This is a genomic window from Pseudomonas koreensis, assembly GCF_025447595.1.
Classification (GTDB): Bacteria; Pseudomonadota; Gammaproteobacteria; order Pseudomonadales; family Pseudomonadaceae; genus Aquipseudomonas; species Aquipseudomonas koreensis_H.
In genome coordinates this window covers 1-56,988 of record NZ_JAOEJU010000017.1, presented here as the reverse complement: position 1 = coordinate 56,988, position 56,988 = coordinate 1, and the positions used below count along the sequence as shown (strand labels likewise).

General features: G+C 59.7%; 53 protein-coding genes and 1 tRNA gene (1 of these 54 only partly in view). 33 read left to right on the top strand and 21 right to left on the bottom strand.

The window, feature by feature from the left end:
* The 8 genes from N8H71_RS19785 to N8H71_RS19750 all read right to left on the bottom strand — a co-directional run.
* Window positions 1-19, bottom strand: the 5' end (the start) of a protein-coding gene (locus tag N8H71_RS19785; RefSeq protein ID WP_262195296.1) for a hypothetical protein. It extends 266 nt beyond the left edge of the window; only the first 19 of its 285 coding nucleotides appear in the window; the start codon lies at window positions 17-19; its stop codon lies off the left edge, out of view.
* Window positions 16-174, bottom strand: coding sequence for a hypothetical protein (locus N8H71_RS19780; protein ID WP_165368377.1), 159 nt, complete (start codon window positions 172-174; stop codon window positions 16-18). Before N8H71_RS19780 ends, N8H71_RS19785 begins: the two co-directional genes overlap by 4 nt.
* Before the next feature lie 373 nt (window positions 175-547).
* Window positions 548-853, bottom strand: coding sequence for a hypothetical protein (locus N8H71_RS19775; RefSeq protein ID WP_262195294.1), 306 nt, complete (start codon window positions 851-853; stop codon window positions 548-550).
* Window positions 850-1,458, bottom strand: coding sequence for a hypothetical protein (locus N8H71_RS19770; protein ID WP_262195293.1), 609 nt, complete (start codon window positions 1,456-1,458; stop codon window positions 850-852). Before N8H71_RS19770 ends, N8H71_RS19775 begins: the two co-directional genes overlap by 4 nt.
* Window positions 1,455-1,721, bottom strand: coding sequence for a helix-turn-helix transcriptional regulator (locus N8H71_RS19765; RefSeq protein ID WP_431768317.1), 267 nt, complete (start codon window positions 1,719-1,721; stop codon window positions 1,455-1,457). The genes N8H71_RS19770 and N8H71_RS19765 overlap by 4 nt, the downstream gene beginning before the upstream one ends.
* 78 nt (window positions 1,722-1,799) lie before the next feature.
* The gene (locus N8H71_RS19760) at window positions 1,800-2,723 is read right to left on the bottom strand and encodes a hypothetical protein (protein ID WP_262195291.1); all 924 of its coding nucleotides are present in this window, start codon (window positions 2,721-2,723) and stop codon (window positions 1,800-1,802) included.
* A 243-nt stretch (window positions 2,724-2,966) separates the two neighbouring features.
* Entirely contained in the window at window positions 2,967-4,208 is a 1,242-nt protein-coding gene (locus N8H71_RS19755; RefSeq protein WP_262195290.1) for a tyrosine-type recombinase/integrase, read from the bottom strand.
* Between the two features lie 164 nt (window positions 4,209-4,372).
* Window positions 4,373-4,457: transfer RNA gene (locus tag N8H71_RS19750), tRNA-Leu, on the bottom strand.
* A 108-nt stretch (window positions 4,458-4,565) separates the two neighbouring features.
* Here N8H71_RS19750 and queA point away from each other — a divergent pair.
* The 6 genes from queA to N8H71_RS19720 all read left to right on the top strand — a co-directional run bounded on the left by queA (window position 4,566) and on the right by N8H71_RS19720 (window position 10,650).
* On the top strand, window positions 4,566-5,615 hold the full coding sequence (gene queA / locus N8H71_RS19745) for a tRNA preQ1(34) S-adenosylmethionine ribosyltransferase-isomerase QueA (RefSeq protein WP_007956699.1): 1,050 nt from the start codon (window positions 4,566-4,568) through the stop codon (window positions 5,613-5,615).
* 14 nt (window positions 5,616-5,629) lie between these two features.
* Window positions 5,630-6,745 (top strand): tRNA guanosine(34) transglycosylase Tgt, encoded by a 1,116-nt coding sequence (gene tgt, locus N8H71_RS19740; RefSeq protein WP_162803510.1) that lies wholly within the window; start codon window positions 5,630-5,632, stop codon window positions 6,743-6,745.
* 43 nt (window positions 6,746-6,788) lie between these two features.
* A complete protein-coding gene (gene yajC / locus N8H71_RS19735) occupies window positions 6,789-7,124 on the top strand; it encodes a preprotein translocase subunit YajC (RefSeq protein WP_007956696.1) in 336 nt (111 codons plus the stop codon).
* Between the two features lie 64 nt (window positions 7,125-7,188).
* Window positions 7,189-9,057, top strand: coding sequence for a protein translocase subunit SecD (gene secD, locus N8H71_RS19730; protein ID WP_262195288.1), 1,869 nt, complete (start codon window positions 7,189-7,191; stop codon window positions 9,055-9,057).
* A 9-nt stretch (window positions 9,058-9,066) separates the two neighbouring features.
* On the top strand, window positions 9,067-9,981 hold the full coding sequence (gene secF, locus N8H71_RS19725; RefSeq protein WP_007956694.1) for a protein translocase subunit SecF: 915 nt from the start codon (window positions 9,067-9,069) through the stop codon (window positions 9,979-9,981).
* Window positions 9,982-10,101: 120 nt separating this feature from the next.
* Window positions 10,102-10,650, top strand: coding sequence for a glycine zipper 2TM domain-containing protein (locus tag N8H71_RS19720; protein ID WP_007956693.1), 549 nt, complete (start codon window positions 10,102-10,104; stop codon window positions 10,648-10,650).
* 96 nt (window positions 10,651-10,746) lie between these two features.
* Here the strand turns inward: N8H71_RS19720 and suhB are convergent, their stop codons facing one another.
* On the bottom strand, window positions 10,747-11,565 hold the full coding sequence (gene suhB / locus N8H71_RS19715; RefSeq protein ID WP_007941397.1) for a type III secretion system regulator SuhB: 819 nt from the start codon (window positions 11,563-11,565) through the stop codon (window positions 10,747-10,749).
* 145 nt (window positions 11,566-11,710) lie between these two features.
* Between suhB and trmJ the strand changes: the two genes are divergently transcribed.
* From trmJ to der, 19 genes are all read left to right on the top strand, one after another.
* Window positions 11,711-12,481, top strand: a complete 771-nt coding sequence (gene trmJ / locus N8H71_RS19710; protein WP_007956692.1) for a tRNA (cytosine(32)/uridine(32)-2'-O)-methyltransferase TrmJ — start codon at window positions 11,711-11,713, stop codon at window positions 12,479-12,481.
* A gap of 2 nt (window positions 12,482-12,483) precedes the next feature.
* Complete coding sequence (gene cysE / locus N8H71_RS19705; protein WP_007956691.1) at window positions 12,484-13,260, top strand: serine O-acetyltransferase; 777 nt, start codon at window positions 12,484-12,486, stop codon at window positions 13,258-13,260.
* A gap of 168 nt (window positions 13,261-13,428) precedes the next feature.
* Window positions 13,429-13,920 (top strand): Fe-S cluster assembly transcriptional regulator IscR, encoded by a 492-nt coding sequence (gene iscR / locus N8H71_RS19700; RefSeq protein ID WP_007956690.1) that lies wholly within the window; start codon window positions 13,429-13,431, stop codon window positions 13,918-13,920.
* Between the two features lie 50 nt (window positions 13,921-13,970).
* Window positions 13,971-15,185, top strand: coding sequence for an IscS subfamily cysteine desulfurase (locus tag N8H71_RS19695; protein WP_007956689.1), 1,215 nt, complete (start codon window positions 13,971-13,973; stop codon window positions 15,183-15,185).
* A 101-nt stretch (window positions 15,186-15,286) separates the two neighbouring features.
* Window positions 15,287-15,673: a Fe-S cluster assembly scaffold IscU gene (iscU, locus tag N8H71_RS19690; RefSeq protein WP_003227907.1), complete on the top strand. Its 387-nt coding sequence runs from the start codon at window positions 15,287-15,289 to the stop codon at window positions 15,671-15,673.
* Window positions 15,674-15,707: 34 nt separating this feature from the next.
* Entirely contained in the window at window positions 15,708-16,031 is a 324-nt protein-coding gene (gene iscA, locus N8H71_RS19685) for an iron-sulfur cluster assembly protein IscA (RefSeq protein WP_003227904.1), read from the top strand.
* 8 nt (window positions 16,032-16,039) lie between these two features.
* On the top strand, window positions 16,040-16,561 hold the full coding sequence (gene hscB / locus N8H71_RS19680) for a co-chaperone HscB (RefSeq protein WP_115079111.1): 522 nt from the start codon (window positions 16,040-16,042) through the stop codon (window positions 16,559-16,561).
* A gap of 51 nt (window positions 16,562-16,612) precedes the next feature.
* A complete protein-coding gene (gene hscA, locus N8H71_RS19675; RefSeq protein ID WP_262195285.1) occupies window positions 16,613-18,478 on the top strand; it encodes a Fe-S protein assembly chaperone HscA in 1,866 nt (621 codons plus the stop codon).
* Complete coding sequence (gene fdx, locus N8H71_RS19670) at window positions 18,478-18,819, top strand: ISC system 2Fe-2S type ferredoxin (protein ID WP_007956685.1); 342 nt, start codon at window positions 18,478-18,480, stop codon at window positions 18,817-18,819. The genes hscA and fdx overlap by 1 nt, the downstream gene beginning before the upstream one ends.
* 14 nt (window positions 18,820-18,833) lie before the next feature.
* Entirely contained in the window at window positions 18,834-19,034 is a 201-nt protein-coding gene (gene iscX, locus N8H71_RS19665) for a Fe-S cluster assembly protein IscX (protein ID WP_085684618.1), read from the top strand.
* Window positions 19,035-19,122: 88 nt separating this feature from the next.
* Window positions 19,123-19,548 (top strand): nucleoside-diphosphate kinase, encoded by a 426-nt coding sequence (gene ndk / locus N8H71_RS19660; protein WP_262195283.1) that lies wholly within the window; start codon window positions 19,123-19,125, stop codon window positions 19,546-19,548.
* Window positions 19,549-19,576: 28 nt separating this feature from the next.
* Window positions 19,577-20,725, top strand: coding sequence for a 23S rRNA (adenine(2503)-C(2))-methyltransferase RlmN (rlmN, locus tag N8H71_RS19655; RefSeq protein WP_007956683.1), 1,149 nt, complete (start codon window positions 19,577-19,579; stop codon window positions 20,723-20,725).
* Between the two features lie 12 nt (window positions 20,726-20,737).
* The gene (gene pilW / locus N8H71_RS19650; RefSeq protein ID WP_115079107.1) at window positions 20,738-21,496 is read left to right on the top strand and encodes a type IV pilus biogenesis/stability protein PilW; all 759 of its coding nucleotides are present in this window, start codon (window positions 20,738-20,740) and stop codon (window positions 21,494-21,496) included.
* Complete coding sequence (locus N8H71_RS19645) at window positions 21,496-22,560, top strand: RodZ domain-containing protein (RefSeq protein WP_262195280.1); 1,065 nt, start codon at window positions 21,496-21,498, stop codon at window positions 22,558-22,560. The genes pilW and N8H71_RS19645 overlap by 1 nt, the downstream gene beginning before the upstream one ends.
* Before the next feature lie 3 nt (window positions 22,561-22,563).
* Window positions 22,564-23,673 (top strand): flavodoxin-dependent (E)-4-hydroxy-3-methylbut-2-enyl-diphosphate synthase, encoded by a 1,110-nt coding sequence (ispG, locus tag N8H71_RS19640; RefSeq protein ID WP_007956680.1) that lies wholly within the window; start codon window positions 22,564-22,566, stop codon window positions 23,671-23,673.
* A gap of 22 nt (window positions 23,674-23,695) precedes the next feature.
* Window positions 23,696-24,985, top strand: a complete 1,290-nt coding sequence (hisS, locus tag N8H71_RS19635) for a histidine--tRNA ligase (protein WP_085606838.1) — start codon at window positions 23,696-23,698, stop codon at window positions 24,983-24,985.
* A 41-nt stretch (window positions 24,986-25,026) separates the two neighbouring features.
* A complete protein-coding gene (locus N8H71_RS19630; RefSeq protein WP_011335807.1) occupies window positions 25,027-25,668 on the top strand; it encodes a tetratricopeptide repeat protein in 642 nt (213 codons plus the stop codon).
* Entirely contained in the window at window positions 25,661-26,812 is a 1,152-nt protein-coding gene (gene bamB / locus N8H71_RS19625) for an outer membrane protein assembly factor BamB (RefSeq protein WP_262195278.1), read from the top strand. Before N8H71_RS19630 ends, bamB begins: the two co-directional genes overlap by 8 nt.
* 136 nt (window positions 26,813-26,948) lie before the next feature.
* Window positions 26,949-28,421 (top strand): ribosome biogenesis GTPase Der, encoded by a 1,473-nt coding sequence (der, locus tag N8H71_RS19620; protein WP_262195277.1) that lies wholly within the window; start codon window positions 26,949-26,951, stop codon window positions 28,419-28,421.
* 48 nt (window positions 28,422-28,469) lie between these two features.
* On the opposite strand, the gene N8H71_RS19615 is transcribed toward der, so the two are convergent.
* Complete coding sequence (locus N8H71_RS19615) at window positions 28,470-29,693, bottom strand: delta-60 repeat domain-containing protein (RefSeq protein ID WP_262195276.1); 1,224 nt, start codon at window positions 29,691-29,693, stop codon at window positions 28,470-28,472.
* A 249-nt stretch (window positions 29,694-29,942) separates the two neighbouring features.
* Here N8H71_RS19615 and N8H71_RS19610 point away from each other — a divergent pair, with 249 nt between their 5' ends.
* Both N8H71_RS19610 and N8H71_RS19605 read left to right on the top strand, forming a co-directional pair.
* Window positions 29,943-31,091: a pyridoxal phosphate-dependent aminotransferase gene (locus N8H71_RS19610; RefSeq protein WP_262195275.1), complete on the top strand. Its 1,149-nt coding sequence runs from the start codon at window positions 29,943-29,945 to the stop codon at window positions 31,089-31,091.
* Window positions 31,079-31,870 (top strand): amidohydrolase, encoded by a 792-nt coding sequence (locus N8H71_RS19605; RefSeq protein ID WP_262195273.1) that lies wholly within the window; start codon window positions 31,079-31,081, stop codon window positions 31,868-31,870. Before N8H71_RS19610 ends, N8H71_RS19605 begins: the two co-directional genes overlap by 13 nt.
* A gap of 179 nt (window positions 31,871-32,049) precedes the next feature.
* On the opposite strand, the gene leuA is transcribed toward N8H71_RS19605, so the two are convergent.
* From leuA to N8H71_RS19585, 4 genes are all read right to left on the bottom strand, one after another.
* Window positions 32,050-33,729, bottom strand: coding sequence for a 2-isopropylmalate synthase (gene leuA, locus N8H71_RS19600; protein WP_007956672.1), 1,680 nt, complete (start codon window positions 33,727-33,729; stop codon window positions 32,050-32,052).
* Between the two features lie 367 nt (window positions 33,730-34,096).
* Window positions 34,097-34,918: a peptidoglycan DD-metalloendopeptidase family protein gene (locus N8H71_RS19595; RefSeq protein WP_262195271.1), complete on the bottom strand. Its 822-nt coding sequence runs from the start codon at window positions 34,916-34,918 to the stop codon at window positions 34,097-34,099.
* A 3-nt stretch (window positions 34,919-34,921) separates the two neighbouring features.
* A complete protein-coding gene (gene xseA, locus N8H71_RS19590) occupies window positions 34,922-36,301 on the bottom strand; it encodes an exodeoxyribonuclease VII large subunit (protein WP_007956669.1) in 1,380 nt (459 codons plus the stop codon).
* Between the two features lie 10 nt (window positions 36,302-36,311).
* Window positions 36,312-37,199 (bottom strand): LysR family transcriptional regulator, encoded by an 888-nt coding sequence (locus N8H71_RS19585; protein ID WP_262195269.1) that lies wholly within the window; start codon window positions 37,197-37,199, stop codon window positions 36,312-36,314.
* Between the two features lie 100 nt (window positions 37,200-37,299).
* Here N8H71_RS19585 and N8H71_RS19580 point away from each other — a divergent pair, with 100 nt between their 5' ends.
* The 4 genes from N8H71_RS19580 to guaA all read left to right on the top strand — a co-directional run bounded on the left by N8H71_RS19580 (window position 37,300) and on the right by guaA (window position 42,013).
* Window positions 37,300-38,067, top strand: coding sequence for a sulfite exporter TauE/SafE family protein (locus N8H71_RS19580; protein WP_262195267.1), 768 nt, complete (start codon window positions 37,300-37,302; stop codon window positions 38,065-38,067).
* A 135-nt stretch (window positions 38,068-38,202) separates the two neighbouring features.
* Window positions 38,203-38,751, top strand: coding sequence for a hypothetical protein (locus tag N8H71_RS19575; protein ID WP_011335799.1), 549 nt, complete (start codon window positions 38,203-38,205; stop codon window positions 38,749-38,751).
* A 115-nt stretch (window positions 38,752-38,866) separates the two neighbouring features.
* Window positions 38,867-40,336, top strand: a complete 1,470-nt coding sequence (gene guaB / locus N8H71_RS19570) for an IMP dehydrogenase (RefSeq protein WP_085734111.1) — start codon at window positions 38,867-38,869, stop codon at window positions 40,334-40,336.
* A gap of 99 nt (window positions 40,337-40,435) precedes the next feature.
* Window positions 40,436-42,013: a glutamine-hydrolyzing GMP synthase gene (gene guaA / locus N8H71_RS19565; RefSeq protein ID WP_108590389.1), complete on the top strand. Its 1,578-nt coding sequence runs from the start codon at window positions 40,436-40,438 to the stop codon at window positions 42,011-42,013.
* A gap of 159 nt (window positions 42,014-42,172) precedes the next feature.
* On the opposite strand, the gene N8H71_RS19560 is transcribed toward guaA, so the two are convergent.
* Window positions 42,173-44,245: a TerD family protein gene (locus N8H71_RS19560; RefSeq protein WP_262195266.1), complete on the bottom strand. Its 2,073-nt coding sequence runs from the start codon at window positions 44,243-44,245 to the stop codon at window positions 42,173-42,175.
* Window positions 44,246-44,564: 319 nt separating this feature from the next.
* Window positions 44,565-48,881, bottom strand: a complete 4,317-nt coding sequence (locus N8H71_RS19555; protein WP_347710523.1) for a membrane-targeted effector domain-containing toxin — start codon at window positions 48,879-48,881, stop codon at window positions 44,565-44,567.
* Between the two features lie 264 nt (window positions 48,882-49,145).
* On the opposite strand from N8H71_RS19555, the gene N8H71_RS19550 reads away from it, so the two are divergent.
* Together N8H71_RS19550 and tadA are read left to right on the top strand one after the other, a co-directional pair.
* Entirely contained in the window at window positions 49,146-50,522 is a 1,377-nt protein-coding gene (locus N8H71_RS19550; protein WP_262195262.1) for a multicopper oxidase family protein, read from the top strand.
* Entirely contained in the window at window positions 50,522-51,019 is a 498-nt protein-coding gene (gene tadA, locus N8H71_RS19545; RefSeq protein ID WP_262195260.1) for a tRNA adenosine(34) deaminase TadA, read from the top strand. Before N8H71_RS19550 ends, tadA begins: the two co-directional genes overlap by 1 nt.
* Before the next feature lie 123 nt (window positions 51,020-51,142).
* On the opposite strand, the gene cmoB is transcribed toward tadA, so the two are convergent.
* The 5 genes from cmoB to lon all read right to left on the bottom strand — a co-directional run bounded on the left by cmoB (window position 51,143) and on the right by lon (window position 56,658).
* Window positions 51,143-52,099 carry a tRNA 5-methoxyuridine(34)/uridine 5-oxyacetic acid(34) synthase CmoB gene (cmoB, locus tag N8H71_RS19540; RefSeq protein WP_262195258.1) on the bottom strand — a complete coding sequence of 319 codons (957 nt, stop codon included), beginning with the start codon at window positions 52,097-52,099 and terminating at the stop codon, window positions 51,143-51,145.
* Entirely contained in the window at window positions 52,096-52,803 is a 708-nt protein-coding gene (cmoA, locus tag N8H71_RS19535; protein ID WP_262195364.1) for a carboxy-S-adenosyl-L-methionine synthase CmoA, read from the bottom strand. The genes cmoB and cmoA overlap by 4 nt, the downstream gene beginning before the upstream one ends.
* Window positions 52,804-52,983: 180 nt before the next feature.
* A complete protein-coding gene (locus tag N8H71_RS19530; protein ID WP_262195257.1) occupies window positions 52,984-53,619 on the bottom strand; it encodes a lysoplasmalogenase in 636 nt (211 codons plus the stop codon).
* Window positions 53,620-53,621: 2 nt separating this feature from the next.
* A complete protein-coding gene (locus tag N8H71_RS19525; protein WP_102716880.1) occupies window positions 53,622-54,014 on the bottom strand; it encodes a protease inhibitor I42 family protein in 393 nt (130 codons plus the stop codon).
* Window positions 54,015-54,234: 220 nt separating this feature from the next.
* Entirely contained in the window at window positions 54,235-56,658 is a 2,424-nt protein-coding gene (gene lon, locus N8H71_RS19520) for an endopeptidase La (RefSeq protein ID WP_127799742.1), read from the bottom strand.
* Window positions 56,659-56,988: the final 330 nt, after the last annotated feature.

The following is a 56,988-nucleotide window of genomic DNA, read 5'->3' as shown; positions in this document are numbered from 1 at the left end:
AACTCAGGGCGTTGTTCATTGGGCACCGCCTGCGGTTTCGAGCGCGCGGGCTTTGGCCATGTGAGCGTTGTAGCGGGAGAGGCGTGTAGCGAGACTGGAGTTGGCGTGTAAAGCGGCGAGAGCCATTGCACGGTGTGCAGCGGCGCGAATTTTGGACGGATTGATGGCGTGCATGTAGAGCTCCTTTTGCTGAGGAGCTGCCACCGCTTGCGGCCAAGCAAGGAATGGTGACAGCTGTACGCGGGTTGGCCGACCGGGGCAAAAGGGACCCGGCACACCCGAAGGTGTCCCACGCACAGCCGCCATAACACGATACGACGGGCACAAAAAAAGCGCCTGCGTTCGGATGGAGGGCGCTTGTGCGCCTTTTGCGGTTCGGACGGCCAAGTCCGGTCGCTGAATTTGCAGCGACGGTCAGAGAGTAACGTCCGTGTTTCGAAAGTGCAACTGTGCTGAAGGCTTGCGGATTTTTCAGGTGCGGCATAAATTGTTCGGGCATGTAGATTGACCTCAACGCCTCCGGATCGCTCCCGGAGGCGTTTTCATTTCAGGCGTGGGCTTCCCAGCGCAGGGAAAGAAGTGGGAGAAATCCGCCGCTGAGCATGGAGCGGGCGTCTTCGTAGGCGTCGACCTGCTGGCCTTCATCCACGACAACGGCCCCAGTCTTTTCGCAGTGGAGGGAGAGGGCGCACCAGGTGCCGTCGGCCCAACTGAGCACGCTGACCACTCGACCTTGCTTGCCCTGTTGGCTGCGGTAGCGTTCAAGGCGCTGCATGACGAAAGGCGAAAAGCCGACCCGACGCAAGACGGAAAAGGGGTGCATCAAGGCGTTGTTCGCTGTCTTGTGGCTCATGCTGTCTCCTGCACGTTGGCGAACAGAGGTGGTGGTGTTTCGCCTTTTAGCCAAGCCAGGATCTTGCCGTCCTCAGCACAGCGACGACGGTGCTGCACAGCCATTTGCTCACGGCGTTGCGCCACGCATTCATCCACATAGCCGGCCAGATCCGAGGTCAAGCGCCTGTCGTGATGAGCGCGCTCGCTCGCCGTTTTTTCAACCGCAAGATCTTGTTCGGTGATGCGTTGCCAAACTGCTGGATCGTTCGCGTATCCGCCCGACTGATCCACCAGCCAATATGTGACCCAGTCGGTCATGCCGAGAGATTTCAGCGAAGCGAGGCGGCCTATTTTCATGGCGAAGTGTCCGGTGCCATGAACACTGGCGAACTCTCTGCGCACCGCGTTACGGCGAATCAGCTCTGGCAGTTCCCACGGGTTGGCTTTTAGCGGCAGGGCAAGTCCGTCAGGGCTAAAAAAGAACGCTTCCTGCTCGTTGCCGTTCCAGCTCACGCCCGCGATGGTGCGGTGCCGCCAGTTGATCGCTCCGGGAACATAGAGGCGAAACCCGATGGCGTAGGTGTCGTGAAATGGCCCCTTGAATGGGCTGTAGTTGCGCTTCATGCGGCCACCTGATCACGCGCCTCGATGCGGCTGCGTGCCCAGGCTTGAACCTCGGAAAGAACCCAGGCGACAGGAGCGCCGCGTGCGTTGCTCAAGCTCAGTTTCACCGGTCGCGGAAAACCGGTTTCAGTGCAGTGCATTAGCTTGTAAATAGTGGGGCGAGCGAGGCCCACAATAGCCATGACCTCAGAAATTCTAATCAAGGTTGTGGCTGGGTCGCGGTGAGGGTGGGAGGTAGTATCGGTAGCGGGATAGGTACTCATAGTCATGCCTGCATAGTGAGAGACAGGCACAGACTAGGGAGCAAAAAAAAAGCAAACACGGTTTGCTTTTTTTCTGGGTTACCTCGGAATGTATCGTTGTTCGCGAAGATACTTTTTCACAGTAGGTATCGACGCGACTTTGTCTTTTTCAACGAGCGCTTTGACGAGGTCTGTTTCAGATATTTTTGGATCAGCTGCAATATGTCGATCAGCAGCTTTGCAGATGCGCTCACGTCGTTTTGCTGCGGCCTGTTGTTTGTCTGACTCAGGATTACTGTTTCCCATGCCGGCTTTCTTCCCACGTAGCGATGCTTGTGCGCCGCTAACGTTGCCTAGGGCCACGCGTAGAAAACCGTGCGCATTGAAGCCCGGTTTTGAAACATCGACTCTTTCAATCTGGTTGTAGAGAGAGGCCAGCATCAGCGCTTTATCTGCTTCTCCTTTGAGTATCGCGAAATCTTCCCTGCTTCGTATTTCGTAAGCACTGTCTCGGTCCCGGGCTCTTTCGATGAGTTTTAAGTACTGTTTCGGATCTGCTTGCCGTATCGACTCGACCAAATCAGCCTCTATGTCATAGACGCTTAGTTCGAGATCAAACAACCAATTCGCAAGGGTCTCAACTGCTTGTACTGCCTTAATTAGCGCGTAGGTTGCTACCAGCTTTGAGTCGGAGGCTTGATGATCGAAGCCGACAAATTGGCGTGCGATATCAGGTAGAGAAGAGACTTCGTTAAAACTGTAATGCTGCTCAATATCATCGCGTTTACGGAACATTGTCTGAATAATTGAATCTGCGCATTGAGCGTATTCCCCATCCTCAAGCCAAAATGTCTGGGCATCCTGGATGAGGCCGAAGCTTTCCTTGAAGTAGTCGTAAAAGTGGCCATAGAGCGCCAGTTCGCTAACTCCTAGCTCGATCTCGTCCAAGTCGCGCAGCAGGCAATTTACGTCCATGCCCGCGATGAGCAATCCCAGATCCTCACCCTTAAAATCGTCATCCATGAGTTAGCCCCAGGCCCCGAACACAGAGAGCCAAGCCAGCGCGGCGCACCTTTGGATTGATAGCCAGCAGGAGCCAGAGGTTGCTTCTCTCGTTACACGTTTTACATGCGTTACGTGCGGTGTACGTAAAGTTGCTGATGCGTGTAACGACGGAAAAGCTCAATGAATCCGGGCGTTTGGCCGGCATCGTTACACGAGATACACCTGTAACACGGATTTTGAAGGTGGTATGGATAAGTGCATTCATATCGCTTTTCCAAATTGTCCGTTGATCACCTTTTCGCTTGCCAGCGCATCAAGGTGATCTGCATACCACTGCATCATCTTCACTCGGTGCTCAAGGTATTGAGCCTTGTTGTATACCCCGGATATTCCCTCTTCTTTGTGAGCAAGCTGCGCTTCGACATGCTCTTTCGGCCAGCCGTGTTCCCTGAGCAGAGTGCTGGCGGTGTGACGAGTACCATGACCAACCAATCGCCCCTTGTAACCAACTGTCGCGAAGACCTTGTTGATGGTGTTTTCGCTAATCGTTGGGTTCTTAGCGCCTACCCCAGGGAACAGCCAGCGATTACGACCTGTGAGGCAATGAAGTTCTTTGAGAGCGGAAAGCGCTTGCTTAGGGAGTGGACAAACAAAGTCTCGGCGCATCTTCATCTTGGCGGCAGGCGTCGTCCATATCGCTTTATCCAGGTCAAACTCTTTCCATTCAGCTAACCGAACCATGCCCGGTCTGGATGCGGTCCAGATGCAGAGCCATGCAGCAGTTCGGGCCGTCAGCCTGCTGGGGGTGTTTTTGAGTGCTTGGAGGAACTCTGCCAACTCTGGCTCCAGCAAATGAGGATGCTGCTGAGTCTTTGGAGCTTGAGCTGCAATATCTCGGAGGCGACTGCCCGGATCGTTCTCCGTGAGACCTAAGCCGATGGCTCGTCCGAATATCTGATTGATCCACGTGCGGCATTTTTCCGCCACGTTGTGTGCGTCCCGAGCTTCGAGTGATGCTTGGAGCTCTGCACAGTCAGTACGAGTGATTTCGTCCAATGGCTTATCTCCCAGCGCCGGGAGTATGTCTTTGTCGAGATAAGTGCGGATTTTGTTAAGGGTGGAAGGAGCGAGTCCCTTTTCTTCCTTGGCCTTGAGCCAAGCTTCAGCAGCCGCTCGGAAGGTACGAGTCTTGGCAGCATCGATTGCCGCTTTGGCAGAGCGTTTTTGTTCGAGAGGATCAGCCCCGCTGCTCACGACCTTGCGCAGTTCAGCAGCTTTGTCCCGTGCCAACGCACCGCTTACTTCGGGGTAACCCCCCAGCCCCATCCAAGCCCAATTGCCCGCCGGACGTTTGTAGCGGAGCTGCCAGGATTTACCACCATCAGGTTTTACCCTGAAATAGAGGCCGTTTCCGTCCAGCTCTCGGTATTCCTTCAATTCCGACTCCAAACCCGCAAGTGTCGTATCAGCGAGAGGGCGGCGCTTGATGTCTGCGCGCTTCATCCTTGTATCCCAAAGTTCGGTATTTTTCTCAGGATACAAGCAGGGATACAGGGATACAACGGATAAGGGGAGACAAGAGTAAACAGACAGGCACAAAAAAACCGGCCAAGTGGCCGGTTTCTCTGGGTCTGAGAGGCTGGTGGAGACTCTCAGATACTGCTATGTGGTGCCCCGAGGGAGACTCGAACTCCCACTCCTTTCGAAAACGGATTTTGAATCCGCCGCGTCTACCAATTCCGCCATCAGGGCTCAATGGCGGCGAAGTATAGAGAGGTGCCTACCGTTGGTCAATCACGTTTCATGGTCAATTTTCGATATTTCCGCTAGACTTTCCGGCCCTGCTAGACGAACCCCATCATGCGCGTTGCTGACTTTACCTTCGAGCTTCCTGATTCGCTGATTGCCCGCCATCCTTTGGCCGAGCGTCGCGGTAGTCGCCTGTTGACCCTGGATGGGGTCAGCGGCGCCCTGGCACACCGTCAATTCACTGATCTGCTGGAGCATTTGCGCCCCGGCGATCTGATGGTGTTCAACAATACCCGGGTGATTCCGGCGCGCCTGTTCGGGCAGAAGGAGTCCGGCGGCAAGCTGGAAATCCTCATCGAGCGCGTGCTCGATACCCACCGCGTGCTGGCCCATGTGCGTTCCAGCAAGTCGCCGAAACCGGGTTCGAAGATCCTGATCGACGGCGGCGGCGAAGCCGAAATGCTGGCGCGTCACGATGCGCTGTTCGAGCTGGGGTTTGCCGAAGAAGTACTGCCGCTGCTCGATCGCGTCGGCCACATGCCGCTGCCTCCTTATATAGACCGCCCGGACGAAGGTTCGGATCGCGAGCGCTATCAGACCGTGTATGCCGAGAAGCTCGGCGCGGTGGCGGCACCGACTGCCGGGCTGCATTTCGATCAGACGCTGATGGAAGCGATCGCCGCCAAGGGCGTCGAGACCGCGTTCGTTACGTTGCACGTCGGCGCTGGCACGTTCCAGCCAGTGCGTGTCGAGAAGATCGAAGATCACCACATGCACAGCGAGTGGCTAGAAGTCGGCCAGGACGTGGTCGATGCAGTCGCCGCTTGCCGTGAGCGCGGCGGTCGAGTCATCGCTGTCGGCACCACCAGCGTGCGTTCGCTGGAAAGCGCCGCCCGCGATGGCGTGCTCAAGCCGTTCAGCGGCGACACCGACATCTTTATCTTCCCGGGCCGGCCGTTCCATGTGGTCGATGCGCTGGTCACCAATTTCCATTTGCCCGAATCCACGCTGTTGATGCTGGTTTCGGCATTCGCCGGTTATCCGGAAACCATGGCTGCCTACAAAGCCGCGGTCGATAACGGATACCGCTTTTTCAGCTACGGTGATGCGATGTTCATCACCCGTAATCCCGCCCCCCGCGGCCCAGAGGAATCCGTATGAGTCGCACCTGTCGTATGTCTTTCGAGTTGCTTGCCACCGATGGCAAGGCTCGTCGTGGTCGTCTGACTTTCCCCCGTGGCACCGTCGAGACCCCGGCCTTCATGCCGGTGGGTACCTATGGCACGGTCAAGGGTATGTTGCCGCGTGATATCGAGGCAATTGGTGCGGAAATCATTCTGGGCAACACCTTCCACCTGTGGCTGCGCCCGGGCACCGAGGTGATCAAGGCGCACGGCGACCTGCACGATTTCATGCAGTGGAAAGGCCCGATTCTGACCGACTCCGGCGGTTTTCAGGTGTTCAGCCTCGGCGCCATGCGCAAGATCAAGGAGGAGGGCGTGACCTTCGCCTCCCCGGTCGACGGCTCGAAAGTGTTCATGGGCCCGGAAGAGTCGATGCAGGTCCAGCGCGACCTGGGCTCCGACATCGTGATGATCTTCGACGAATGCACCCCGTACCCGGCTGACGAAGATGTTGCCCGTGTGTCCATGGAGCTGTCGCTGCGCTGGGCCCAGCGTTCGAAGAATGCTCATGGCGACAACACGGCGGCGCTGTTCGGCATCGTACAGGGTGGCATGCACCAGGACCTGCGCATGCGCTCGCTGGAAGGCCTGGACAAGATCGGCTTCGACGGCCTGGCCATCGGCGGTCTGTCCGTGGGCGAGCCCAAGCACGAAATGATCAAGGTGCTGGATTACCTGCCGGGCATGATGCCGGCTGACAAACCTCGTTACCTTATGGGCGTTGGCAAACCGGAAGATCTGGTTGAGGGTGTGCGCCGCGGTGTGGACATGTTCGATTGCGTGATGCCAACCCGTAATGCCCGCAACGGGCATCTGTTCATTGATACAGGCGTGCTGAAGATCCGTAACGCGTTCCATCGCCATGATGATTCGCCTCTGGATCCGACCTGCGATTGCTATACCTGCCAGAACTTCTCCCGCGCTTATCTGCATCATCTGGACAAGTGCGGCGAAATGCTCGGCAGCATGCTCAATACCATCCACAATTTGCGCCATTATCAGGTGCTGATGGCTGGTTTGCGCGAGGCTATTCAACAGGGTACATTGGCCGCCTTTGTCGATGCCTTCTACGCCAAACGCGGGCTTCCCGTTCCGCCTTTGGACTGAGTTTTCTGACCCCAAGATTCAACATTTGCAACTGGAGTGCTAAATGAGCTTTTTTATCTCTAATGCCATGGCTGACGCGGCTGCACCGGCTGCAGCGCCTATGGGCGGCGGCTTCGAGTGGATTTTCCTGGTCGGCTTCCTGGTCATCTTCTACCTGATGATCTGGCGTCCACAGGCCAAGCGCGCCAAAGAGCAGAAGAACCTGCTGAGCAGCCTGCAGAAGGGCGACGAAGTGGTCACCACCGGCGGCATCGCCGGCAAGATCACCAAAGTGGCCGATGACTTCGTGGTTCTGGAAGTTTCCGACACCGTGGAAATGAAGTTCCAGAAGGGCGCCATCGCCGCCACGCTGCCAAAAGGCACGCTGAAAGCGATCTAAGGTTCCAACTTCTACTCAATCGACGGGGCGCGCAAGGCGCCCCGCGTTCATAACGGGCGGCGTGATGCTGAACAAATATCCTCTGTGGAAATACATTCTGATCCTGGCGGTGCTGGCGATCGGTCTGATTTATTCCGCTCCGAATCTATACCCCGATGACCCGGCCATTCAGATCAGCGGTGCCAGCACGGCCCTGCAGGTCAATCAGGCCGATCTGGATCGCGTGAGCACCGCGCTCAAGGAATCCGGGATCAGCGTCAAGGCTTCGAGCCTGGCTGCGAACGGCAAGGGCGGTCTGATCCGTCTGACCAAGGCTGAAGACCAGCTGCCGGCCAAGGACGTTGTCCGCAAGGCATTGGGTGATGACTACGTCGTCGCGCTGAACCTGGCACAAACCACCCCGCAATGGCTGCGCAGCGTGGCCGCGCACCCGATGAAGCTGGGTCTGGACTTGTCCGGTGGTGTGCACTTCCTGCTGGAAGTGGACATGGACAAAGCCCTCGACGCCCGCCTGAAAGTCTACGAAGGCGACGTCAAGAGCCTGTTGCGCAAAGAGAAACTGCGTTATCGCAGCCTGCCGCAACTCAATGGCGCCATTCAGCTGGGCTTCAGCGATGCTGATTCCCGCGAACAGGCCCGTGCTCTGATCCGCAAGAATTTTAACGATTTCGACATTGTTCCGGCCGACCTCAACGGTCAACCGGTGCTGCGTCTGGCGATGACCCCGGCCAAGCTGGCGGAAATCCGTGAATACTCCATCAAGCAGAACTTGACCACGGTACGTAACCGCGTCAACGAGCTGGGTGTTGCCGAACCGATCGTTCAGCGTCAGGGCGCCAACCGTATCGTGGTTGAGCTGCCGGGCGTGCAGGACACTGCAGAAGCCAAGCGTATCCTCGGCAAGACGGCCAACCTGGAGTTCCGTCTGGCTGCAGAGCCGGGCGCTTCGAAAGCTACTTCCGAGACTTTCGAATTCCGTGAAGGCAAGCGTCCTCCTGCCCAGATCGAGCGTGGCCTGATCATCACTGGTGACCAGGTGACTGACGCCAAGGCCGGTTTCGGCGAGCACGGTACGCCTGAGGTGAACATCCGTCTGGATGGCCACGGTGGCGAGCTGATGAGCCGCGCGACCCGCAGCAACGTCGGTCGCAGCATGGCGGTGATCTTCATCGAGCAACGTCCGGTCACCACTTACACCAAGCAAGTGGTCGACGGCGTCGAGAAAGACGTCGCGGTGCAGACCTTCAAGGAAGAGAAGAAGATCATCAGCCTGGCGACCATTCAGTCGCCGCTGGGTGCTCAGTTCCGTATCACTGGCCTGAACGGCCAGGGCGAGTCGTCCGAACTGGCGCTGCTGCTGCGTGCTGGTGGTCTGGCTGCTCCGATGTACTTTGCTGAAGAGCGCACCATCGGTCCGAGCCTGGGGGCGGACAACATCACCAAGGGTATCGATGCATCGCTGTGGGGCATGCTGTTCGTCTCGCTGTTCATCATCGCCATCTACCGTTTCTTCGGTCTGATCGCCACCGTTGCTCTGGCGGTGAACATGGTGCTGCTGCTGGCGCTGATGTCGCTGCTGGGTGCCACGCTGACCCTGCCGGGTATCGCCGGTATCGTGTTGACCATGGGTATGGCGGTCGACGCCAACGTACTGATCTTCTCGCGGATTCGTGAAGAGATCGCCGCCGGCATGACCGTGCAGCGTGCAATCAACGAAGGCTTCGGTCGGGCATTCACTGCGATTCTCGACGCCAACCTGACCACCTTGCTGGTCGGCGGCATCCTCTTCGCCATGGGCACCGGCCCGGTGAAGGGCTTCGCAGTAACCATGTCCCTCGGGGTTCTGACTTCGATGTTCACGGCCATCATGGTCACCCGCGCGATGGTCAACCTGATCTTCGGCGGTCGTGACTTCAAGAAGTTGTGGATTTAAGGGGCTGCCATGTTACGTACAATCAACTTCATGGGCGTCCGCAACTTTGCGTTCGGCGTCACTGTATTCCTGACCTTGCTGGCAATCTTCAGTGTGTTCCACAAGGGCATGAACTGGGGTCTGGACTTCACCGGCGGTACGCTCATCGAGCTGACCTACGAGCGTCCGGCCGATGTCACCAAGGTACGCGAGCAACTGGTTTCTTCCGGTTATCACGAAGCCGTCGTGCAGAACTTCGGCGCAACCACCGATCTGCTGGTGCGCATGCCGGGTGAAGACCCGCAGCTGGGCCATCAGGTGGCGGAAGCGCTGCAGAAGGTCGGCGGCGACAACCCGGCGACCGTCAAGCGCGTCGAGTTCGTCGGCCCGCAGGTCGGTGAAGAACTGCGTGACCAGGGTGGCATGGGCATGCTGCTGGCACTCGGCGGCATCCTGATCTACCTGGCTTTCCGCTTTCAGTGGAAGTTTGCGGTCGGCGCCATCGTGTCGCTGATCCACGACGTGATCGTGACCGTGGGTATCCTTTCGTTCTTCCAGATCACCTTCGACCTGACGGTGCTGGCGGCGGTACTGGCGATCATCGGTTACTCGCTCAACGACACCATCGTCGTGTTCGACCGGGTGCGTGAGAACTTCCGCGTACTGCGCAAAGCCACGCTGATCGAGAACATCAACATCTCGACCACGCAGACCCTGCTGCGGACCATCGCGACCTCGGTTTCGACCTTGCTGGCGATCGCGGCACTGCTGTTCTTCGGCGGTGACAACCTGTACGGCTTCTCCCTGGCGCTGCTGGTGGGTGTTCTGGCGGGTACCTACTCGTCGATCTACATCGCCAATGTGGTGCTGATCTGGCTGAACCTGTCGACCGAAGACCTGATTCCGCCGGTCAATACCGAGAAGGAAGTCGACGACCGTCCATAACGGCCATCGTTTTCCCGGCTGTCAGTCAAAAAAGGCGCGAGTTGAACTCGCGTCTTTTTTTTTGCTCCAAGGCTGGGAGAAGCGCGGGCGCGTCCCGCATGTGATGGTCAGGAGGTTCATGTGAACAAGTCGTTGCTGGTTGGTGCGGTATTGGGTGCTGTCGGTGTGACTGCCGGGGGTGCTGTTGCCACCTACAGCCTGGTTAAAAGCGGCCCTGAGTATGCGCAAGTACTGGCCGTAGAGCCGGTCAAAACACAGATCAAGACTCCACGTGAAGTTTGCAAGGATGTGACGGTGACCCGGCAGGCGCCGGTGAAAGATCAACACCAGATCGCCGGCACCGTGGTCGGTGCGCTGGCAGGTGGTCTGCTGGGTAACCAGATTGGTGGCGGCACTGGCAAGAAGATTGCCACGGTGGCTGGTGCGGTCGGTGGTGGTTACGCCGGCAACAAGGTTCAGGAGGGTATGCAGGAGCGTGATACCTACACCACGACTCAGACTCGCTGTAACACCGTGAATGACATCAGCGACAAGGTCGTGGGCTATGACGTCCGGTATTCGCTGGACGGCAAGGAAGGCAAGGTGCGGATGGATCGTGATCCGGGCAACCAGATTCCGGTCGACAAGGAAGGCAAGCTGATCCTGTCGCAGAACGAGCCGGGCCAGTGATTGGTTGATGGCTTATAGGAAAAGCACCCTTCGGGGTGCTTTTTCATGCCCATAAAAAAACACCCCGAAGGGTGTTTTTTGGGTTTTGCGAAACGCTTAGCGCTTCAGCGAGGCTGGCAGGTGCGGCTGGATCGCCGTCAGAACTGCCTTGAAGCATTTGGTGTTGCCGGCAACGACGTGGCCTTTCTCAAGGAAGTCGTGACCACCGGTGAAATCGCTCACCAGGCCGCCTGCTTCCTGAATCAGCAGGGCGCCAGCAGCCATGTCCCACTCGGACAGGCCCGACTCCCAGAACGCGTCGAAACGGCCGGCGGCCACGTAAGCCAGGTCCAGGCTCGCCGAACCGGCGCGACGGATGCCGGCAGTCTGGCCAACCAGGGCGCGGAACATGCCCAGGTAGTTGTCGAGGTTGTCCATCTGGTCGTCACGGAACGGAAAACCGGTGCCGAGCAGAGCGCCGTCCAGGCTGGTACGACCGCTGACACGCAGGCGACGACCGTTCAGTTGAGCGCCGCGACCACGGCTGGCAGTGAATTCTTCCTGGCGAACCGGATCCAGAACAACGGCGTGTTCCAGGCGACCACGGTATTTGCAGGCAATGCTGACAGCGAAGTGAGGAATGCCGCGCAGGAAGTTGGTGGTGCCGTCCAGCGGATCGATGATCCACAGGTATTCTTCGCCTTCGATGCCGGTGCCGGCGTGCAGGCCGGTCTCTTCACCCATGATCGAGTGATTCGGATAAGCCTTGCGCAGGGCGTCGATGATTTTCTGTTCGGCGGCGCGATCGACCTCGGATACGTAATCCTTGGCGTCTTTTTCGTCGACCTTGATGGTATCCAGGCGCTCGATGGAGCGGAAGATCAGTTCACTGGCGCTGCGGGCGGCGCGCAGCGCGATATTCAGCATGGGCTGCATGGATGTGTCACCTAAGGTTGTTAAAGAAAGCCGCGCATTCTATCAGAACTTTTCTTCAGGTGAAGGTCGCTGTTCGCTTTCATAGCTTAACGGTAGGCTGTTCTGTAAGATTTGCACCCCTTTGCCGAGTCCGAGAGCGCCCGCCGTGCTGCAAAATATTCGTGTCGTCCTGGTCAATACCAGCCATCCGGGAAACATCGGCGGGACCGCGCGCGCCATGAAAAACATGGGCCTGTCGCGTCTGGTGCTGGTTGATCCGCGAGTCTTTCCGCATCACGAAGCCGATGCCCGCGCTTCCGGTGCCGGTGACATCCTTGAAAACGCACAAGTCGTCGCCACCTTGGAAGACGCCTTGGTCGGTTGCAATCTGGTGCTCGGTACCAGTGCCCGTGACCGGCGCATTCCCTGGCCATTGCTGGATCCGCGCGAGTGCGGGACCAAAGTGGTCGAGGAGGCCGGGCAGGGCGCGGAAATCGCGCTGGTGTTCGGTCGTGAAGATTCCGGCCTGACCAACGACGAACTGCAGCGATGTCACTATCACGTGCACATCCCCTCCGATCCTGAGTTCAGCTCGCTGAACCTCGGGGCGGCGGTGCAGGTGTTGAGTTATGAAGTGCGCATGGCGTGGCTGGCTGCACAAGGTCAGCCGACCAAGATCGAGAAGGAAGAAGTGGCCTCCGTGAAAAGCGCAGAGCTTGCGACCATGGATGAGCTGGAGCGGTTCTATGAGCACCTGGAGCAGACTCTGGTGGCCATCGAATTCCTCGATCCGGAAAAGCCGCGGCACTTGATGGCGCGCCTGCGCCGGTTGTACGGACGCAGCTCGGTCAGCCGGGCGGAAATGAATATTTTGCGTGGCATCCTCACGGAAACCCAGAAAGCGGCCCGTGGCGAGCTCCTTAAGCGGAAGGATTAATGATGTTCGAGCGTTTGCGTGAAGATATCCAGAGCGTATTCCACCGAGACCCGGCGGCGCGTAACGCTTTTGAAGTCCTGACCTGCTACCCCGGCATGCATGCAATCTGGATTCATCGACTGGCCGGCATGCTCTGGCGCAACGATCTGAAATGGCTGGCGCGGCTGGTGTCGAACTTCGGTCGCTGGCTTACCGGAATCGAGATCCATCCGGGTGCCAAAGTCGGTCGACGCTTCTTCATCGACCACGGCATGGGCATCGTGATCGGCGAAACCGCTGAAATCGGCGATGACGTGACGATCTATCAGGGTGTGACCCTGGGTGGTACCAGCTGGAACAAGGGCAAGCGCCACCCGACGCTCGGCGATGGCGTGGTGGTGGGGGCGGGCGCGAAGGTGCTCGGTCCGTTCACTGTAGGTGCTGGCGCCAAGGTCGGTTCCAACGCCGTGGTCACCAAGGAAGTGCCTCCGGGCGCCACCGTGGTGGGGATTCCGGGCCGGATCATCGTCAAGTCCGACGATGAGGCTGACGCCAAGCGTAAGGCGATGGCCGAGAAGATCGGCTTTGATGCCTACGGCGTCAGCGAAGACATGCCCGACCCGGTGGCGCGTGCCATCGGCCAGTTGCTCGATCACCTGCAAGCGGTGGATGGGCGTCTGGAGGGAATGTGCGGGGCGCTGAAGGATCTGGGTAGCAATTACTGTGCGAAAGATCTGCCCGAGCTGCGTGAAGAAGACTTCGCCTGCGTCAAGGGCAAGGACGAATCCAAGCTCCACTGATGCACTTGCAGGGCTGCTGCCGACCGGTGTGCCATTAGGCCGCAGACCCTGCTATCATTCGCGCGCTCTTTTGCGGGTAAACCCGACTAAAGCACTAGGTCTTATAGTTGACTTAAATGCTCGGGAATTGCATACTCCCGCCCATTCCGAACTCCGTGGTAATTGTCCATGCGACTGACTACAAAAGGCCGATACGCCGTGACCGCCATGCTTGACCTGGCGTTGCACGCGCAACACGGGCCGGTGTCCCTGGCCGATATCTCCGAGCGCCAAGGCATCTCCCTGTCCTATCTCGAACAGCTTTTCGCCAAGCTGCGCCGCAGCAACCTGGTTTCCAGTGTTCGCGGTCCGGGCGGTGGCTACCAGTTGTCCCGCGACATGCAGGGCATCCAGGTGGCTCAGGTGATCGATGCGGTGAACGAATCGGTCGATGCAACAAAATGCCAGGGCCAGGGCGACTGCCACTCCGGTGACACCTGCCTGACCCATCACCTGTGGTGCGACCTGAGCCTGCAGATTCACGAATTTCTCAGCGGTATCAGCTTGGCCGACCTCGTAACTCGCCGTGAGGTGCAGGAAGTGGCCCAGCGTCAGGATCAGCGTCGTTGCAATGGCAAGGCGCCGCGCCTGGACAAGATTGAAGCGTCCGCCGTCGAATGACAGCCAGAGAGCTAGCGGCACGCCAGCCAGCCTGATTTAGGAGATAGTCCATGAAATTGCCGATTTACCTTGATTACTCTGCGACCACCCCGGTCGATCCGCGCGTTGCGCAAAAAATGAGTGAATGCCTGCTGGTCGACGGAAACTTCGGTAACCCGGCGTCCCGTTCCCACGTGTTCGGCTGGAAAGCCGAAGAGTCCGTCGAAAACGCCCGTCGTCAGGTGGCCGATCTGGTCAACGCCGACCCGCGTGAAATCGTCTGGACCTCCGGTGCCACCGAGTCCGACAACCTGGCAATCAAGGGTGCGGCACATTTCTACGCCTCCAAGGGCAAGCACCTGATCACCTCCAAGATCGAACACAAGGCTGTCCTCGACACCATGCGCCAACTGGAGCGTGAAGGTTTCGAAGTCACCTACCTCGATCCGACCGAAGATGGCCTGATCACCCCGGCCATGATCGAAGCCGCGCTGCGCGAAGACACCATCCTGGTGTCGGTGATGCACGTGAACAACGAAATCGGCACCGTCAACGACATCGCCGCCATCGGCGAGCTGCTTCGTTCGAAGGGCATCCTGTTCCACGTCGACGCCGCTCAGTCCACCGGCAAGGTCGAAATCGACCTGCAGAAACTGAAAGTCGACATGATGTCGTTCTCCGCTCACAAGACCTACGGCCCTAAAGGCATCGGCGCGCTGTACGTCAGCCGCAAGCCGCGTGTGCGCATCGAAGCGACCATGCACGGCGGCGGTCACGAGCGTGGCATGCGTTCCGGCACCCTGGCGACTCACCAGATCGTCGGCATGGGCGAAGCGTTCCGTGTGGCCAAGGAAGACATGGCTGCCGAAAACGTCCGCATCAAGGCGTTGAGCGACCGCTTCTACAAGCAGGTCGAGCACCTGGAAGAGCTGTACGTCAACGGCAGCCTGACCGCCCGCGTTCCGCACAACCTGAACCTGAGCTTCAACTACGTTGAAGGCGAGTCGCTGATCATGGCGCTCAAGGATCTGGCGGTTTCGTCCGGTTCGGCCTGCACCTCGGCGTCGCTTGAGCCTTCGTACGTACTGCGCGCCCTGGGCCGCAACGACGAACTGGCACACAGCTCGATCCGTTTCACCTTCGGCCGTTTCACCACCGAAGAAGAAATCGACTACGCCGCGCAGAAAGTCTGCGAGGCCGTTACCAAGCTGCGCGCTCTGTCGCCGCTGTGGGACATGTACAAAGACGGCGTCGATATCTCGAAGATCGAGTGGGCGGCACACTAAATATAGAAGCCGCCGGATACAGATCCTGTAGCGACGCGGCGGTTTGCGCAGCGCAGTTGCAGGGTCTCAAGAGCGGCCCTGATGAGTGAGGATTGAGAATCATGGCTTACAGCGAAAAGGTCATCGACCACTACGAAAACCCGCGTAACGTCGGCAAGATGAACGCGGAAGATCCTGATGTCGGCACCGGCATGGTCGGCGCTCCGGCGTGCGGCGACGTGATGCGCCTGCAAATCAAGGTCAACGATCAGGGCGTTATCGAAGACGCCAAGTTCAAGACCTACGGCTGCGGTTCGGCTATCGCCTCCAGCTCCCTCGCTACCGAGTGGATGAAGGGCAAGACCCTGGACGAAGCTGAAACCATCAAGAACACTCAGCTGGCCGAAGAACTGGCCCTGCCGCCAGTGAAAATCCACTGCTCGGTTCTCGCTGAAGACGCCATCAAGGCCGCCGTTCGCGATTACAAGCAGAAGAAAGGCTTGATCTGACTTTCAAGATTTGGCGACGAGTAAGGAGTCAACGATGGCTATCAGCATGACAGAAGCGGCTGCTCGACACGTGCGGCGCTCCCTCGACGGGCGCGGCAAGGGTGAAGGGATTCGTCTGGGTGTTCGCACCACGGGCTGTTCCGGCCTTGCCTACGTGCTGGAGTTTGTCGACGAGGTGGTTGCAGAAGATCAGGTGTTCGAGAGTCACGGCGAAAAAGTGATCATCGACCCGAAAAGCCTGGCCTACCTCGACGGCACCGAGCTCGATTTCGTCAAGGAAGGGTTGAACGAAGGCTTCAAGTTCAACAACCCCAACGTACGCGGTGAATGTGGCTGCGGCGAAAGCTTCAACATCTGAGGCTTGTCGTGGGTATTCCTTGTCATTTCGCTTTATTCGAGCTGCAACCGGGCTTTCGTCTGGATCTCGAGCAGTTGGCCACGCGCTATCGCGAGCTGGCGCGCGGCGTTCATCCTGACCGCTTTGCCGATGCTTCCGAGCGCGAGCAGCGGTCGGCGCTCGAGCAGTCTGCGCGGCTCAACGATGCCTACCAGACGCTCAAGAGTCCGGCCCAGCGCGCACGCTACCTGCTGACCATCAGCGGGCATGAAGTGCCGATGGAAGTCACTGTCCACGATCCCGAGTTTCTTTTGCAGCAGATGCAATGGCGCGAAGAGCTCGAAGATCTGCAGGACAGTGCCGATCTGGACGGTGTCGCGGCTTTCAAGCGTCGCCTGAAAACCGCCCAGGAAGCGCTCAACGAAAGCTTCGCAGCCTGTTGGGATGATGCAGCGCAACGCGAACAGGCCGAACGCCTGATGCGGCGCATGCAGTTCCTCGACAAGCTCACCTACGAAGTGCGCCAGTTAGAAGAGCGCCTCGACGATTAACCCAGTGCCGCTCCGGTCGCACGCCTGATATACAGATAAGTCCTGATCACGATGGCCCTACTGCAGATCGCCGAACCCGGCCAAAGTCCTCAACCGCACCAGCGTCGTCTGGCTGTGGGGATCGACTTGGGTACTACCAATTCGCTGGTCGCTGCGTTGCGCAGTGGTCTTTCCGAGCCGCTGGCCGACGCCGAAGGGCGGGTCATCCTGCCTTCCGCCGTGCGTTATCACGCCGATCGCGTCGAAGTCGGCGAGTCAGCCAAACTGGCTGCGTCCTCTGATCCCCTGAATACCGTGCTGTCGGTCAAACGCCTGATGGGGCGTGGTCTGTCCGACGTCAAGCAATTGGGCGATCAACTGCCGTACCGCTTTGTCGGCGGCGAGTCGCACATGCCGTTCATCGACACCGTGCAGGGCCCGAAAAGCCCGGTCGAAGTCTCCGCCGATATCCTGAAAGTATTGCGTCAGCGCGCTGAAGCCACCCTTGGCGGTGAGCTGGTGGGCGCGGTGATCACCGTTCCGGCGTATTTCGACGATGCTCAGCGCCAGGCTACCAAGGACGCGGCGAAACTTGCCGGTCTGAACGTGTTGCGTCTGCTCAACGAGCCGACCGCTGCAGCGGTGGCATACGGTCTGGATCAGCATGCCGAAGGCCTGGTCGCCATTTACGACCTGGGCGGCGGCACCTTCGATATTTCGATTCTGCGCCTCACCGGCGGTGTCTTCGAAGTCCTGGCTACCGGCGGCGACAGCGCGCTGGGTGGCGATGACTTCGATCACGCAATTGCCGGCTGGATCATCGAGAACGCCGGCTTGTCCGCCGACCTTGATCCAGGCGCACAACGCAGCCTGCTGCAAACCGCCTGCGCAGCCAAAGAAGCCCTTACAAATGCCGACAGTTTTGAAGTTGCCTACGGCGACTGGAAAGCACAACTGACGCGCGAGGCATTCGACGCGCTGATCGAGCCAATGGTTGCTCGCAGCCTGAAAGCCTGCCGCCGCGCTGTGCGCGATTCCGGCGTCGAGCTGGAAGACGTGCACGCCGTGGTCATGGTCGGTGGTTCGACCCGCGTTCCACGTGTTCGCGAAGCTGTCGCCGAAGCCTTCGGTCGTCAGCCGCTGACCGAAATCGATCCGGATCAAGTGGTGGCCATCGGTGCCGCGATCCAGGCCGATACGCTGGCCGGCAACAAGCGCGATGGCGGCGAACTGCTGCTGCTCGACGTGATTCCGCTGTCCCTGGGGCTGGAAACCATGGGTGGCCTGATGGAGAAGGTGATTCCGCGCAACACCACCATCCCTGTCGCTCGCGCCCAGGACTTCACCACTTATAAAGACGGCCAGTCGGCCATGGCTATCCACGTATTGCAGGGCGAGCGTGAGCTGATCTCCGATTGCCGCTCCCTGGCTCGCTTCGAATTGCGCGGCATCCCGGCGATGGTGGCCGGTGCGGCGAAAATTCGCGTGACCTTCCAGGTCGATGCCGACGGTCTGCTCAGCGTTTCTGCTCGTGAACTGGGCTCGGGCGTCGAGGCCAGCATTCAGGTCAAGCCGTCCTATGGCCTGACTGACGGCGAAATCGCCAAGATGCTGAAAGATTCGTTCCAGCACGCCAATGACGACAAAGTCGCCCGCGTTCTTCGCGAGCAGCAAGTCGATGCCCAGCGCCTGATCGAAGCGGTGCAGGGCGCTCTTGAGGCGGATGGCGAGCGTTTGCTCGACGCCGAAGAGCGCATGGTCATCGATCTGCAGGTGCAGGAACTGACCGAACTGATGAAAGGCACCGATGGTTACGCCATCGAGCAGCAGACCAAGCGTCTGTCGCAAGTGACCGATGCTTTTGCAGCCCGTCGTATGGATCAGACGGTGAAAGCCGCTCTGTCGGGGCGCAATCTGAATGAAATCGAGGATATCTGATGCCGCAGGTCATTTTTCTGCCCCACGAGAAGTTCTGCCCTGAAGGCATGGTCGTTGACGCTGCACCCGGCACGTCGATCCTCGAACTGGCTCACGAACACCACATCGAGATGGAAAGCGCCTGCGGCGGCGTCTGCGCCTGCACCACTTGTCACTGCATCATCCGCGAGGGTTTTGACTCGCTGGAAGAAGCCGACGAGTTGGAGGAAGATTTCCTTGATCGTGCCTGGGGGCTGGAAGCCCAGTCGCGCCTGGCTTGTCAGGCGATCGTCGGTGAAGAAGACATCACCGTCGAAATTCCGAAATATTCGCTTAACCATGCGGCCGAAGCGCCGCACTGACTGGTAAGACTGTCATGAGCTACGGTTGGAATGATGTTCAACGTATTGCAGAAGAGCTGGCGGAAGCCAAGCCGGGTGTAGATCCGTTTTCTGTCAATTTCGTCGACCTGCAGCGATGGATCATGGAGCTGCCTGACTTCGACAACAACTCTGGCCGTGTCGGCGAGAAGGTGTTGGAAGCGGTTCAGCAGCTCTGGAATGATGAAATAGACTGATCGTCCTCGCAGGTTAGGCAATACCCACGAACCCGCGTATAATTCGCGGGTTTAATTTTTCGCAAATTACCGTTTCTGGAGTTACACCATGGCTGTTCAACGTACTTTCTCCATCATCAAGCCTGACGCCGTTGCTAAAAACGTGATCGGCAAGATCACCACTTGCTTCGAAGACGCTGGCCTGCGCGTTGTAGCTTCGAAACTGAAGCAACTGTCCAAAGCCGAAGCCGAAGGCTTCTACGCTGAGCACAGCGCTCGTGGTTTCTTCGGCGACCTGGTTGCCTTCATGACTTCGGGTCCTGTTGTTGTTCAGGTTCTGGAAGGCGAAAACGCCATCGCTCGCAACCGTGAGCTGATGGGCGCTACCAACCCTAAAGAAGCTGCTCCAGGCACCATCCGTGCTGACTTCGCTGAGTCGATCGACGCCAACGCCGTTCACGGTTCGGACTCCGAAGCCGCTGCTGCTCGCGAAATCGCTTACTTCTTCGCAGCTACTGAAGTAACCACTCGCTAAGCATTGGCTTAAGAGTGAAGGTGAATCCATGACTACATCGACTGTTAAAACCAACCTGCTGGGTCTGACCCAGCCGGAAATGGAAAAATTCTTCGACTCAATCGGGGAGAAGCGTTTCCGTGCCGGTCAGGTAATGAAATGGATTCACCACTTTGGCGTCGATGATTTCGACGCCATGACGAACGTCAGCAAGGCCTTGCGCGAAAAGCTCAAGGCTGTTGCTGAGGTCCGTGGTCCCGAAGTGGTCAGCGAGGACATTTCCAGCGACGGCACCCGCAAGTGGGTGGTGCGCGTGGCGTCCGGCAGCTGCGTCGAGACCGTTTACATTCCCCAGGGCAAACGCGGCACTTTGTGCGTTTCGTCCCAGGCTGGCTGTGCCCTGGACTGCAGTTTCTGCTCCACCGGCAAGCAAGGCTTCAACAGCAACCTCACCGCCGCCGAAGTCATCGGTCAGGTGTGGATTGCCAACAAATCCTTCGGCAGTGTTCCGGCTACCATCGACCGCGCCATCACCAACGTGGTGATGATGGGCATGGGCGAACCGCTGCTGAACTTCGACAACGTCGTGGCCGCCATGCATCTGATGATGGATGACCTGGGCTACGGGATCTCCAAGCGCCGCGTGACCCTGTCCACGTCGGGTGTGGTGCCGATGATCGATGAGCTGGCCAAGCACATCGACGTATCCCTGGCGTTGTCCCTGCACGCACCGAATGACGCATTGCGTAACCAATTGGTGCCGATCAACAAGAAATATCCGCTTAAGATGCTGCTCGAGTCGTGCCAGCGCTACATGTCCGAACTGGGCGAGAAGCGCGTGCTGACCATCGAGTACACCTTGCTCAAGGACGTCAACGACAAGCTTGAGCACGCCGTGGAAATGATCGAGTTGCTGAAGAACATTCCGTGCAAGATCAACCTGATTCCGTTCAACCCGTTCCCGCATTCCGGTTACGAGCGGCCGAGCAACAACGCCATCCGCCGGTTCCAGGATCAGCTTCACCAGGCCGGTTTCAACGTCACCGTGCGCACCACCCGTGGTGAAGACATCGACGCGGCTTGTGGTCAATTGGTAGGGCAGGTGCTGGATCGCACCCGTCGCAGCGAACGTTACATCGCCGTGCGCGAATTGAGCGCCGACAGCGATCTGGCACAGAACGCCGCGAACACTAACTAAGAGAGGATCTCTATGTCCCTGCGCTTTGCGCTGCTGTTGCTGTTGGCCAGCCTGTGTGCTGGTTGCGTCCTGTCGGGTGACTACAACCCGATGAAGACCAGCAAGGGCCGTGACGAAGCGCGGGCTGCCTACGTGCAGTTGGGGCTGGGATACTTGCAGCAGGGTATGACCGAGCGGGCCAAGGTTCCACTGAAGAAGGCCCTGGAGCTGGACGGTTCGGATCCGGACGCCAATGCCGCGCTGGGGCTGGTGTTCCAGGCCGAAATGGAACCCAAACTGGCTGACGAACATTTCCGCAAAGCCTTGTCTTCCCGTCCCGCCGATGCGCGCATCCTCAACAATTACGGCAGTTTTCTCTACGAAGAACAGCGTTACAAGGAAGCCTACGAGCGTTTTGAACAGGCGGCCGCCGATACCCTGTATCCTGAGCGTTCGCGGGTGTTCGAGAACCTCGGCATGACGGCGGCGAAGCTCGGGGAGCGTGATCTGGCGCAGCAGCAGCTGGAAAAAGCGCTGCGTTTGAACCGTCAGCAGCCACGGGCATTGCTGGAAATGGCTGAGTTGTCATTCGAAGACAGGCATTATGTGCCCGCGCGTGACTATTACGACCGTTTCAGCCAGCTCTCCGAGCAAAATGCACGTAGTCTGTTGCTCGCCGTTCGGTTGGCAAAAGTATTTGAAGATCGCGACAAGGCCGCCAGTGCGGGCCTGCAATTAAAACGACTCTATCCCGGTACGCCGGAATATCAGCAATACCTGTCGGAGCAATGATGAAAGCGGCGCATCCCGAAGTTGTAGCAGCGAATCGCGTTAACCCCGGTGAGACCCTGCGCCAGGCCCGCGAAAGCAATGGCTGGTCGCTGGCCGAAGTGGCCCTCAAGCTCAACCTCACCGTGACTTCCCTGAGCAATCTTGAAGCCGGCGCATTCGACAAGTTGCCCGGGCATACCTTCGCTCGCGGCTACATTCGCGCCTACGCCAAATTGCTCGGCATGGACCAGACCGTTCTGGTCCAGCAATTCGACCAGTCCACCGGCACCGATTCTCAAGGCAGCAACGTCCACGCGCTGGGTCGCATTGAAGAGCCGGTACGGGTTTCCCACACCATTTTGCGGATCGTCAGCCTGTTGCTGCTGATCGCGGTCATCGGCGGCGGTTTCGTCTGGTGGCAGGATCAGACCTCGCTGCGTACCAAGGACCTGATCGGCCTGGCGCCGGAGCACGTTGAAGTCGAAGGCGCCGACGGTACTACCCAGATTCATCCGCTGGACGAGCCGGAAGACCAGGCTGTCGCGGAAGGCGAAGCCGAGGGTTCGACCGCTCTGGCGCTGCCTCAATCGGAAACCACGGCTGAATCGACCGGCGCCGAGACCGAGGCCGCCGCTCCAGCGATCGCACCGGTTGCTCCGGCACCTGCTGCGCCAGCCGCTACTCCGGCTGCACCGGCTCATACGCCAGCGCCTGTGGTGGCTGCTCCAGCAACTCCAGCACCTGCCGCTCCGGCCACGCCTGCTCCGACCGTCACTGCACCGGCAGCTCCGGTCGCCGCCGCACCCGCACCCGCACCGACAGCGCCAGTTGCTCCGGCTGCAGGTCAGGGCCAGGTTCAGGTGCAGTTCATCGCCGATTGCTGGACTCAAGTGACCGATGGCAGCGGCAAAGTGCTGTACAGCGGCCTCAAGCGTAAGGGCGACAGCCTGTCTGTCGTCGGCAAGCCTCCGTTTGCCGTGCGTCTGGGCGTTGCCCGTGGCGCGCAGGTCAGCTACAACGGCCAGCCGGTCGATGTCGCTCCGTTCACCAGTGGCGAGACCGCTCGCCTGAAGTTGGGTCAATAAGTCATGCACGGCGAATCTCCAATCAAACGTCGCGAATCGCGCAAGATCTGGGTCGGTAACGTGCCCGTGGGCGGCGATGCCCCTATCGCTGTGCAGAGCATGACCAACAGCGACACCAATGACGTCGCTGCCACCGTCGCGCAGATCAATCGTCTGGAAGCCGCTGGCGTCGACATCGTCCGCGTTTCGGTGCCGGACATGGACGCCGCCGAGGCGTTCGGCAAGATCAAGCAACTGGTCAAGGTGCCGTTGGTTGCCGATATCCACTTCGACTACAAGATCGCTTTGCGCGTGGCCGAGCTGGGTGTGGACTGCCTGCGCATCAACCCGGGCAACATCGGTCGTGAAGACCGCGTGCGTGCCGTGGTCGATGCCGCCCGTGACCGCGGGATCCCGATCCGCATTGGCGTCAACGCCGGCTCGTTGGAAAAAGACCTGCAAAAGAAATACGGCGAGCCGACGCCGGCCGCGCTGGTCGAGTCCGCCCTGCGTCACGTCGAACACCTCGAACGCCTGAATTTCCAGGACTTCAAGGTCAGCGTGAAGGCTTCCGACGTGTTCATGGCCGTTGAAGCCTACCGCCTGCTGGCCAAGGAAATCGTCCAGCCGTTGCACCTGGGCATCACCGAAGCTGGTGGATTGCGCTCCGGTACAGTGAAATCCGCCGTGGGCCTAGGTATGCTGCTCGCCGAGGGGATTGGCGATACTATCCGCATCTCTCTGGCGGCCGACCCGGTCGAGGAAGTGAAGGTCGGTTACGACATTCTCAAGTCTTTGCATCTGCGTTCCCGTGGCATCAACTTCATCGCCTGCCCGAGCTGCTCGCGGCAGAACTTCGATGTGGTCAAGACCATGAACGAGCTGGAAGGGCGCCTTGAAGACCTGCTGGTGCCGCTGGATGTCGCGGTGATCGGTTGCGTGGTCAATGGCCCCGGCGAAGCCAAGGAAGCCCATATCGGCTTGACCGGCGGCACGCCAAACCTGATTTACATCGACGGCAAGCCGTCGCAGAAACTGACGAATGACAATCTGGTGGACGAGCTGGAAAAGCTGATCCGCGAGAAAGCGGCCGAGAAGGTCGAAGCTGACGCAGCGGTTATCGCGCGCGGCTGATCGAACGAATTAAGGAATTTCTGTGAGCAAGTCTCTGCAAGCCATTCGTGGTATGAACGACATCCTGCCGGAACAGACGCCGGTATGGCGTTATTTCGAAGGCACCGTTTCGCGTCTGCTGGATAACTACGGTTACAAGCAGATCCGCATGCCGATCGTCGAGTTCACCGAGCTGTTCAAGCGCTCGATCGGTGAAGTGACCGACATCGTCGAAAAAGAGATGTACACCTTTGAAGACCGCAACGGCGACTCCCTGACCCTGCGTCCGGAAGGCACGGCCGCGTGCGTGCGTGCAGTGCTCGAGCACGGCATCACCGGCGGTGGCCAGGTGCAGAAACTCTGGTACATCGGCCCGATGTTCCGTCACGAGCGTCCGCAGAAAGGCCGTTATCGCCAGTTCCACCAGATCGGTCTGGAGGTGTTCAACCTCGACGGTCCGGACATCGACGCCGAACTGATCGTGCTGACCTGGCGCCTGTGGGGCGAGCTGGGCATCCGCGATGCGGTCAAGCTCGAACTCAACAGCCTCGGCACCAGCGAGTCCCGTGGCCGTTATCGTGAAGCGCTGGTCGAGTACCTCTCGGCGCACCACGACAAACTGGACGAAGACAGCCAGCGTCGCCTGAAAACCAACCCGCTGCGCGTGCTCGACACCAAAAATGCCGACACTCAAGCGGTGCTGGTCGATGCGCCGAAAATGGCGGATTACCTGGATGACGAATCCCGCGCCCACTTCGAAGGCCTGAAGGCCCGTCTGGATGCCGTCGGCATTCCTTACGTGCTGAACCCGAAACTGGTGCGTGGTCTGGATTACTACAGCAAAACCGTATTCGAATGGGTCACCGACAAGCTCGGCGCCCAGGGCACCGTCTGCGCGGGTGGGCGCTATGACGGTCTGGTCGAGCAGATGGGTGGCAAGCCGACCCCAGGCGTCGGTTTCGCCATGGGCATCGAGCGTCTGGTGCTGCTGCTGGAAACCCTGGAGCAGATCCCGGAAGAAATCTCCCGTCAGGTCGACGTCTATCTCTGCGCCTTCGGCGAAGAAGCAGAGCTGGCCGGTCTGGCCCTGGCCGAGCGTGTACGCGACCAACTGCCCAACCTGCGTCTGCAAGTCAATGCCGGCGCCGGCAGCTTCAAGAGCCAGTTCAAGAAAGCCGACAAGAGCGGTGCGTTGTACGCACTGATCCTCGGTGACGACGAAATGGCCCAGCAAGTGGTAGGTTTCAAACCCCTGCGTGGCCAGGGCGAACAACAAAGCATTGCCTGGGATGCGCTCGCTGCACACCTGGCCACCTGCGTCGTGCAGGGTTGAAGCTGTCTAAACAGCCGATTTAGCGATTAAGGAGTATTGGGGTGTCGAGTACCGAAGACGAACAGTTGGCGGATTTGAAGGACTGGTGGACACGCAACGGCAAACCTCTGGTCACCGGCGGCCTGTTGGCGCTGGTCATCGTGTTCGGCTGGCAGGCTTATCACAAGTATCAGAGCAACCAGTCGCAAGGCGCCTCGGTGCTCTATCAGCAATTGCTGGAAACCACGCTGACCCCGGACGGCAAGCCTGACGCCGCGCGCGTTGCGGATCTGGCCGGCAAGCTCAACAGCGAATTCGGCGGTTCTGCCTACGCGCAGTACGGCAGCCTGTTTGTGGCCAAGGTAGCGGTCGACAGCGGCAAGCTGGACGACGCGGCGACCGAGCTCAAGGCCATCGTTGCCAAACCGGCCAACCCGGCGCTGGGCGAAATCGCCCGTCAGCGTCTGGCGCAGGTACTGGGCGCACAGAACAAGGCCGACGAAGCCCTGAAACTGCTCGAAGGCGATGCCGACAAGTCGTTCCTGGCCACTCGCGAAGAACTCAAGGGCGACCTGCTGGTACAGCTGGGCCGTACCGACGAAGCGAACGCGGCGTATCAAAAAGCCAAGGCGGCACTGTCGGATGAAGCGGCGGTCGGTGGCCTTCAAATCAAGCTGGACGACCTGGCCAAAGGGGATGCGTGACGTGATCGGTTGGAAGCATGCAGCAGTGCTGGCTCTGGCCATTCTGGCCGCGGGTTGCAGCAGCAACAGCAAAAAAGAACTGCCACCGGCCGAGCTGACTGACTTCAAAGAAGAAGTGGTTCTGCACAAGCAGTGGAGCCGCTCGATCGGTGACGGTCAGGGTGAAACCTACAACATGCTGGTGCCGGCGATCGACGGTGACACCATCTACGCAGCCGACGTAACCGGCATCGTGATGGGCCTGGATCGTGGCAACGGCGACGTGAAATGGAAGAAAGACCTTGAACTGCCTGTGTCCGGCGCCGTTGGCGTGGGCTACGGTCTGGTCATGGTCGGCACCCTGCGCGGTGAAGTCGTTGCCCTCGACGCCATCAACGGTGAAGAGAAGTGGCGCTCGCGCGTCAACAGCGAAGTCCTCGCGCCACCGGCCAACAACGGTGACGTGGTGGTGGTACAGACCCAGGACGATCGTCTGATCGGTCTGGACGCGTCCACCGGCAATCAGCGTTGGGTGTATGACAGCACTCCGGCCGTACTGACCCTGCGCGGCACCAGTGCACCGATCGTCACCAACCGCCTCGCGGTGGCTGGCCTGTCGACCGGTAAAGTGGTCGCTCTCGACATTTCCAACGGCGTGCCGGTCTGGGAACAGCGGATCGCGATTCCACAAGGTCGTTCGGAACTGGAGCGCGTGGTCGACATCGACGGCGGTCTGCTGCTGTCCGGCGGTACCCTGTACGTTGCCAGCTATCAGGGTCGCGTTGCGGCACTGGATCTGGAAAGCGGCCGTCAACTCTGGCAGCGCGACGCGTCGAGCTATGCCGGTGTTGCCCAGGGTTTCGGCAACGTCTATGTAAGCCTGTCGTCGGGCACCGTTGAAGGCGTCGACGAGCGTTCCACCACGGCACTGTGGAGCAACGACTCGCTGGCCCGTCGTCAACTGTCGGCACCGGAAGTGTTCTCCAGCTACGTTGCAGTCGGTGACCTGGAAGGTTACCTGCACCTGCTGAGTCAGGTGGACGGTCGTTTCGTCGGCCGCGAGCGCATCGACAGTGACGGCCTGCGTGCCCGTCCGCTGGTGGTGGGTGACACGATTTATGTGTATGGCAACAGCGGCAAACTGGAAGCCCTGACCATCAAGTAACAACTATGCTTGGGGTTAAACCCCCAGGCGGCCCCGGATTTACGGGGCTTGCAGCGCTTTCTGGCGTTGCCCCGAGCACCAGCCGCTGCCTCGCAGCGGCTTTTGTATTTTCTGAAATAACGAAGTGGAGAGCCGCATGGTTCCCGTAATCGCCCTGGTGGGCCGACCGAACGTCGGCAAGTCCACCTTGTTCAACCGCCTGACCAGGACTCGCGACGCCATCGTCGGCGACTTGTCCGGTCTGACCCGTGATCGCCAGTACGGTGAGGCCAAGTGGCAAGGGCGTTCCTACATTCTGATCGACACCGGCGGTATCTCCGGTGACGAGCATGGTATGGACGAAAAAATGGCCGAGCAGTCGCTGCTGGCCATCGAAGAAGCGGATGTCGTTCTGTTCCTGGTAGATGCCAAGGCCGGCTTCACCGCCGCCGACCAGATGATCGCCGAACACTTGCGCAAACGTAACAAGCGTTCCCACGTGGTGGCCAACAAGGTCGACAACATCGACCCGGAAATGGCCCGCGCCGAATTCGCCCCGCTGGGCATGGGCCACGCGATTCCGATCGCCGGCGCCCACGGTCGCGGCATCACGCAATTGCTGGAAGCCGCCCTGAGCGATTTCCCGCGTGATGACGACGAGCCGGCCGAAGGCGAAGAGGAAGAGATCGTTGCCGAAGGCGAGGAAGCCAAGCGCATTCCTGGCCCGAGCGAAAAAGACGGGATTAAGATCGCCATCATCGGCCGTCCGAACGTCGGCAAGTCGACCCTGGTCAACCGCATGCTCGGTGAAGACCGGGTTATCGTCTATGACCAGCCCGGCACCACCCGCGACAGTATCTACATCCCGTTCGAGCGTAACGACGAGAAGTACACGCTGATCGACACCGCCGGTGTGCGCAAGCGCGGCAAGATCCACGAAGAAGTCGAAAAGTTCTCCGTGGTCAAAACCCTGCAGGCGATCAAAGACGCCAACGTGGTGATCTTCGTGATGGACGCCCGCGAAGGCGTGGTCGATCACGACCTTAACCTGCTGGGCTTCGCCCTGGAAGCAGGTCGTGCGCTGGTGATCGCGATCAACAAGTGGGACGGCATGACGCCGAGCGAGCGTGACTTCGTGAAGGTCGAGCTGCAGCGTCGGTTGTTCTTCGTTGACTTCGCCGATATCCACTTCATCTCGGCACTGCACGGTACTGGCGTGGGCAACCTCTACGCCTCGGTGCAGAACTCGTTCAAGTCGGCGGTCACCCGCTGGCCGACCAGCCGCCTGACGCAGATTCTCGAAGACGCGGTCAGCGAGCACCAGCCGCCGATGGTCAACAGCCGCCGGATCAAGCTGCGTTACGCTCACCTGGGTGGTGCGAACCCGCCGATCATCGTGATCCACGGCAACCAGATCGAGAAAGTGCCGAAGTCGTACGTACGCTATCTGGAAAACACTTACCGCCGTGTGCTCAAACTGGTCGGTACGCCGATCCGTATCGAGTTCAAGGGCGGCGAGAACCCGTACGAAGGCAACAAGAACACGCTGACCGACCGCCAGGTCAACAAGAAGCGTCGCTTGATGTCGCACAACAAGAAGGCCAGCAAGAAGCGCCGCGACAAGCGCTGATGCAATCGGGAAAGGGCGTCCATGACGCCCTTTTTTGTGGCTGCCAGATCAGTTCAACAGGCGGGCCAGGAAATATGTGTACGAGCCGACCAAATCCTTTACCAATGCCAGCACGAGAATCCTCGAGTCGTCTTCCAGCACGATATCCAGAGGTTCTCCGGATTGTCCTTCGAAGAGAATTGAAGTCCAGCCGGGCCCATCTCTGCCAAATGACGGGTCGAGAATTCCACGTTCGTTGAAACGGGCTACCACAGTCCCCACGCCGAAAACGGTTTCTTGTTCACCGAGCGCAAGAATACAGTTGTTGTGCCACACAACCTTGATCCACCGGATACTCAGTTCAGCAGGCGTAATACTGGGGGCATGCAGTGGATTTCCATCCAGATCGAGTTGAACGATGAGGGCTTCGCCTGACCGGGTTGAGCCGGAACATAGAGTCCGGTCATCACATGTTTGCAAGTAATTGAAATTCAGTTCTGTACTTTGCAGCGCTCCATTGTTTGCAAAGCTGGTGTCTTTCCTCCCATTCGCATGAAAACGCATGATATTGCCCGTCTTGATGCCGCGCACATCCGTCGTTTGGCCACATGCCAGAATTGCATCTCGCTTGTCTACTGCGATGGCGTTCAGTCTCGTTTCCTCCCCACCTCGCTGTTGCGCATCGACATAGCCTTGGCCTCCATTGAATTCGTCGTCAGGTGTTCCGTCCGCATAGGTTTTCACGATCAGTGTCATAGTCAGTTCAGGCCCTGCGACGTGAGGATTTATCGTCACCAGTGCGCCGTCGGATTGTCTGCAACCATCGATGACCACTTCGCTCGGTGCTCCGGACTCCGGGATCAGGGATGTGCGGACAACGTGGGTTCCCTGTTCTGCGAAGGCAGTATCGAATTGACCGCTGGCAAGAAATCGTGCCAGACCGGGTAAGGGGGCGTTGGTGCCGTTGTTGAATTGACCGATCAGGATGATCTTTGAGTCCTCGAGGGTCAGCGCCTTCAGGCCGATGGAGGAAAGACTGGCATCCGAGGAAAATCGAGCCTCCACGACCCCGTCCGTGGCAAAGGATCTATCGCGGTTGCCCTGATGATCCAGCTTCATCAATATGAAGTTCGAGTCGTTGAGCTCTGAACCTTGATTGCTGCCAGAAACTAAAAACCCTTTGCCTGATCGGCTCAAGCCAAGGGCCCGGAAGAACTCTCCGTGTGGCTCCAATGATTGGATGCCCTCATGACCAAACTCTGGATCGAGCTCACCTGCCTTGAGTGTTTCCATGATCCTGTCCTCTGATCGGCGATTACTCATTGGAAGCCTCAATAGATATTTCGACAACTGTCAGAAATAACAGGTTGCCCGCCTTTCTTTCTCCGTCGGTCGGAATCAGCGATCAAATCCGGTGGATTAAATCGATGTTCTGACGTCGAACTCAGTGTTGCGCCAATCCCTTTTTTTATGGGCGCCGGATGGGCTATCCTCGGGCTCTCCCGCGCCGTCGTCAGTGCCGGGGCAGAGCAGGGAACCCCGATGATTACCAGCAAGCTGCCGAATGTCGGCATCACTATTTTCACGCAGATGTCTCAGCTCGCGGCACAGACCGGAGCCATCAACCTGTCCCAGGGTTTTCCCGATTTCGACGGCCCGCAGGCACTGCGCGACGCTGTCGGTCGACACATCGCCAGCGGCCATAACCAGTATTCGCCCATGACCGGCCTGCCGGCGCTGCGCCAGCAGATCGCGGCGAAAATCGCCCGCAGTTACGACGCCAATGTCGATGCCGATACCGAAGTAACCGTGACCCCGGGCGCGACCCAAGCCATCTTCTGCGCCATTCAGGCGGTTATCCACAGTGGCGACGAAGTCATCGTGTTCGATCCGGCCTACGACAGCTACGAGCCAGCAGTAGAGCTGGCCGGTGGGCGCTGTGTGCATGTGCAACTTGGGCTCAAAGATTTTTCCATCGACTTCGAACAACTCAGCGCAGCCCTGAGCCCGCGCACGCGGATGATCATCCTCAACACCCCGCACAACCCGAGCGGTGCGCTGATCAGCCGTGCCGAGCTGGATCAGCTGGCGGCGTTGATCCGTGATCGCGACATCTATGTGATCAGCGACGAAGTCTACGAACACCTGGTGTTCGACGGCGTCCCGCACGTCAGCGTGCTGGCCCATGAAGAGCTGTATCAGCGCGCCTTCGTGGTCAGCTCGTTCGGCAAGACCTATCACGTCACCGGCTGGAAAACCGGCTACGTCGTGGCGCCGCCGGCCCTGACGGCGGAGCTGCGCAAGGTACACCAGTACGTCAGTTTCTGCGGTGTGACGCCGTTGCAGTTCGCTTTGGCCGATTACATGGCCGAGCATCCGGAGCACGTCGAAGAGCTGCCGGGCTTCTATCAGGCCAAGCGTGATCTGTTCTGTGATTTGCTGGCGCCGTCGCGATTCAGCTTCACCCGTGTCACCGGCACCTATTTCCAGTTGGTCGATTATTCGCAGATTCGCCCTGATTTGAACGATGTCGAAATGGCGATGTGGATGACCCGCGAGCACGGCGTGGCGAGTATTCCGGTGTCGGTGTTCTACCAGAATCCACCCGAAGGCCAGCGGCTGGTGCGCCTGTGCTTTGCCAAACGTGAGGAGACGCTGCGGGAAGCGGCGGCCAAACTATGCGTGATCTGAGTGCGTTGCCCGATCTCAATCTGGCGCTGATCCAGACCAGTCTGGCCTGGCATGACCGTCAGGCCAATCTCGAGCATTTCGATGCGTTGCTGGAGCAGGCGCGCGGTGCGGATCTGATCATCCTGCCGGAGATGTTCACCACTGGATTCTCCATGGAATCCGAAACCCTGGCCGAAGCCGAAAACGGCCCGACCAGCAAATGGCTGCGGATCCAGGCAGCGAAACTGAACGCGGTCGTCACGGGCAGCGTGATCATCCAGGCCGCCGACGGCAGCCACCGCAACCGCCTACTTTGGGCGCGCCCGGACGGCGAGGTGCTGCATTACGACAAGCGCCATCTGTTCCGCATGGCTGGCGAGCACAACCACTACACCCCCGGCGAACGTCAGGTGCAGTTCGAGCTCAATGGCTGGCGGGTGCGGCCGCTGATTTGCTACGACTTGCGCTTCCCGGTGTGGAGTCGCGACGCTCAGGACACCGACCTGCTGCTGTACACCGCCAACTGGCCGGGTGCGCGGCGTCAGCATTGGAACCGCTTGCTTCCGGCCCGTGCGATCGAAAACCTGTGTTATGTGGCGGCAGTCAACCGCGTTGGCACCGATGGCAAGGGATTCGCCTATACCGGCGACAGTCAGGTACTGGATTTCCAGGGTGAGACGTTGCTTGCGGCGGGGGAGGCTGACGGGGTGTTCAAGGTGATTCTGGAAGCAGCTTCGCTGGCGGCTTACCGCGAGCGGTTCCCGGCGAATCTGGATGCGGACACTTTCGAATTCACCTGATATTGATGCAATGACGGGCAGGCGCTTTCGCGAGCAGGCTCGCTCCCACATTTGGAATGCGGTCTCCTGTGGGAGCGAGCTTGCTCGCGAAGGGGCCATATCGAACACCCCAAAAACCAGCAGGCATAAAAAAGGCCCCGGAGTTCGCACTCCGGGGCCTTTTGCATTGCCGCGGTCAGTTACGCCGCTTTCGCTTCCGGCTGGCTCAGCGAGCGGTTCAGCGCGCTGAACAGGGCCTTGAAGCTGGCGGTGGTGATGTTTTCATCGATGCCCACGCCGTGCACCGCACGTTCGCCGTTCACACGCAATTCGATGTAGGCCGCCGCCTTGGCGTTGGTGCCCGCGCCGATGGCGTGTTCGTTGTAGTCCATGATTTCCACTGGAATCGGCAGACCGGCCACCAGCGCTTCCAGCGCGCCGTTGCCCTTGCCGCGCCAGTGCAGGTTGGTTTCGCCCTGACCCTTGCTCGCCACTTCCACTTCGACGGCGCTATTGCCGTTTTCTTCCTGCAGGCGATGGCTGACCAGCGCGTACGGGGTGTTGGCTTGCAGGTATTCGCTGTGCAGCAGCGCGTGGATTTGCTGCGCGGTCATCTCCAGGCCCAGACGGTCGGTTTCACGCTGCACGACCTGGCTGAATTCGATCTGCATGCGACGTGGCAGGCTGATGCCGTATTCCTGCTCCAGCAGGTAGGCGATGCCGCCCTTGCCCGACTGGCTGTTGACGCGGATCACCGCTTCGTAGCTGCGACCGATGTCGGCCGGGTCGATCGGCAGGTACGGCACTTCCCACAGTGCGTCGGACTTCTGCTGAGCGAAGCCTTTGCGGATCGCGTCCTGGTGGGAGCCGGAGAACGCGGTGTGCACCAGGTCGCCAACGTACGGGTGACGTGGGTGAACCTGGATCTGGTTGCACTCTTCGACGACTTTACGCACGCCGTCGATGTCGGAGAAGTCCAGTTGCGGGTCGAGGCCCTGGGTGTACATGTTCAGTGCCACGGTGACGAGGTCGACGTTGCCGGTACGCTCGCCGTTGCCGAACAGGCAGCCTTCGACGCGGTCGGCGCCGGCCATCAGGCCCAGCTCGGTGGCAGCCACGCCGGTGCCACGGTCGTTGTGGGTGTGCAGGCTGATGATCACGCTGTCACGACGGTTGATGTTGCGGTGGAACCACTCGATCTGGTCGGCGTAGACGTTCGGGGTCGCGCATTCAACGGTGGCCGGCAGGTTGAGGATGATCTTGTGCTCAGGCGTCGGGTTCCAGACTTCGATCACCGCATCACAGACTTCCTTGGCGAATTCCAGCTCGGTGGCGCTGAAGGTTTCCGGCGAGTATTCGAAGGTCCACTCGGTGTCCGGCTGCATGGCTGCGTATTTGACGAACAGCTTGGCAGCGTTCACGGCGATGGCCTTGATCCCGTCCTTGTCCTGATTGAAGACGATGCGACGGAAAGAAGGGGAGGTGGCGTTGTACAGGTGAACAATCGCTTTCTTCGCACCGCGCAGGGATTCGAAGGTGCGCTCGATCAGGTCTTCACGGCCCTGGGTCAGCACCTGAATGGTGGTGTCGTCCGGGATGTGGCCGTCTTCGATCAGGGTACGTACGAAGTCGAAGTCGGTTTGCGAAGCGGCCGGGAACGACGCCTCGATTTCCTTCACGCCCACCTGCACCAGGGTTTTCCAGAAGCGCAGCTTTTTCACCGCGTCCATTGGCTCGATCAACGACTGGTTGCCGTCACGCAGGTCGGAGCTGCACCAGATCGGCGCGGCGTCGATGGTTTTCGACGGCCAGGTGCGGTCCGGCAGGTTGATCACAGGAAACGCGCGGTATTTCGAAGACGGGTCTTTGAGCATGCTCATCGGGAAATTCCTTATTGTCTGGGCCGAAAAGAGGCGGCCTGCCGGTGGAACGAACGTTCTTGGAAAAGCGTGGGACGAGGCGCAGCGATTCAGCCCGGCAGTCGTGCGCTGACGAGGCACAGGCTGCGGTGCTGGCGAAGCTGAATGAGGGTGTGAGAGGTTTTCATGCCTTCAACCCTAACCGCGGGGGATGAGGATGGCAAGCAGTCGAAAAAAATTGAGAGGAATACCCGGAAAGCGGTTTTTTCCGAGATTTTATTCTCTGAATCAAAGTGAATGTTTGTAGAGATTGCGCAGTCCGTTCGTCGTGCGCAATCCCTGTGGGAGCGAGCTTGCTCGCGATGAGGCCAGTCGCCTCACCTGCAAATCAAGGCTGGAAAGCCCCAATGAAAATCGCCGGATCGACCCGCGCATCGTTCAGGCTGACGTTCCAGTGCATGTGCGGCCCGGTCGCCCGACCTGTGGCCCCCACCTTGCCCACCACCGCGCCACGCGCCAGTTGCTGGCCATTCTGCACATCAATTTTCGACATATGACAGAACATGCTGATGAAGCCCTGACCATGGTCGACGAACACGGTGTTGCCATTGAAGAAGTAGTTGCCGATCAGGATCACCTTGCCCGCCGCCGGAGTCTTGATCGGTGTGCCGGCCGGCACCGCGAAGTCGAGGCCAGCGTGGGGGTTGCGCTCTTCACCGTTGAAGAAACGGCGCACGCCGAACTTGCTCGACAGCGGGCCGTTGACCGGTTTGTCCAGCAGCAGATTGCTCGGGGTATTCGGGCTGAAACTGCGGTAGGCCTTGATCTGTTCGGCCAGTTCGCCTTCGATGCGCTTGAGGTTGGCCGGGTTCGGATTGACCTGCTGGGTGTTCTTCAGGGTGATGTGCTGTTCCGGATATTTCTTGTTGCCGACATTGAAGTTGAGGTTACGGCCGCCACTGCTGATTTGCTGAACACCGGGTTTGACGGTCAACGGAACGCCGACAATTGCCAGCCAGTTGTTCTGTTCCTTGACTACCAGCACCGGTTTGCCCTGATACGTGGCTTTCGGCGCTTGCGCGGCGATCCCCAGATCGACGACAGCCACGCCGCCCGGCACCGGTTTGTTCAGCAGGCGGGTGATGTAACTGTCGGCGTGGGCGTTGAAGGTCAGGCACAGCAACAGCAGCGGAGCAAGAAAACGCGGCATGGATCAGTCCAGTAAAGAAAGGGTGACAGGCGTCAGGTGATTGTCCTCGACGCGCACTTGCAGTTCGCCTTCGCCGAGTCTGGCCTTGAGGCGCTGGCCGGTGTGGGTCTGCGCGGCGTTGCGAATCGCGTTACCGCGTTCATCCAGCAGAATGCTGTAGCCACGGCCGAGAGTCGCCAGCGGGCTGACCACGTGCAGGGTCTGCATCTGGCTTTGCAACTGCAGTCGTCGGCGTTTCAGGCCTTCGTTCATGGCGCGTGGCAGGCGTTCGGCGAGACTGTCGAGGCGCTGGCGCAACAAAGCCAGTTGGCGCCCCGGGTGTTGCCCGGCGAGGCGGGTTTCCAGACGAATCAGGCGTTCGCGACGGGTATTGAGTTGGCGCTCGAAGGCGCGGCGCATGCGCATGTCGAGGTCATCCAGACGCTGTGCCTGCTGGCGCAGACGCTCGCCGGGATGGCGCAACCGGCGGGTCATGCCTTCAAGGCGCAGGCGATCGCGCATCAGGCGGTCACGCATGCGCATCACCAACCGGCGATGCAGGCTTTCGACCTGACGGATCAGGTGGCTGGAATCCGGGGCAAGCAGCTCGGCGGCAGCGGATGGCGTCGGTGCGCGCACGTCAGCCACAAAGTCGCTGATCGACACATCGGTTTCATGGCCGACTGCGCTGACAATCGGCGTGACGCAGGCATCCACCGCCCGGGCCACCGCCTCTTCGTTGAAGCACCAGAGGTCTTCCAGCGAGCCGCCGCCACGGGCCAGGATCAGCGCGTCGAAGCCACGGGCATCCGCCAGTTTGAGGGCGCGGACGATCTGCGCGGTGGCTTCGCGGCCCTGAACGGCGGTGGGAATCAGCGTCAGTTGCACTTGCGGCGCGCGGCGGCGGAACACGCTGATGATGTCGCGGATCACTGCGCCGGTCGGCGAACTGATGATGCCGATGCGCTGCGGATGCGCCGGCAGCGGCACCTTGCGCTCGGCACTGAACAGGCCTTCGGCGCTGAGCTTTTCCTTTAACGCATCGAAGGCCAGACGCAGCGCACCGTCACCGGCCGGCTCCACGGTGTCGAGGATCAGTTGATAGTCGCCACGCCCTTCGAACAGCGAGACCTTGCCGCGCACCTTGACCGCCAGACCATCCTTCAGCGCCTGACGCACCCGCGCAGCATTCTGGCGGAACAGCGCGCAACGCACCTGCGCGCCGCTGTCCTTGAGCGTGAAATACACGTGGCCGGACGCCGGGCGGGCGAGGTTGGATATTTCGCCTTCGACCCAGATGTTGCTGAACACGTCTTCGAGCAACACCCGCGCGCGGCCGTTGAGCTGGCTGACGGTCAGGACTTCGCGGTCGAGGCCGAGTCTTGCAAAGGGATCTTTAATCATGGGGCGCAGTTTAAAGGCATTCGCCGGTGAATGTCTGGAGGAAGTGTTGCACCAGAGGTGTGGGATTTTGCCGAGATGCGAGGGCGACAGTGCTCTGGCAATCGCCGGTCAGCGGTAGAAATCTCACACCGGCGGGCGCGATGTCCTGCATTGATTCCGGCAGTAGAGCGATGCCGAATCCGGCCTGGATCAACTGCAATTGCGTGGTCTTGCGCGACATCACTCGCGCAGCCTGGGGGAAGAAGCCGTGACGCATGCACAGGTCGGCGCACAAATAACTCAGCCCGCCGCGCTGCGGATGCGGGATGGAGATAAACGCTTCGTTCTTCAATTGCGCCAGATCGACCGCCTCCGCCAACGCCAGTCGATGATCCGCCGGCACAGCAAGCAGCAAACGCTCGGTGTAGAGCGGCACAGCCTGAACACCCTCGCGCTGGCGCAGCACCGGCAGGCGCAGAAGGCCGATATCGAGCCGGCCCTCGGCGAGTTCCTCAAGCTGCGCTTCCGAGGAGAGCGTGCCGATGTCCAGCGAAACCCCGGGTTGATGCTCCAGGTACTCGCTCATGTCGCGTAACAATCGGCCACTGATCGGCACGGTACTCGAGTGGCACACGCGCAAAGTACCGCGCTGCCCTTGGCCAATTTCTGTGGCCAAAGTGCTGGCCTTGTTCAATTCATTGAGCAGGTTTCTCGCCCTGGGCAGGAACGCTTCGCCTGCGGCGGTGAGGCGGGGCTGGCGCGCGGTGCGTTCGAACAGCGGTGTTTGCAGGCGGGTTTCCATGTCCTTGATCTGCCGACTCAAGGCCGATTGAGCGATGAACAGTCGTTCGGCCGCGGCGCTGAAGCTGCCGCTCTCGGCGATTTCCACGAAGTAGCGTAATTGACGGGTTGAAAGCACGAGGCATGCCTTTTCGAGATGACTTGGCGGTTTCGATGATATTAGTCGCAACCCTCGGCGCTGGCTAAAGTCATCGCAGGCTTATAAAGGAAGCGAGCGAATGAGTGTGGCGGGGTTGTTGAGCGAATGGTCGTGGGGCGCGCAGGGCTGGGTGGTGATCGGGCTGGCCATCGCGCTGGCCTACATCGTGTTCGGGATTGCCGGTTTCGGTACGGCGCTGGTGGCGGGGCCGATTCTGATTCTTTTCATGCCGCTGTCGAAGATCGTGCCGTTGCTGGTGCTGCTGGATTTCGTCGCGGCGTTCGGCAACTTGCTCCCGTCGCGGCGAGATGTAGCGAAACCGGAACTGCTGCGACTGCTGCCGTGCATGGCGGTGGGTTGCACGCTGGGGGTGATCTTTCTGCTCAACCTCAAGTCCGATCTGCTGTTGCTGCTGATGGGGTTGTTCATCAGTGCCTACGCGATTTACAGCTTGTGGATAAAGGCGCGGCCGGCGCAGTTGTCCGCCGGATGGGCGTTGCCGATGGGCACGGTAGGCGGGTTGTTCGGGGCGTTGTTCGGCAGTGGCGGCTTTCTTTATGCGATCTACCTCAACAGCCGACTGCCCAAGGACGCGGCCCGGGCCACGCAAAGTGCGCTGATCAGTTGCAGCACGGTGGTGCGTTTGAGCCTGTTTGCCATCGCCGGGGTGTATGCTGAGCTACCCTTGTTGATGCTTGCACTGTGCCTGTTGCCGGCGATGGCGCTGGGTTTGTGGATCGGGCGGCGGTTGACGATGCGCTTGTCCCGCGAGGCCTTCGTGCGACTGGTGACCTGGCTGGTGCTGGCGAGCGGGATTGCGCTGATCGGCCGCTATTTAAGCACTTGACCGGATTTTGTCAGGGATTAAGCTGCCGGCCTTTAGGGCCTCTTCGCGAGCAAGCTCGCTCCCACAGGGTTATGCATCCAGGGTGGGAGCGAGCTTGCTCGCGAAAGCGTCAGAAGCCACACCGCAGGACTTTCCATGAATTCCCAAAGCATCATCGTCCCGAAAATCTCCAACCTGCCGGTGCACGAGCCCCGGGCCCGGGCGATCCTGCGCTGGCTGGTGCGCAAGAACATCGTCAAGGAAGAGCTTAGCACCTGTGGACGTACCGGCAATCGCATGGCCTACGCCATCGCCGATGGTGCCCGCGCGGTGGTGCTGCACCCCGAGGCGCTGCCGTTCGGTGAGCCGATCAATGGGCTGGAAGTCATCACCAAGCGCTGCATCTACACCCCGGCCAAGGGTTTTCTCGAAGAAGCCGGTTGCGCCGAATGCCGCCAGGAAATCGGCGAAGCGCTGTTCGAAAGCCTGGAAGACTGGATGCCGGGCCGTACCGACAACTTCACCTGCCCTGAGTGCGGGCACGAAGACGACATCAACGGTTTTCTGTATTTGCAGGAATGCGGGTTTTCCAACCTCGGCTTCATCTTCAACAACTGGCTGGAAGCGGGTTTCAAACAGAGTTTCATCGATGAATTTGCCGATTGGCTGGATCAGCCGGTGAGCTGGGTCAAGGTCGAGTTGTAAGGGGCGTTTTTCCCGTACATCAGCAACATTGATATAAGACAAGTTTTACATTGAACCCGAAGGGGTGTCTGACTATAATGGCGCGCTTCCATTTTCCCGCTCGGGAGCCCCCGCGATGCTGCGTATCAGCCAAGAAGCTCTGACCTTCGACGACATTCTCCTAGTGCCCGGTTATTCCGAGGTGCTTCCTAACGAAGTCAGTCTGAAGACCCGCCTTACCCGTGGCATCGAGCTGAATATTCCTCTGGTTTCTGCCGCCATGGACACCGTCACCGAAGCCCGTCTGGCAATCGCCATGGCTCAGGAAGGTGGCATCGGCATTATCCACAAGAACATGACCATCGAGCAGCAAGCTGCCGAAGTCCGCAAGGTCAAGAAGTTCGAAGCCGGTGTGGTCAAGGACCCTATCACCATCGAGGCTGATGCCACGGTACGTGATCTGTTCGAACTGACCCGCATGCACAACATTTCCGGCGTTCCGGTCCTGCACGATGGTGACCTGGTCGGTATCGTCACTTCCCGTGACGTACGCTTCGAATCCCGTCTGGAAGCCACCGTTCGTGAAGTGATGACGCCCAAAGAGCGTCTGGTCACTGTTCGCGAAGGCGCCGACAAGAACGAAGTCCGCGAGCTGCTGCACAAGCACCGCCTGGAAAAAGTCCTGATCGTCGATGACAAGTTTGCCCTCAAAGGCATGATGACCGTCAAAGACATCGAAAAAGCCAAGGCTTACCCGCTGGCCAGCAAGGACGATCAAGGTCGTCTGCGTGTCGGCGCTGCGGTCGGTACCGGTAAAGACACCGGTGACCGCGTTGCAGCCCTGGTCAATGCCGGTGTGGACGTGGTGGTGGTCGACACTGCACACGGTCACTCCAAAGGTGTGATCGACCGCGTTCGCTGGGTCAAAGAGAACTTCCCTGAAGTGCAGGTGATCGGCGGCAACATCGCCACCGGCGCAGCCGCCAAGGCTCTGGCCGAAGCTGGCGCCGACGCCGTCAAGGTCGGTATCGGCCCTGGCTCGATCTGCACCACCCGTATCGTCGCCGGTGTCGGCGTTCCGCAAATCAGTGCCATCGCCAACGTTGCTGCTGCCCTTGAAGGCACCGGCGTTCCGTTGATCGCCGACGGCGGCATCCGTTTCTCCGGTGACCTGTCCAAGGCCATCGTGGCCGGTGCTTCCTGCGTGATGATGGGCTCGATGTTCGCCGGTACCGAAGAAGCACCGGGCGAGATCGAACTGTTCCAGGGTCGTTCCTACAAGGCTTATCGCGGCATGGGTTCGCTGGGCGCCATGTCCCAGGCTCAAGGCTCCTCCGACCGTTACTTCCAGGACTCCTCGGCAGGCGCCGAGAAGCTCGTTCCGGAAGGCATCGAAGGCCGTGTTCCTTACAAGGGCACCCTGAGCGCGATCATTCACCAGTTGATGGGCGGTCTGCGTTCCTCGATGGGTTACACCGGCAGCGCCAACATCGAAGAAATGCGCACCAAGCCCGAGTTCGTGCGGATCACCGGTGCAGGTATGGCCGAATCCCACGTCCACGACGTGCAGATCACCAAGGAAGCGCCAAACTACCGCGTAGGTTGAGGCTTCAAGCAAAACGTTAAATGACCGGGGCTGTTTTATTCAGCCCCGAGTCGTTTCTGAATCAAGACTGTTTCTGAATTACTTAGACGAGACTGAATCATGGCCCTCGACATTCACGCTCACCGCATCCTGATCCTCGACTTCGGCTCGCAATACACCCAACTGATCGCCCGCCGCGTGCGCGAGATCGGTGTGTACTGCGAACTGCACCCGTTCGACATGGACGAAGATGCGATCCGCGAATTTGCGCCAAAAGGCGTGATCCTCGCCGGCGGTCCCGAGTCCGTGCACGAAGCCAACAGCCCGCGCTGCCCGCAAGCGGTGTTCGACCTGGGCGTACCGGTCTTCGGTATCTGCTACGGCATGCAGACCATGGCCGAGCAACTGGGCGGCAAGGTTGAAGGCTCCGAACTGCGTGAGTTCGGTTATGCCCGCGTTGACGTGGTCGGCAAGAGCCGTCTGCTCGACGGCATCGAAGACCACATCGACGCCGACGGCCTGTTCGGCCTCGACGTATGGATGAGCCACGGTGACAAGGTCACCAAAATGCCGGAAGACTTCCACATCTTGGCCAGCACCCCGAGCTGCCCGATCGCCGGCATGTTCAACGACGAGCGCGCTTACTACGGCGTGCAGTTCCACCCGGAAGTGACCCACACCAAGCAGGGCGGTCGCATCCTGTCGCGTTTCGTTCTCGACATCTGCGGCTGTGAAGCCCTGTGGACTCCGTCGAAGATCGCCGAAGACGCCATCGCCAACATCCGCGCACAGGTCGGTACCGACAACGTGCTGCTGGGTCTGTCCGGCGGTGTGGACTCCTCGGTGGTCGCGGCGCTGCTGCACAAGGCCATCGGTGACCAGCTGACCTGCGTCTTCGTCGACAACGGCCTGCTGCGTCTGCACGAAGGCGAGCAGGTTATGGCCATGTTCGCCGAGAACATGGGCGTCAAGGTGATCCGCGCCAACGCTGAAGACCAGTTCCTGAACAACCTGGCCGGCGAAGCCGATCCAGAGAAGAAGCGCAAGATCATCGGTCGTACCTTCATCGACGTGTTCGATGCCGAATCCTGCAAGCTGGACAACATCAAGTACCTGGCCCAGGGCACCATCTACCCGGACGTGATCGAGTCGGCTGGCGCGAAAAGCGGCAAGGCCCACGTGATCAAGTCGCACCACAACGTGGGCGGCCTGCCGGAAGAGATGAACCTGAAACTGGTCGAGCCACTGCGCGAACTGTTCAAGGACGAAGTCCGTCGTCTGGGCCTGGAACTGGGCCTGCCGTACGACATGGTCTACCGTCACCCGTTCCCGGGCCCGGGCCTGGGCGTGCGCATCCTTGGCGAAGTGAAGAAGGAATACGCCGACCTGCTGCGTCGCGCCGACCACATCTTCATCGAAGAACTGCGCAAGGCCGACTGGTACCACAAGGTCAGCCAGGCCTTCGTCGTGTTCCAGCCAGTGAAATCGGTTGGCGTGGTCGGCGACGGCCGTCGTTACGCCTGGGTCGTGGCCCTGCGTGCCGTGGAAACCATCGACTTCATGACCGCACGTTGGGCACACCTGCCTTACGAACTGCTGGAAACCGTTTCCGGCCGCATCATCAATGAAATCGAAGGCATCTCCCGCGTCACCTACGACGTGTCGAGCAAGCCGCCGGCGACGATTGAGTGGGAGTGATCCTGCACTGCACCCTCTAGAGTTCAAGGTTGGATTCGCAGAGGTGCAAGAGGGGTTATAAAAAATGCCAGTCAGTTAAGCTGACTGGCATTTTTGTTTTTGGGAGATTGCCTAGGCAGGAGTCATTTCTCAATGAGCGGATAAGGCAGGCGCAGGTATTTAAAGGAACTGTGACCGAATCAAATCCGTATCGAACGGCGTTATCCCTTGATCAGGTGCAAATACCGCTAGTGCCTGCTGCGGCGAAGCCACTCGTTCGCCTCGTGCTCGTACATGCAGATCGAACAATGTCTCCAGGTCAGGCCGTGGTGTATATACCAAAGCCCGCAGCATCAAGGATATTCCGCTGAGGTTGTTCCCGACGTTGTTCCACCGGGGGGCTGAGGTCAGTCCCAGGTCGGCCCAGATTACGCGACGCTCCTGCAAGTCCATCACGAATGGCAGGCAGATCTGTGTATCGGATGCGATATCGATACGATCGAACACGGTTCGCGGTTCGAATACTTCGCCCGATGCCGTATCAGCGCGGGCCATCCAGCCAGCGAAGCATTCTGGAAGATCACAGTACGGTTGCTGGGTGTACGAGTTGATGGACGTGACAACATAACGGACTCCCTTCTCGACCAGGACGTCAAGGTCGAGGTCGATGAACTCCGAAGCCCCTTCGGGTGCGTCGACGATGTCGCCGCTGTGGCAGCCGCCGTAATCTCTCAGGTTGTAGTACGCAACCGTTTCTCTGAACACGAAGTTGGCATCGAAAAATGCGGCGGACAAATCGATGTCCGTGCGTGAACGACCGTTTTTCCACCACAGGAACAGACGAATGAAACGCGTGTCAGGCATCGGCAATCGACTGCCCCGCACCAGTGTCCGTAGCGATTTCGCAGAAGCGCGTTGTGCCAGCGGTACCCTGTATTCGCGCAATTCTGGATCGATGTAACAGCGACCCAATGGCGGTAGTGTCGCAAACCGCGTTAACAGAGCGTCCTCGCAGATTCGGGCTGCACGAGCCAGCACCTCGGGTGCGAGTGGCTCTCGGTCATCCTTGATGCCATAGACTTTGGCGAATGAACCTTTCGGTGTGAACGCTCGAAGAGGCAGGGGGCGCGGTGCACGTGACTGGGCCAGCAACTGCAGCAGGACAGGTGAGGACACTTGTGCCGCAATAGCCTTGAACGCATCGAGAACCGGATCTGGTTCCGTCGCGCGCCGCAGGGTCGCGTCCAGCCGTCGTGCGAACTCACCGGGACGGCTCTGTAGCACGGGCGCAAGCTCGGCAATATCGCGCTGGGCGAACAATGTTTCGACACGTGAACCAAATGAGTCAGGCGCTTCGTTGCGACGCGCCGCCGTGATGGCGGCCAGCGCTCTTGGGTACTTGTAGGCGTAGTCGCCCGGATGTAGTACTTCAGCCAGGCGTTTCCACCGCTCGGCTTGCCGCATCACGTCTTCTGTAGCGTTGGGTATTCGATCGAGCAGACTCAACAGCCGACGGCGCATCGAGCGCCTCATCGCTTTGAAACGTGTCGTAGCAGTCGCCAGTGACACGTCTCCTCCATTCAGCTCGATCGCAAGTCGTAGCACGTCAGTCGCCGTTTCGACGTTTTGCTCCAGGAATGTGTCCACCCGTGCATCACCGGGTACATGCCGGATCAGTGCCCCGCCAACCTGTGCCCGAATCTCCCGGAACGGGACGACCTCAGGCAGCAGACGGAACACATCACTTTTGTACTGGCGGATAAACCAGATGGCATCGGCAGCTTCTTCTTCGGAAAGCGAGGTGCGTGATGAAACCAGTGGCTCGAGCAGTGACTCGAACTCAGGGATGCTTCCCGGTTCGATAACCCAGGGTATGAAGTTGCCCTCAAGCAGTGGTGGTCGTGATTCTTCAGTCGCTGGTAAACGTCGAAGCGTGAGGTAATGCACGACGGCGTTAAGGTACAACTCGGCCTCTGAGGCCGTCAGAACCTGCTCTGGAAAGTCAGGATAAAACGGCCGGTGGTGCACGTGAGCGCCACTCCTGCGCCGAAGAATTCCGACAATGTCACGCAACCAGTACTTGAGTTCGGTCGCCGACAACAGGCCGATTTGTTCAATCAGAGGCTCTGACAGTACGCACCGGAACGCTGCGATTTCCCGGACAGCCGACGCGACCTGAGCGCGCGTGGCACCGCCAGTGCCCGTCGGGACGTAAACTTTGCTACGGCGACGCAGGAACAGCTCCTGATTCATGCTTGATTTTCTCCTTTGGTCGCCGTCGTGAGCGAGCTGCAGCATCGTGTTTACAGTGGATATGAAAACGCCTGCTTAAGAGCAGGCGCGGTGTGGAGAGCGGAACCCCTAGTTCATAGGGTTTAGAAGGAAGGTGTTCCATAGCCACGCTGGCATTCTACGTAAGGTTTTCGGTTTTTGTCAGGTTGCTGTGTACTTCAACAGTAACAAGCCACTTCACATGAGGAGTGGCAATGATCCCGCACACGCCCTGAAGGCGTGAGTGCAAGCAAACCCGAAGCCGCGTGAACAGTGTTCACGCGGCTTTTTTTGTTGTCGCTTACAAAGGTCCGGACCATCCGGCCAGTGTCATGCCCCGGTCGTCCAGGGCCTTGAACAAGGCTTCGACGCTGTCAAAGCGTTTCTCATGGACGGTGGGCCAGCCGGGCCGCTCGATGAAGCAGCGTCCTGATTCGAAGCGGATCGACGTACGTGCTATCAGGTTGTCGCGGCCGCGGTGAATCAACAGGGTTGCGCCGGGTTCATCCTTCAAGGTGTACATTCCCGGACGACTCAGCAACTGCTCGATTTCCAGTTTGGTCTTGGCTTTCCACGGTGTCTGCACTTGCAGGCGCATATCACCTTTGACTTGACCGACAGTCTTGCCCCTCTCGTCGAGGAAGGTCTTGCCGGGATCCGGTTCGAACCCGCGAGACTCGCCATAACCGACATCTTCGATGCGCAGGCCGAGGGCATTTTCCAGCTCACTGACACCGGCGACGCCTTCGAAGGTGTTCGAGTGGGAATTGCCCATGAGCGCTACCCATTTGTGTGGCCCCTGTGCAGCCTGATCGGCCTCGATGATCGTGTGGGCGTAGAAATTCATCATTTTCTGCCGGGTTGTCGGTTCGAGGCCGCTCATCCCCTCCAGTCGGTAACTGGCCATGCAATCGATGGCCTGGATGCGCACGCCATGGCGGTTGGCTTCCTTTACCAGATTGAGGAACGTGTAGCGCCGCAGCGGATCGGTCATGTGTCCACGGTCGAGAGTGTCCAGGTACAACTCGAGGTCCCGCGGCATGACCGAGGTCCTGGCAAAGTTGTCCAGTGCTGCCTGATGGAAGTCTGTAAGTAGATGCTCCATGTACAGGGTCTTCACGCCTTTGCGGGCGAGTACCGGCATTTGCTCCATGAGCCATTGTTTACTGCCCGTATCGGCATGGCTTTCACCGATGACCAGTCCATTGAACTCCTCCAGAGACCGGTCAATGAACGATTCGGCGGTCGCTCCGGGATCGATGGGCGCAAGCGTCGGGCGTGGACCGATGTAGAGTCTGGCGTAGTAATGCGTGGCAGCTTCACGCAGTTGCTTGCGCAAAGTCCTGAAAGTGTCGAGAGGCGAGTGGCCATCAAGGCTTGCGAACGCATCGCCCAGGGTTCGTTCGTTACCGCTTCTGGCGGCGGTATTTAAACGACTGCGCAGCGGTTTGGGAATTTCATAAGGCGAATCGATTGACGGTGTGTCAGGTAGCAGGACTTCAGAAAGCGGCGTCGAGCCTGTAGCGGTCACGGGCAACGGTAATTTTCCGGGTGTTGCCGATGGATCGATGCGCACGCGCCTTTGCGTCAGGCCCTCGTTCTCCAGCGCTTGTGTCAATTCATGAACACTGTCGAAGTGGCGCCCACTGACCGAGCTCCATCGTGGGCGAACTATGGAAAATCCAGCGGCGTCCCGCACGATGGGGGTACTCACCAGCGTACCGTCACCACTGCGGTGGAAAAGTGTGGAAGGTTCCTGAAGCATGAACATGCCTCTTCCCGGCAACGCGTCTTCGATCGTTCGGGCTGTGACAACCGGTGGTGGCGCACTCAATTGCAGACGTAAGTCGCTTTTGAGCACATCGATGGGGTTGCCCAGCAGATCTTTTATCTTTTTACCCGGGTCAGGCGACAGGCCGCCGACCTTGCCCACCGTCACTTCTTCTATGCGCAAAGAGGCGCCACCCTGCAGTTCGCCCAGGCCCACGACTTTGTCGAAGGTGCTGGCACGTCCTTCGTCCACCAGTGCTACCCAGCGATGGTCCCCCCTTGCTGCCTGATCGGTCCGGATCGCGGTGTCGGAAAAATAGTTCATCATTTTCCGGCTGCTGGTTTCTGACGTTTGCTCCATGTGGGGGAAACGGCGACTGGCCATGCAGTCTATGGCCTGGACCCGGATATGGTTTTTCTGTGCGCTTTTCACCAGCTCCGTGTACGAGTGAGGACCGGCAGGGTCGGCACCGAACCGGGTATCGAGGGCCTTGAGATAATCTTCCAGCTCGCGCGGCAACTGGCCTGTCTTGTGGAAAAGGTCGAGATCCGCCTGGTGAAAATCGGTCAGAAGATGATCCAGATACAGGGTTCTGACCTTCTGTTTGTTCAGCACCTTGAAATTGTCGATCAGTACGCCACGCGCGCCCGTGGCGGATGTGTCCTGACCGATCACCAGCCCGGAGGTTTCCTTGAACAGGCGCTTGCTCATGTCAGCGAACGAAGTCGCGGGTTTGAAGGCGGGTAACGTCGGCCGCGCAGGCGTAGCCGGGACACTGAAGAAATCGATGGCATCGTCGTACAGGCTGCGGCGCAGCGTCTTGAAGTCCTGATAGAGACTGTCGCTGGCATGCAGGCTGTCCAGCGGGAAATCGTCCACGCGGGTTTGCGCCACTGAACGCAGCGTGTCTCTGAAGGATTCAGGAATGTCATACGGCATCAGTTGCTTGCCCACTCTGGGCAGCGGATCGGCGGTGTGCCCCCAAGGCCAGTCGCCAAATATCTTCATCCCACCCTTGAGGCCAGGACGTGCAGCAGGTTCCCATTTCAGTGCTTCATTCAGACGAACCGGCACATTGCGGTAAAACGAATACGGATTGACCGGGTCGATGATGACCCAGCCACCCAGCTGCCCTACATGACGAACCTGATAAAACCCCTGACCGGTAGAGCGGCGCATGTAGATGTAGTGTTTGCCCGACGTGGTTTGAATGATCTGTTCAAATTTCGGGTCGTCAGTTTCGATGCGGGTCCTTTCGTCGATCTCGGTCTTGAACGATTCGAGAAAGTCCTCGGGTGCTTCAGGCAATACCTGTTTCGGTGCGACCTCCACCAGAGAGGGTAGCGGTGTTCGAGCCTGGGCCGCTGCCTCCAGTTTTTCTTCCGCGGTAATGGACAGTTCGGATATCGCTGATTCCTCTGTCTGTGCGAGGAATGTCTCGGACTCGGCAATTTCGGGCAACCTGCTGCCGCCCTTGATGAACATGGCATTGAACAGCGTGTCGATGGCTGTGAAAACCGCCCCTGTCACGCCAGACTTGCGCGCCAGGGGCGTCTTGCCGTTGACGATCTGATCGATCTGCAGGCCGACATTGGCGATGCCCGCACCGACGACGGCCAAGGCCACTGGCCAGCCAACGGCCGCCATCGGGCCGAATACGCGATTGAAGGCATTGAGATAGCCAACCCACAGCTTTTTACGCAGATCGCCATTGGAATGCATCATGAACTCCGCATCGCTGATCATGCGGGCATGGGTGGCAGTGCCCAGAAAGGTGAAAAGATCGCTGTCCAGCGTATTGCCGGTTCCATCGACCAAGGTGTGATCGTTGCTGTCCCAGGTGCTGACCAGCAGGTCCAGTACAGCGCTGAGCCCGACGTTTTCGTAATGCGGCTCGCGCCAGAGTTCCGAGACGATTCCGGTCAGCGGCCCGAAAGCCCAGAGCCATCGCCGCTTCGCGACCGCACGCCAGGACGTATCCTCCATGATGTCGTGATCGGCAATCTGAAAATGTGCCATGAAGCGTTTTCGGTCGGAGGGCTTTCTGATCTGCGACAGCACCCACCAGTGCAGCTCACGAGCATTTTGCAAGGCATGTACACCCCAGATCTCCCCCGGAACGTAGAGGATGACACCGCCCTTGCCATCGGTGATGCACAGAATGTCGGTCGCGACGAAACCACCGATTTTCAGCAAACTGACGTGCAATCCATCGGCCGGCGGCGTTTCGTCTTCGAGCATTTTGCGTGTCACGGGCCAACTGACATTTCCGGCGATGGCTTTGACGGCCGTGCGGAAATTGTCGTCCGAGAGCCGGCCGCCTTCTCGGTCCTCCATGGCCTTGGCCAGAAAGGTGCACTTGGCCAGGGTTCTGAAGGTCTTGCCGTGCTTGTTCCAGAACGAGTCGACTTTTTTCCGGTAACGGTCGGCGAAATTGATCGCCCAGAACGCTTTGAGGACGTCGCTGCTGTGCAGCTTCACTTCGTTGGTTTCGTTATAAGTGCCGGCGTCCGGGCCGGCGGTATAGAAGCCCGCGTCGGAATCGAGCAGGTCGGCGTTGTCCTGGTCGTGAACGCTGAAGCGCTGGATCACCAGTTGCGGCAGGGTCATCGATTCGCGTGGCGTTTCAAACAGGTGCTCCCAGCCAGTGAAGGTTCGCGGGCTGCTTTGGGCTGCGTGGAACCGATGCCAGTAAACCTGTTCGGGTTCCAGGTGAGCGAGGTCATGGCTGGCGAGAATCTCTCTGGCAATCGAGCAGGCCATTTCATACATGTCGGGGCAGGCCTCGACCAGGGCGGGAACCAGTGCCTTGAGGGCGTTTCTGTCGGCGCTGTTGGGCAGTGCCATGTCGCGTGTCGTGTCCACAATCTTTCCTTGAGCGTGGTGGATAAAAAGCGACCGCGATCATTTCAAGAGGTGAAGGATTCGTCTGTCAGACACGCGGTTGTTGGCGTGTCGTCCGAAGGAAAAAGATGCATGGGAATCAGGCTTCGCACCTGTAGTCTGCGGCCATCCGCCGCGCTGCCCTTACTGTTTCGCAACCGCAGGTGTATCGTATTCGCCTTTTGCGGGCGCCTTGGCCTGCGGCTGATACGTGAGGTAGTTGTGTCCATGTCCTTTACCCGTCGACAGATACTCGGTGGTCTGGCCGGTCTTGCAGTGGTTGGTGCCGGGGCCGGCGGTGCGACGCGTTACTGGCTGGGCAAGGTTGCCGACGCTAACGCGGGGCATGACTACGAGTTGATCGCCGCGCCACTGGACGTCGAGTTGGTGCCAGGGCACAAGACCGAAGCCTGGGCGTTCGGCCCTTCGGCACCAGGGACCGAATTGCGCGTGCGTCAGGGCGAATGGCTGCGGGTGCGTTTCATCAACCATCTGCCGGTGGCCACCACCATTCACTGGCACGGCATTCGCCTGCCGCTGGAGATGGACGGCGTGCCATACGTTTCGCAATTGCCGGTGTTGCCGGGCGAATACTTCGATTACAAATTCCGTGTGCCGGATGCCGGTAGCTACTGGTATCACCCGCACGTCAGCAGCAGCGAAGAACTGGGGCGCGGGCTGGTCGGGCCGCTGATTGTCGAAGAGCGCGAGCCGACCGGATTCAAATACGAAAAGACCCTGAGCCTGAAGAACTGGCACATCGACGATGAGGGCAATTTCGTCGAGTTCAGCATCCCGCGCGAAGCGGCCCGTGGCGGTACGGCCGGTCGGCTTTCGACCATCAACGGCGTGCCTTCGCCGGTGATCGAGTTGCCGGCCGGGCAGATCACCCGGGTGCGCCTGCTCAACCTCGACAACACCCTGACCTATCGCATCAATATTCCCGGCGTCGAAGCGCAGATCTACGCGCTGGACGGCAACCCGGTCGAGCCGCGCCCGCTGGGCAAGGAATACTGGCTCGGCCCGGGCATGCGCATCTGTCTGGCGATCAAGGCTCCGCCGGCCGGTGAGGAACTGTCGCTGCGCAACGGTCCGGTGCGTCTGGGCACCCTGCGTTCGGTGGCCAACAACGAGGCGCCGACCGACTGGCCGAAAGCACTGCCTGCCAACCCCGTCGCCGAACCGGATCTGGCCAATGCCGAGAAACTCAACTTCAATTTCGAATGGGTCGGTTCGGTGTCGGTGAATGTCGACAACGGCAAACCGCCGAGCCTGTGGCAGATCAACGGCAAGGCCTGGGACATCACCGACAAGACCTGCGCCGATCGACCGATCGCCAGCCTGAAACTCGGTCAGAGCTATATTTTCGAACTGAAGAACATGACCCAGTATCAGCACCCGATCCACCTGCACGGCATGAGCTTCAAAGTGATTGCGTCGAATCGGCACAAGATCGTGCCGTACTTCACCGATACTTATCTGCTGGGCAAGAACGAACGCGCGCAAGTGGCGCTGGTGGCGGATAACCCTGGCGTGTGGATGTTCCACTGCCACGTGATCGACCACATGGAAACCGGCCTGATGGCCGCCATCGAGGTGAAGTGATGCGCCAGATTCGCCCCGCGGCGATCATCGACCGCAGCCGTGATCGTGACTTCATGCGCGAGGCGCTGGAATTGGCGGCCCAAGGCGCGGCCCTCGGCGAAGTGCCGGTGGGCGCGGTGCTGGTGCAAGATGGCGAGGTTATCGGTCGCGGCTTCAATTGCCCGATCAGTACCAGCGACCCCAGCGCACACGCAGAAATGGTCGCGATCCGCGCCGCCGCGCAAGCGGTGGATAACTACCGTCTGCCGGGCAGCACGCTGTATGTGACGCTGGAACCGTGCAGCATGTGCGCCGGGTTGATCGTGCATTCGCGGGTTGCGCGGGTGGTGTATGGCGCGCTGGAGCCCAAGGCCGGGATTGTGCAGAGTCAGGGGCAGTTCTTCACTCAGGGCTTTCTCAACCATCGAGTGTTGTATGAAGGCGGGGTGTTGGCGCAGGAGTGCGGGGCGGTATTGACTGAGTTCTTCAGGGCACGGCGCGCGAAACCCGCAGACTGAACACAAAACCAATGTGGGAGCGAGCTTGCTCGCGATTCGGTCCGACAGTTACAGAAATGTTGACTGTCAAACCGCTATCGCGAGCAAGCTCGCTCCCACAGTGTTATTAGGTGTTTGGAAGATTTACTTCTTCGCGACAATCACCGCCCGCATCGGCGCCGGCAGCCCTTCAATCGTCTTGCTGTGATCTTGCGGATCAAGGAAATCACTCAGCGACTGATACTTCATCCACTCGGTCCCACGCTGTTCGTCAACGGTGGTGGTGCTCACGTCCACGCATTTCACATCCGTGAAACCTGCACGACGCAGCCACAACTCCAGCGCCGGCACCGACGGCAAAAACCATACGTTACGCATCTGTGCATAACGGTCCTCCGGCACCAGCACCTGATGCTTGTCGCCTTCGACCACCAGCGTCTCCAGCACCAACTCGCCACCCTTCACCAGGCAATCCTTGAGCGCCAGCAAATGCTCGATCGGAGAGCGACGGTGATAGAACACACCCATCGAGAACACCGTGTCGAAGCCTTCCAGATTCGGCGGCAGGTCTTCGAACGGAAATGGCAGGTGCCAGGCATTCGGTTCTGACAGATAACGCTGCACCGCCTGGAACTGGCAGAAGAACAGCCAGTTCGGATCGACACCGATCACGCTGTCGGCGCCGGCACCGAGCATGCGCCACATGTAGTAGCCGTTGCCGCACCCGACATCGAGGATGCGTTTGCCCTTCAGATTCAGATGCGGAGAGACCCGCGACCACTTCCAGTCCGAGCGCCATTCGGTGTCGACGTGCACGCCAAACAGGTCGAACGGCCCCTTGCGCCAAGGCGACAAACCCATCAGCGCGGTGCGCATCCGTGCGCGGGTTTCGTCGTCGCAATCGTTGTCCAGTTTCAGGCCGTCGAGCAGGTCGACTTCGGTCGGCTGGATCTTCGGCAAGGCGTCCAGCGCACTTTGCCAGCGCTCCAGATCGCCGTGACCTTTCTCCATTTTCTTGTCGAGTTGCGCTTGCAGGGTGTTGGCCCATTCGGCCAGCGGCGTGCCGGCCAGACGGCGGGCGAGGGGGGACAGATCAATCATGGCAAGGCAATCAACGAGGCAAAGTTAAGACACTGGAACCACGGCACGACTTTCGAGAACCCGGCGGCCAGCAGGCGCTCGCGGTGTTCTTCGAGGCTGTCGGGCTTCATGACGTTTTCGATGGCGCTGCGCTTCTGGGCAATTTCCAGTTCGCTGTAGCCGTTGGCGCGTTTGAACGCGACGTGCAGATCGGTGAGCAGCGCGTGTTCTTCGGCATCGTTGAAGCGCAGCTTCTCCGACAGAATCAGCGCGCCGCCCGGCAGCAACGACTGGCGGATGCGCGACAGCAACGCCGTGCGCTGATCCGGGGCGATGAATTGCAGGGTGAAGTTCAGCGCCACCACCGAGGCCGGTTGGAAATCGAGGGCAAGGATGTCGCCTTCGATCACATCGACCGGCAGCAACTCCTGGAACATCGAATCCTGACCGTTGAGATACTCGCGGCACCGCTCGACCATGGCGGCGGAGTTATCCACCGCGATCACCCGGCAACCGTCGGTGCGCACGTGGCGACGCAGGGCCTGGGTCACCGCACCGAGGGAGGCGCCGAGGTCGTAGAGCACGCTGTTCGGCTGGGCGAACTGCGCCGCGAGCACGCCGAGGTTTTCGACGATGGTCGGGTAACCCGGCACCGAACGCTTGATCATGTCCGGGAACACCCGCACCACGTCTTCGTTGAAGGCGAAGTCAGGCACTTGGGCCATCGGCTGGGCGAAAATGCGATCGGGTTCTTTGCTCACGGCGGTTCCGGCGGTGTCGATGAAAAGGCCGGCATTTTAGCCAAACTGGCGCGCAGATGCGCGGGTTGTCTGATAAACCGCGAGGCAGATGCCGGAATTTTCAGCGGCTGAACGATTGCTATCGCGAGCCTGCTCGCGATGGATTCAGCGCGCTGTTCGACCAAACGCCGACGCCGCAATCCCCCACTGCCCCAGCCAGTAACTGAGAATGATGATGTAGGGCGCTGCATTGAACGGTGAGACAAACCGGTTGATGCCAATCACGCTGTCGGAGAACACGAACGCCACCGCGCCGCCCGCCGCAAGCAGCGCCGAACGTTGCGGTACGCCGCTGCCGAGTCGGGCCAAGGCGCGCCAGAGCATGGCGCTGATGGCGGTGCCGTAGACGATCACCGGGACGGTCAATGGGCCGAGTCCACTGCTGATCAATATGCCCAACAACACGGCGCCGACGCTGAGCGCCAGGATCAGCGGCAGCAGGGCCAGGCGCCGGCAATCGCTGAGGTAGGCCTTGAGATACGCCAGATGCGCGACCAGAAACGCGCCGAGACCGAAGACGAACAAATCCCCCGGCCACGCCAGCAACACATCGCCGATCAACGAGAAAATCAGACCGAGGCTGATCCAGCGGCGGTAGTCGCTAGGCGGCGCATCGTGCAACCAGCCCAGCAACGCCAGCACCGGCAGCGGTTTGACCAGCAGGCAAAGCAGCGCCGCATGGGTGCTGACGCCGTAGAGAAAGGTCACGGCGCCCATCAGCGCGAGGATCAGCCAGCCCACGGTCAGTTCACCGAAATGGCGCAGTCAAAGGTTTCCACCGGCAACACTTCCGGCGCCCACGGTTGTTGCGAAGTCAGGCGCAGGCGACCGGTGCCGGGGGCGAAGGCCTGGAAGCGCCAGGTCGAGAGACCGGCCGCGCCGACCACGCCGGCATCTTCCGGGTTGCTGTAGACCTCGGGGCTGAGGGCGCGCAATACGCCGCCGGCAGAATCCTGGATGGCCCAGCGGTAGCCGGTGGTGGGGTTGCTCGGGAGCATGACGATCAGGTTCTGCCCGTTGGTGAGTCGCACCGGGCATTCGCTCTGTTTTTCCACGGTCACGTTGGTTTTCGGTTGCGTGGCGCAGGCGGCCAGCAGGGCGAGGGACAGGGGGACAAACAGGCGAAGGGGGGACATGGATTCAGTGGCTCCGGCGTTGGCGACGAACGGCGAGCATAACTGAAGATGAGACAAAGTGTGACAGCGCCAAGCTTGGCGTGATCGTTCCTACGTCGAGGCGTCGAACCGTCCGCGTGGGAATGCATCCTGTGACGCTCCGCGTCACGCTTGTGAAGGGACGCAGAGCGTCCCGGGCGGCATTCCCACGCAGAGCGTGGGAACGATCAGCAGGGGAGCGTTAGAAAAGCACCTTCGCCACATCCGCAAACTTCTTGGCGAAATGCACCGTAATGCCTTCCTTCAAGTAATCCGGCAACTCTTCAAAGTTTCCGCGATTCGCCTCCGGCAGAATCAACTCGAAAATCTTCTGCCGCCGCGCCGCAATCACTTTTTCGCGCACCCCGCCAATCGGCAGCACATGCCCGGTCAGCGTCAGCTCGCCGGTCATGGCTACACCTTTTTTCGGCGCCTGATTACGAGCGAGGGAGAGCAGGGCGCTGGCCATGGTCACGCCGGCGCTCGGGCCGTCTTTCGGCGTGGCGCCTTCCGGCACGTGCAGGTGGACGAAGGCTTCGTCGAAGAATTTCGGATCGCCACCGAAGGATTTGAGGTGCGAACTGACGTAGCTGTAGGCGATCTCCGCCGACTCCTTCATCACATCGCCCAGTTGGCCGGTGAGTTTGAAACCGCGATTGAACGTGTGAATCCGCGTGGCTTCGATCGGCAAGGTCGCACCGCCCATGCTGGTCCAGGCAAGGCCAGTAATTACACCGGTGCCGGACAGCACTTGCTCGTTGCGGAACACCGGATGTCCGAGGGACGCTTCGAGGTCTTTCGGGCCGATCTTGATCACCGCTTTTGGATCGTCGATCAGCTTCATCACCGCTTTGCGCACCAGTTTGCCCATCTGTTTTTCCAGCTGGCGTACGCCGGCTTCACGGGCGTAACCGTCGATCAAGGCTTTGAGCGCCGTGTCGCTGATGCTCAGGCTGCCCTTGGACACGCCGGCCTTTTCCAGCAGTTTCGGCCACAGGTGACGCTTGGCGATGGCGACCTTTTCTTCGGTGATGTAGCCCGACAGGCGAATCACTTCCATCCGGTCCAGCAACGGGCCGGGGATCGAATCCAGAGTGTTGGCGGTGCAGACGAACAGGACTTTCGACAGGTCCATCCGCAGGTCCAGATAGTGGTCGAGGAATTCGACGTTCTGTTCCGGGTCCAGCGTTTCCAGAAGCGCCGAGGCCGGGTCGCCCTGGTAGCTCTGGCCCATCTTGTCGATCTCGTCGAGCATGATCACCGGGTTCATCACTTCGACGTCTTTCAACGCCTGGACGAGTTTGCCGGGCTGCGCGCCGATGTAGGTGCGGCGGTGGCCCTTGATCTCGGCTTCGTCGCGCATGCCGCCGAGGCTGAAGCGGTAGAACGGCCGGCCGAGGGATTCGGCGATCGATTTGCCGACGCTGGTTTTACCTACGCCCGGCGGGCCGACCAGCAGCACGATGGAGCCGCTGATTTCGCCTTTATAGGCACCGACCGCGAGGAATTCGAGAATGCGGTCCTTGATGTCGTCGAGGCCGGCGTGATGTTTGTCCAGCACCTTGCGCGCGTGCTTGAGGTCGAGTTTGTCCTCGCCGTACACGCCCCACGGCACCGAGGTCGCCCAGTCGAGGTAGTTGCGGGTGACCGCGTACTCCGGCGATCCGGTTTCGAGGATCGACAGCTTGTTCATCTCTTCTTCGAGGCGCTTCTGCACCTGCGTCGGCAGGACCTTGCCTTCCAGGCGTTGCTCGAACTGTTCGAGGTCGGCGCTGCGGTCGTCCTTGGTCAGGCCCAGCTCTTGCTGGATGACCTTGAGCTGTTCTTTGAGGAAGAACTCGCGCTGGTGCTCGCCGATCTTGCGGTTCACTTCGGCGGAGATTTCTTTTTGCAGGCGCGCGACTTCGACTTCTTTGCGCAGCATCGGCAGGACTTTTTCCATGCGCTTGAGCATCGGCACGCAGTCGAGCACTTCCTGCAGCTCGGGGCCGGTGGCGGAGGTCAGGGCGGCGGCGAAGTCGGTCAGCGGCGATGGATCGTTGGGGCTGAAGCGGTTGAGGTAGTTCTTCAGCTCTTCGCTGTACAGCGGGTTGAGCGGCAGCAGTTCCTTGATCGCGTTGATCAGCGCCATGCCGTAGGCCTTGACCTCGTCGGTCGGCTCGGTGGGCTGGTGCGGGTATTCGACTTCAACGAGATAGGGCGGGCGATGGTGTTTGAGCCAGGTCTTGATGCGGACGCGGCTCAGGCCCTGGGCGACGAATTGCAGTTTGCCGTTTTCGCGGCTGGCGTGGTGCACCTTGACCAGGGTGCCGTATTGCGGCAACGCCTTGGTGTCGAAGTGGCGCGGGTCTTCCTGGGGTGTGTCCATGAAGAACAGGGCCAGGGAGTGGTGTTCGGATTTGCTGACCAGTTCTAGGGTTTCGGCCCAGGGTTCTTCGTTGACGATGACCGGCAGGACCTGGGCCGGGAAGAACGGGCGGTTGTGGATCGGGATGATGTAGACCTTGTCCGGCAGGTTCTGGCCGGGCAGGGCGAGGCCTTTGCCTGGGACGTGGTGTTCGATGTGTTCGGCGTCGGTTTCGGTGATGTCGTCGGGGTTCTCGGGGAATTCTTGCTGGTCGCTCATGGGGCACCTGCGCAATTGGGTATGGGTGTTAGATGGGGCAGGGGTTGGGTGGTTTCAATGGGGTGGGGTGTTTCTGCTTGTGTGTTCAGGGGTTTGACAGGGTTTTGGGTTTGGGCTTGGCGGCCTTTGGGCCGGCCATGCTGTGGTTTTATCGGGTACATATCCGTTTCTTCGGGTGCGGCCGCTGGCGGTTTCGCCCTTACGGCGAGTCCCTTTGGCAAACGCCCCAAAGGAACCAAAGGTCTGGGCCCCGGCGTTCGGCACCTCGCTTTGGCTCGGTGTTCCTTCGTTCCGGGATTCATCCGGGGGCATCGCCTACGGTTTGCTTCG

Excerpts from the sequence above, each read along its gene's own strand:
- queA (WP_007956699.1), top strand. The coding sequence starts at position 4,566 with ATGCGCGTTGCTGACTTTACCTTCGAGCTTCCTGATTCGCTGATTGCC.
- cmoA (WP_262195364.1), bottom strand. The coding sequence starts at position 52,803 with ATGGCCCAAGTGCCTGACTTCGCCTTCAACGAAGACGTGGTGCGGGTG.
- iscX (WP_085684618.1), top strand. The coding sequence starts at position 18,834 with ATGAGCTACGGTTGGAATGATGTTCAACGTATTGCAGAAGAGCTGGCG.
- N8H71_RS19555 (WP_347710523.1), bottom strand. The coding sequence starts at position 48,881 with ATGGCACTGCCCAACAGCGCCGACAGAAACGCCCTCAAGGCACTGGTT.
- secF (WP_007956694.1), top strand. The coding sequence starts at position 9,067 with ATGTTACGTACAATCAACTTCATGGGCGTCCGCAACTTTGCGTTCGGC.
- N8H71_RS19645 (WP_262195280.1), top strand. The coding sequence starts at position 21,496 with ATGAAAGCGGCGCATCCCGAAGTTGTAGCAGCGAATCGCGTTAACCCC.
- secD (WP_262195288.1), top strand. The coding sequence starts at position 7,189 with ATGCTGAACAAATATCCTCTGTGGAAATACATTCTGATCCTGGCGGTG.
- suhB (WP_007941397.1), bottom strand. The coding sequence starts at position 11,565 with ATGCAGCCCATGCTGAATATCGCGCTGCGCGCCGCCCGCAGCGCCAGT.
- guaA (WP_108590389.1), top strand. The coding sequence starts at position 40,436 with ATGGCCCTCGACATTCACGCTCACCGCATCCTGATCCTCGACTTCGGC.
- ispG (WP_007956680.1), top strand. The coding sequence starts at position 22,564 with ATGCACGGCGAATCTCCAATCAAACGTCGCGAATCGCGCAAGATCTGG.
- N8H71_RS19695 (WP_007956689.1), top strand. The coding sequence starts at position 13,971 with ATGAAATTGCCGATTTACCTTGATTACTCTGCGACCACCCCGGTCGAT.
- N8H71_RS19525 (WP_102716880.1), bottom strand. The coding sequence starts at position 54,014 with ATGTCCCCCCTTCGCCTGTTTGTCCCCCTGTCCCTCGCCCTGCTGGCC.
- iscR (WP_007956690.1), top strand. The coding sequence starts at position 13,429 with ATGCGACTGACTACAAAAGGCCGATACGCCGTGACCGCCATGCTTGAC.
- N8H71_RS19610 (WP_262195275.1), top strand. The coding sequence starts at position 29,943 with ATGATTACCAGCAAGCTGCCGAATGTCGGCATCACTATTTTCACGCAG.
- pilW (WP_115079107.1), top strand. The coding sequence starts at position 20,738 with ATGTCCCTGCGCTTTGCGCTGCTGTTGCTGTTGGCCAGCCTGTGTGCT.
- bamB (WP_262195278.1), top strand. The coding sequence starts at position 25,661 with ATGCGTGACGTGATCGGTTGGAAGCATGCAGCAGTGCTGGCTCTGGCC.
- der (WP_262195277.1), top strand. The coding sequence starts at position 26,949 with ATGGTTCCCGTAATCGCCCTGGTGGGCCGACCGAACGTCGGCAAGTCC.
- fdx (WP_007956685.1), top strand. The coding sequence starts at position 18,478 with ATGCCGCAGGTCATTTTTCTGCCCCACGAGAAGTTCTGCCCTGAAGGC.
- yajC (WP_007956696.1), top strand. The coding sequence starts at position 6,789 with ATGAGCTTTTTTATCTCTAATGCCATGGCTGACGCGGCTGCACCGGCT.
- N8H71_RS19760 (WP_262195291.1), bottom strand. The coding sequence starts at position 2,723 with ATGGATGACGATTTTAAGGGTGAGGATCTGGGATTGCTCATCGCGGGC.
- tadA (WP_262195260.1), top strand. The coding sequence starts at position 50,522 with ATGCGCCAGATTCGCCCCGCGGCGATCATCGACCGCAGCCGTGATCGT.
- rlmN (WP_007956683.1), top strand. The coding sequence starts at position 19,577 with ATGACTACATCGACTGTTAAAACCAACCTGCTGGGTCTGACCCAGCCG.
- N8H71_RS19595 (WP_262195271.1), bottom strand. The coding sequence starts at position 34,918 with ATGCCGCGTTTTCTTGCTCCGCTGCTGTTGCTGTGCCTGACCTTCAAC.
- leuA (WP_007956672.1), bottom strand. The coding sequence starts at position 33,729 with ATGAGCATGCTCAAAGACCCGTCTTCGAAATACCGCGCGTTTCCTGTG.
- N8H71_RS19560 (WP_262195266.1), bottom strand. The coding sequence starts at position 44,245 with ATGAATCAGGAGCTGTTCCTGCGTCGCCGTAGCAAAGTTTACGTCCCG.
- N8H71_RS19615 (WP_262195276.1), bottom strand. The coding sequence starts at position 29,693 with ATGGAAACACTCAAGGCAGGTGAGCTCGATCCAGAGTTTGGTCATGAG.
- lon (WP_127799742.1), bottom strand. The coding sequence starts at position 56,658 with ATGAGCGACCAGCAAGAATTCCCCGAGAACCCCGACGACATCACCGAA.
- ndk (WP_262195283.1), top strand. The coding sequence starts at position 19,123 with ATGGCTGTTCAACGTACTTTCTCCATCATCAAGCCTGACGCCGTTGCT.
- cysE (WP_007956691.1), top strand. The coding sequence starts at position 12,484 with ATGTTCGAGCGTTTGCGTGAAGATATCCAGAGCGTATTCCACCGAGAC.
- N8H71_RS19765 (WP_431768317.1), bottom strand. The coding sequence starts at position 1,721 with ATGAGTACCTATCCCGCTACCGATACTACCTCCCACCCTCACCGCGAC.
- N8H71_RS19770 (WP_262195293.1), bottom strand. The coding sequence starts at position 1,458 with ATGAAGCGCAACTACAGCCCATTCAAGGGGCCATTTCACGACACCTAC.
- tgt (WP_162803510.1), top strand. The coding sequence starts at position 5,630 with ATGTCTTTCGAGTTGCTTGCCACCGATGGCAAGGCTCGTCGTGGTCGT.
- cmoB (WP_262195258.1), bottom strand. The coding sequence starts at position 52,099 with ATGATTGATCTGTCCCCCCTCGCCCGCCGTCTGGCCGGCACGCCGCTG.
- N8H71_RS19575 (WP_011335799.1), top strand. The coding sequence starts at position 38,203 with ATGAATTCCCAAAGCATCATCGTCCCGAAAATCTCCAACCTGCCGGTG.
- iscA (WP_003227904.1), top strand. The coding sequence starts at position 15,708 with ATGGCTATCAGCATGACAGAAGCGGCTGCTCGACACGTGCGGCGCTCC.
- N8H71_RS19550 (WP_262195262.1), top strand. The coding sequence starts at position 49,146 with ATGTCCTTTACCCGTCGACAGATACTCGGTGGTCTGGCCGGTCTTGCA.
- N8H71_RS19755 (WP_262195290.1), bottom strand. The coding sequence starts at position 4,208 with ATGAAGCGCGCAGACATCAAGCGCCGCCCTCTCGCTGATACGACACTT.
- N8H71_RS19780 (WP_165368377.1), bottom strand. The coding sequence starts at position 174 with ATGCACGCCATCAATCCGTCCAAAATTCGCGCCGCTGCACACCGTGCA.
- iscU (WP_003227907.1), top strand. The coding sequence starts at position 15,287 with ATGGCTTACAGCGAAAAGGTCATCGACCACTACGAAAACCCGCGTAAC.
- guaB (WP_085734111.1), top strand. The coding sequence starts at position 38,867 with ATGCTGCGTATCAGCCAAGAAGCTCTGACCTTCGACGACATTCTCCTA.
- N8H71_RS19605 (WP_262195273.1), top strand. The coding sequence starts at position 31,079 with ATGCGTGATCTGAGTGCGTTGCCCGATCTCAATCTGGCGCTGATCCAG.
- xseA (WP_007956669.1), bottom strand. The coding sequence starts at position 36,301 with ATGATTAAAGATCCCTTTGCAAGACTCGGCCTCGACCGCGAAGTCCTG.
- hscA (WP_262195285.1), top strand. The coding sequence starts at position 16,613 with ATGGCCCTACTGCAGATCGCCGAACCCGGCCAAAGTCCTCAACCGCAC.
- N8H71_RS19775 (WP_262195294.1), bottom strand. The coding sequence starts at position 853 with ATGAGCCACAAGACAGCGAACAACGCCTTGATGCACCCCTTTTCCGTC.
- N8H71_RS19580 (WP_262195267.1), top strand. The coding sequence starts at position 37,300 with ATGAGTGTGGCGGGGTTGTTGAGCGAATGGTCGTGGGGCGCGCAGGGC.